This window comes from Marinobacterium sp. LSUCC0821 (assembly GCF_012848475.1).
In the GTDB taxonomy this organism is placed as follows: Bacteria; Pseudomonadota; Gammaproteobacteria; order Pseudomonadales; family Balneatricaceae; genus Marinobacterium_E.
Map to the genome: position 1 here is coordinate 893,743 of NZ_CP051666.1, position 57,671 is coordinate 951,413.

Below are 57,671 nucleotides of genomic sequence, written 5' to 3' on the forward strand. Positions count from 1 at the left end.
TGCCCAAAATAGACCTCATGGCGATTCATTTCGCTAAGGGTCCAACGCAAATAGTCACGAAGTGTCACTAGCGTTGAAGTTACGGCTTGATCTGAACTCATCTGTAATCCGATAATTGGGTTTTTAAAGATCCGCTAGTTTACCTGTATTCACACTGTCTGATAAGAGCACTATGTCTGATAAGAGCGAGCGATACAGCGATTTCGCTGCATTAAAAGAGGCCTTAAAAGGGGTTAAGCCCATTGCACAGGAGCGTGCCGATATCGAGCGCCCTTCCAGCAAGGTCGATTCGCGCTCAATTGACTACCGTCGTCAAGCCGCCATGGAGCAAGATGAACTAGTGGTTGATGGCCTTAGTTCTACTCAGAATGAGCTCCTCAGCGCTGAAGAGAGCGTTCTATTTGCCATGCCAGGTGTGCAGGAGAGGTTACTTAAGCGGATGCAAGCGGGTCACCTTCCCTGGGAGGCGGGCCTTGATCTTCACGGTTTCTCCATCGATATGGCGCGTGAAGAACTTCACTTATTCATTAAGGAGTGTCGCCGCCGAGGTGACCGTACCCTATTGATAGTGCATGGTAAGGCCTATACAGATCCCGGCAAACCAGCATTGATGAAAACCTATGTGACTGGGTGGTTGCAGCAGACCGAGGGTGTCATCGCTTTTAGTTCTGCACAACCTCAGGATGGCGGCACCGGTGCTCTATATGTATTGCTTAAACGCGACCAAGATCACACACAACGCGACTAATACTTTACCTAGCGGCCCCATTGGCGTATGTTTGCCGGCTTAGATTTATAGGGACGCAAGCGCCCATCGAGAGGAAAGGGTGATGGAAAAATCATACTCAGAAATCATTGCAGCACTTGGAGAAGATCTTTCTCGCCCAGGTCTTGTAGATACGCCAAAACGCGCTGCGAAAGCGATGAAATTTTTGACGCGTGGCTATGAGCAGTCGCTTGATGAGGTTGTAAATGGCGCCCTCTTTCCATCAGATAACTCTGAGATGGTATTGGTAAAAAACATTGAGCTCTACTCAATGTGTGAACACCACATGCTGCCATTCATTGGTAAAGCACACGTCGCTTACATCCCACAGGGCAAAGTAATTGGCCTCTCTAAGGTTGCACGCATTGTCGATATGTTTGCTCGTCGCCTGCAGATCCAAGAGCAACTCACTACTGAGATCGCTGAAGCTCTGCAAGAGGTAACAGGCGCGCTAGGCGTTGGCGTTGTGATTGAAGCGCAGCATATGTGTATGATGATGCGCGGTGTAGAGAAACAGAACGCAATGATGAAGACTTCAATGATGCTTGGCTCATTCCGCTCAAACCCAGCCACTCGCGCTGAGTTCTTGTCGCTTGTTAATTAATTTTTGATTCGCGGCTTCAGGCTTCGCCTGAATGCGCTCCTACGGTGTTTTTTTAAAGTAATGTAGGAGCGCATTCCCGCAAAGTGGGAAGCCGCGAAAAATCTACCTAACAATCACCACCACAACTGCTCTATCCGCACCCAACACACTCGGCGCTAACGCACCTATGCCGTAGGTTTCAATCGCATCTTTCGATACTCCAGCCGCAATAAGTTTTTCTGCCAGTTGATCGACCATCGCCTCAGACTCGCGCTGAGCTAGGGATTGATCCAATCCCGCCTGATGTCCAACAAGACGGATAACACTTGTAGATGCTTTCAACATTGTAGCGAGCTGATTCACGGTGGTCTCTTTGAGATCGGGAAGCTTCACCCAGCCACGCTCACTCAAAAGATTGATCCACGCTGTGGTATCACTACCCTGCTTTATCTGATCTATATGCAGATAGACGCGCTGATTGCCGCGTCGGTTAGCGTAGATTGAGTAGAAGTCGCCATTGAGCTGCAGTGCGACATAACGTTGAAAATCATCACGACCATAGAGAGCTGGATTCTGGAACAGATCATTTGCCCAGATATTGCTAGCACCACAATCACGACCTTCACACTCAAATAGCAACTCGGCACCCACAGCAAGAAGCTGCTCACGCACTGAATCTAGCGCCTCTGAGGGCTCATGAGACTTAGGATACTCCCAGGTCAATCGGCTCAACTCACCGGATAGGCGTATTTCGTTACCAATACGAATGGTACGATTGATCTTCACTACCGCACCCAGTGCCAAACGATAGTCATTCGTCTGCTGCTGCAACTCTTTATCGAGCTTTGCAAGAGGACCAGGATTCACAACAGAGATTGACCCCTGATCAGCCCAAACCCCTGTGGTGATCGTAACTAAAAGAGTAAAAAGCAGCTTTCTCATGATTCTCTCAACTTTAACTAACATTACTATTGAGCATAGAAACTGTTGAAGCGTTGTGCGAGTTCAGAGACCACAGCATCCTCTAGATGCAGGTGATGCCCTCCAGGCAAAACAACGAGCTCTATATTTTTTACATACGGCATTCGCGCTTTAGCCCGATCAACGTCTAACCCCTGCTCACCTACAATCAACAACGCGGGTGCACTGATCTCGCCAAGTACTGCTTCGACCTGCTGCTCTGTTAGACGAATCGCCGTGGGGTATTTCAATCGTGGATCTACGCGCAGTGTTAGATGATCCTGCGACTCACCCTGCTCTTCACAGGCTCTCATCACCAGCCGTTTAGCAGCATCCGTTGGCACAGGAAAACGCCCAGTAGCGCGTGATCTAAAAAGAAGTTCAGCAGGACGATGTTGAGCCGTTTTTGCTGGCATCACCAAGGTATCGAAAGAGCCGCGCAGACGCGCAGTTAGCTCTTCTGGTGAATCAACAACTGGACCCAGGTTTTCAATCAAACCAAGCTTTGAGACAGCCTCTGGCCAGGTGCCTGCATAGAGCGACGCAATACCCGCACCCAGGGAGTGACCCAAAAGATAGATCGGCTCAGAAGTTAGCTGCAGGTGGATCTTACGAAGATCTTCAACATAGGACCAGATAGGGTAACCAGCATCAGCACTGCGCCAGTCAGATTGACCATGACCTGCAAGATCAATAGCGATGACGCAATACTCCGATAGCAACGGCGCCAACTTATAAAAGCTCTCTGCGTTATCTAACCAGCCATGGACTGCAAGCAGCGTTGGTTTGCTAGCATCGCCCCACTGGAGTGCCGCGACTTTTCGCTCACCTAGATCAAAACTGCGTGAAATTGGTGTCATGGTGAAAATGTATAACTTTTAAGTAGCGTACCTAAACCGGCTACAGGAAGGTCCGCCTCTATAGCCATAATCTGAGCAGGAATAAAACGATAGCCAAGGCTATTGCCACCTTCGACAAGGAGAGATGCAATCTCACCCACCATCGGCATGTGAGTTACGAGCAAAATAACAGAATCCTCTGCCATCTCCAGCAGATGGCTCAGCACCCACTCAGGATCTTGATCGGGCATTAACCAATCAACCGTTTGATATTCACAACCTGGCAAGAAGCAATTTATGGTCTGCTGTGTGCGTTGATAGGGGCTGACGAAGATATCCGTCACAGACTCAAGGAGTGATGCCAAATCATTAGGGCGACTTGCCAAAGAGGCAACACCATAATCGGTTAGTACTCGGAGTTCATCTGGGAAACCCGGTGCTGACTCAGCATGTCGCATCAGTAGAATCTTCAAACGAACACTCCTTAAAAAGAATTTGAAAAACTATTTGGCGAGGGTGAATTCAACGTCTGCGTTCTGCACAGCGCCCATCATCTGACCAATAACCTTTTCAAGCGGCGCTTGATTGAACACCACCTCGTAGAGGCCTCGAACGAGTGGCATGTAGACATCCTGTTGATCAGAGTGTTCACGAACCAGTTTGAGGGTATTCACACCCTCTGCAACCTCACCTAGCTCAGCGACTGCCTCTTCAAGAGATTTGCCCTGGCCTAATGCATAGCCTACACGGTAGTTACGACTGAGCGGTGATAGACAGGTCACAATCAAATCACCGACGCCGGCAAGTCCAAGGAAGGTCATAGGATTTGCCCCCATACTCACAGCAAGACGACTCATCTCCGCAAGCGAACGCGTAACCAACATCGCTTTAGTATTCTCACCCATACCCATCGCTGCCCCCATTCCCGAGGCGATCGCATAGATATTCTTTAGGGTACCGCCAAGCTCAACACCAAAGGTATCGCTGCTTGCATAGACACGGAAGTAGGTAGATTGAAGCAGTGTTTGAACTAGACTCTGAACCTGCTCATGAGCACTTGCAATCACCGTTGCTGTTAGCTCACGGTTAGCAATCTCTTTAGCCAGGTTTGGGCCGCTAATAACGCCGTTTGGGTTATTAGGTGCCTCTTGAGTCATCACCTGACTCATCAGTTGGAAAGTGCCCGCTTCAATACCCTTGGTCGTACTGATAAGCAGTTGAGAGTCATTTAGGAAAGGCTTGGCCTGCTTCAACACCGATCTAAAGCTGCTACTTGGAATAGCGATAAAGACAACTTCAGCACCTGAGAGTACAGATTCGATATCTGAAGAGGCTAGCAGAGAATCGGCCAAGGTGAGTTTTGGCACATAGCGACTGTTAACGCGTGATTGATTAATCGCATCAGCCGTTTCAGGCGTTCTTACCCAAAGATGTGCCGGTATACCCTTCTCAGCCACCAGATTGGCAATGACGGTACCAAAACTACCGCCACCGAGCACAGCAACCTTAGAAACCGTTGCCATATAAACCCCTTAACGCTTAACCACGTACGTTTAACCCAACGAGTCGAGCAAACGCTCGACCAGTCGAAATAGAAAACCCACTATCAACCAAGAGATGCCAGCGATTACCAGAAACAAAAGCAACTGCGTGATATCACCTGAGTTTTGAAAACCCAACAGACCTAGCACTACAAAGAGCGCACTCACAATCATTGCGATAATGCGCTCAACTTTGGCCAGGCCGTGTCGATCTTCACGACTCATGACTTAGTGCTATTCTCTTCTTCTGATGATTCAGCTGTCTCTTCCGATCCAGTTGACTCTTCAGCTGTCTTTGGCTCTTCTGCTACTGCTACTGCTACTGCTTCAACTTCTTCAGTCTCTGCAGGAGCCGATTCTTCAACAACAGCATCTTCAACAGCAGGTTCTTCAACAGCAACCTCTTCAACCTCAGCAGGAGCCTCTTCAGTAGTCGCATCTTCAACGGCAGTCTCGTCAGAAGCAACCTCTGACTCAACTACACAACAGCTCGCTTCGCCCGCAGTCTCTTCATCGCTCACTTCGTCAGATGCGATCTCATCAACGGGAGCTTCAGCTGCTGGTTTCTCTGCAACCTCAGGCGATTTAAGTAGCTCTGGATCTGGGTGGATACACTCAAGTTTCACACCTGTTTGCGCTTCGATCTCTGGGATCAAAAATGAGTCATCCTCACAAGCGAAACAGATTGAAGTCCCGGTAGCTCCAGCACGACCAGTACGACCAATACGGTGCACGTAGTCATCGGCATCTTCAGGTAACTGGTAGTTTACGACGTGACTCACACCATCGATGTGGATACCGCGACCTGCCACATCTGTTGCCACAAGCACTTCGATAGAGCCATTGCGGAATCCTTCGAGTGTTTTGATACGTTTCTGCTGTGGAATTTCACCTGACATCATCGCTGCTTTCACACCGTCACGAGATAGTCGCTCAGCAAGGGCACGTGTTTGATGACGACGGTTACAGAATACAATCGCCTTATCGATACCGTTCACCTTTAAGTAGTTACGAAGCAGGTTGTACTTCTCAGAACTAGATACAAGGTAAACCTCTTGGCTCACGTTATCGGTCGTCTTGTGCTCTGACTCGATCTCGATCGTCACTGGATCACGCGTCCATTGTGCAGCAAGGCGCATAATCTCATCGGTGAAGGTCGCACTGTAGAGTAGGGTTTGACGCTCTGCCCCCTTACGAGGAGTAGAGCGAATGATGGTACGAACATCAGGAATGAAGCCCATGCTGAGCATGCGATCCGCTTCATCAAGCACAAGAACCTCTACGTTGTAGAGATCGATATCCTGGCTACGTACGAAGTCGATTAGACGACCAGGTGTTGCTACCAGAATATCCACTGGGGCTTCAGCAAGCGCCGCACGCTGCACGTCATAATCCATACCGCCAACAAGCGATACGATTTTTAGACCCGTGTACTTACAAAGACCTTCAGCATCGGCAGCAATCTGCAGCGCCAATTCGCGGGTCGGGGCGATAATCAATGCACGCGGCTCAGCAAAACGAGGCTGCACATCCAATTTAAAGTCGAGAAGATCGGTAATGAGACCAATCAGGAATGCCGCTGTTTTGCCGGTACCCGTTTGTGCCTTACCGATGATATCCAAACCCTGAAGGGCCGGCTTGATAGTCGCCGCCTGAATAGGTGTCGCATACTCAAAGCCAAGCTCATGGATACCGCGCATGAGTGAGTCAGGAAGGTAGAAGTCGTGGAAACGTACCTTACCCTCTTCTTCTGCCACCACGAACTGGTCTAGGCTCCATTCGCCTGACTGCACTTCAGTCGTTTTCGGCTTCTTCTCAACAGACTTACGTGGACGGCGACGCTGAGTGCGACGACGCTTAGTGTTCTCTTCAGAATTAGTCTGTTCGATGTTGTTCTCTTCAATACTCAAAATCAGGATCTCTCAATATGGATCATTCAAAGTTTCGCGCAAAGGGTGGTAGCGCATTGATCAAGTCCTGCCCATAACGCCGTGTAACCACGCGCCTGTCTAACAGTACGACTCGACCGGAATCTTCCTCTGTACGCAGCAATCGTCCTGCAGCCTGCGTCAATTTGATTGAAGCTGCTGGGACACTTATCTCTTGAAACGCATTGCCACCGCGCGCCTCAACCCATTCGGCTAAGGTTGCATCAACCGGATCATCCGGGACACTGAATGGCAACTTGGTGATGATAACATCTTTTAGGTAGTTACCGGGTAGATCTACACCCTCTGCAAAGGATGCAAGACCAAAAATAATGCTAGATTCACCACGATCGATACGTGCTTTATGCTCAACAAGCATCGCCTGCTTGCTTCTGTCGCCCTGCATGATCAACCTTGGTAACAATTTAACGTCTAGCAACTCCTCAACACGACGCATCTGCCGCCACGAAGTGAAGAGCACCAATACGGCTGTTAAATCCGGCAAATTGGTGTTGAGCCACTGTGCAACCTCCTCGGTATGCAAATCAGCTTGGCTAGGATCCACCTTCATTTTAGGGACATGCAGAACCGCTCTATTGGGGTAGTCGAATGGACTCGCCAAACGCAGTGCCGGGGTTGTTAGCGGTAGACCCAACTGTACAAACAGGGTATCGAATCTACCCACCGCGGTGAGGGTTGCCGATGTAAGCAGAGCACCATAACACTGCTCCCAAAGGAGATCTTTTAAATGACTCTCAGCGGAAACTGGTGCCGAATGAAGTTCAATATCAGAGCCATGTTCAGAGTCATGCGTAAGCAACCATCTTGCAGTAGGAACCTTTTGTTTTTCATCAGGTTGCGAGAAACTTCTACACAACCACATCATCCTTTGAATGCGTCCCCACTGGCTACTAAGAATAGGCAACCAACGCTCTGCAACGGCACGATCCAGATCTGATTCCTGGTTCTCCAACGGCTCTTTAACGATGCCAATGAGTCGTTCTAACTGTGGGTCTAACTGCGCTAAAAACTGAGCGAGCTCATGACATATAACAATGAGATGTTCAGGCACAACACCACCTGGGTAACGCAGACGTCGCTCATTGTCTGGTAGCGTAAGCACTTCATCCGAGACAAGATCTGAAAGCTTACCAAGATGATTGAGCGAAACTCGAATAGCGGTATAGATACGCTCGATTGTATCCTGCACTGAGATCGCCTTATCGGTATCTTCAAGCAACTGCTTCATTTGGCGTTCAAGTGTTTTAAGGGCACGCTCACTTCCCTTAACACGCATCGACAGCGCAAAGTGCCCCGTCGCTTTATCTCCCAGATGATGTGCCTCATCGAAAATGTAGATTGAGTCCTCAGGCTCAGGCAGGATTGCCCCACCACCCAGCGCCAGATCAGCCAAAACCAAGTCATGGTTCACAACCAGCAGATCTGCCTGATCTAAATCAGCACGCGCTCTAAAGAAGGGACAAGCATCAAAATGGCTGCAGCGACGATTGGTGCACTGCAGATGATCAGAGGTAAGCGGCATCCAAACCTGCTCATCTAGATCATTCTCAAGATCGTCTCGATCACCCTTCCAACGACCACTGGCAAACTCATCTAACAGTGTAGCGTAGGTCTTTAGATCTTCAGGGCGGACAACCTGAGACATCTCATCTTCATAGAGTGCCATCTGAGTGAGGTCATTCTGCTCAGTAAGAATTCGTTCTAGACGAGATATACAGAGATAACGCCTACGCCCTTTAGCGATCTCGTAGTTGAACTCCAAACCTGATAGTTCAGCGAGCTCTGGTAGATCTTTGTGAAGAAGCTGCTCCTGCAAGGCAACGGTAGCCGTAGAGACAATCAGTTTTTTTCCCATAGCGTCAGCGACTGGAAGCGCCGCCATGAGGTAAGCGATCGTTTTACCAGTACCTGTGCCGGCTTCAACTGCGACTACATGATCTTCACCGAGGCGATGCCCAGCCGAATCAGACTTAATCGAGCCCAACTGGCGTGCAACAGCTGCAATCATATGGCGCTGTGCATAACGAGGCTTAAGATCTTTAGCCGCCAAAAAGTGACGGTAAGCACCTTGAATCTGATCTTGTATCGACTTGTCGAGCACACTGCCCCCTTAAAACTGAAAACGCATCATACAAAAATACTGGATAAACAAACAGAAAAAGCTTGACCAGAATTAGAGTACTGTATAAAACTACAGATACTGAATAAACAGACAGCATGAACAATCTCTAATCTGTTCACTAAACCAGGCTGTCATAGGGGGAGTTTATGAAGCTAACAAGTCGCCAAGAACAGGTACTGGATTGTATTCGTCGTCATATCGATGAAACCGGTTTTCCACCAACACGTGTAGATATTGCACGAGATCTTGGGTTTAAGTCTGCCAACGCTGCTGAAGAGCACCTCAAAGCACTCGCTCGTAAAGGCGCTATTGAGATGATACCTGGCACATCACGTGGCATTCGTATCGTTGGCGAAGAGGATGAACCCGAAGGCTTGGCTATTATCGGTCAGGTTGCAGCAGGTGAACCCATCCTTGCAGAGCAGCACATTGATGACTACTGCACCATCAGCTCCGACTTCTTCCGCCCACGTGCAGACTACCTCTTGCGGGTACGTGGTATGAGTATGAAGAACATCGGCATTATGGATGGTGACCTACTCGCTGTTCACCAAACCAAAGAGGCACGCGAAGGACAGATCGTTGTGGCTCGTGTCGGTGAAGATGTCACTGTTAAGCGTTTTCACCGCGAGGGGCACCTTGTCTACCTCATCGCTGAAAACGAAGAGTTTGAACCAATTAAAGTCGACCTCCGTGAAGAGCACTTCACCATTGAGGGCCTTGGTGTTGGCATTATCCGCCAACAGAATGACTTTTAAATAGGATTTACTCACTAGCAATCTCCTAATTAAGCCTCAACCTAATTAGTTGTAAATTTTCTCAGCGGCCTTAGCTCTCCCCCATTGCTATGGCCGCTTTTTCTTTTGTAAACGACCTTCGATATAGCACCCTGTTAACTTATAAGTTATTGTCTATAAAACGATAACTCCAAAATAATAACTGAAAGGAGCTACTCCATGGGATCTCGCTCACCGGAGCTTCAACCCTTCCATATAGATGATTTTCCATTTCAGACCTTTGATAAGCTTCGATATGCCGATACGGATCGACAAGGTCACATCAATAATGCCCTATTCAATACCTTCTTAGAGACAGGCCGTGTTGAATTTCTCTACGACCCTAAGAACCCTCTATTCGATGATGATGCGGAATTTGTGATCGCGAGCCTTAACCTCAACTTCTTGGCTGAGATCACCTGGCCTGGTCGTTTGGATATCGGAACTGGCGTTACCCGTGTTGGCACTAGCTCATTTGGCTTGTACCAGGGACTATTTCAAGACGACGTTTGTGTAGCAACAGCTGAGACGGTGATTGTGCAGACTAACGTGGTAACGCGCCGATCAACGCCGCTTGGGATGAAAACTAAACGGTTTTTGAATGATCACCTATTCATTCGCAAGGATTGAATAGTTAATCACCACTCCTGATTCGTTTCACGGTGTCGGTTTATAAGCTCTTGAAGCGCTTGGTACCAGTTAGGCAAATCCGCCTGCAAGCGCTCTTCAAGGCTTTTTTGGGTGGTGTTAACTAGATTTATCTCTGACGCAGACTCTTCACCACTTTGCGCAAGGGTTGGCTTATGGATAGCCTCTGCTGCGCTCAGCATCAGATTGAGCCAACTCTCTCTTTCAGACAAAAGGGTCTCTAACTCGATAAGCTCTGCGGTAGCCTGACCAGTTACAGCAAGCTGCTCACTTAAAGATGCTGCAGTCACAACACCAACCGTCTGAAGACGATGCTGTTCAGCTATCTCGAATAGGTAAGCTCTGTAGCTACTAAGCAGGTGGGCAAGAGTCGCTTCACAGGCAGCACGAAGTCGAAGATTTCGACTCCAATCCTGCGTATCACAGGCTAGCTGTATATCATGCAAACCAAAACGCACTAACGCGAGTGCCTGATTAGTGCGTCCTGGATAGAGTTCAGCCATTTACGACTTTTTACCCTTAGCGATATCAACCTGCCACTGCCCTTTAGTGAAGTATGCACGCCAGCCAGTAGCCTTGCCATCCACTTCAGACATCAGATACTGCTCTTTTGTCTTACGACTATAGCGAATCTGAATCGGATTACCCTGATCATCTTTCGATGGACCATCCAAAAGGAAGTGGTACTTAGGATCAATCTCTGAGCGGTGTGGAATCAGTTCGTGCACCATTGGAGCACGGGTCTCACGGTTACGCGGGAACTGGCTTGCCGCGAGGAATAGACCACTCGCACCATCGCGCAGGATGTAGGTATCATCCACCTTCTGGCACTTGAGTTCCGGCATAGGAACTGGATCCATTTTCGGTGGAGCCACTTCGCCATTTTTAAGAAGTTTACGTGTGTTTTTACATTCGCTATTAGTACAGCCGAAGAACTTACCGAAACGGCCAGTTTTAAGGTGCATCTCACTGCTACACTTATCACACTCTACCACCGGGCCTTCATAACCCTTAATGCGGTAACTACCCTCTTCAACCTCAAACCCATCACAGTCGGGGTTCATACCACAGACATGCAGTTTGCGGTTAGCATCAACCAGGTATGAATCCATCGCAGAGCCACACTTGCCACAACGGTGCTTCTTACGAAGAAGACGTGACTCCTCCTCATCATCCGCATCAGCAGCAACAACCTCATCACCCGAAATCAGGTTGATCGTTGTTTTACAGCGCTCTTTTGGTGGCAGTGCATAACCTGAACAGCCCAAGAATACGCCAGTTGTCGCAGTACGAATCTGCATTGGACGGCCACAATCTGGACAAGGAATATTTGTCTCAGTAGCACTATTAGCTCGCATTCCACCTTCAGCTGACTGAGCGGTCTCTAGCTCATTTTCAAACTGTTCGTAGAAGCGATTAAGAAGGACTTTCCAATCTTCACCACCCTCAGCAACGTCATCGAGACGCTCCTCCATGCGGGCAGTGAAGCTGTAATCAAGAAGGTCTGGGAAGCTTTCAACCAGACGGTCTGTAACGATATCACCCATCTTCTGTGCATAGAATCGACGATTTTGCACATCAACGTAACCACGCTCCTGGATCGTAGAGATGATCGCAGCGTAGGTTGATGGACGGCCGATACCGCGTTTTTCAAGCTCTTTAACCAAACTCGCTTCGGTGTATCGTGGCGCCGGTTTAGTGAAGTGCTGAGTAGGATCTAGCTTATCAAGCTGTAGCTTATCACCTACTTGCATATCCGGAAGGATGACATCCTCATCCGATTTACCACGACTGCTTAGTACGCGAGTGTAACCATCGAATTGAAGCACGCGACCTTTAGTCGATAACTCGTAAGCGCCAGCTTTCACTGTCACTCGTGTACTTAGGTATCGAGCTGGCGTCATCTGACAAGCCAAGAACTGACGACGAATCAAATCGTAGAGACGCACTGCATCAGCATCGACTCCGTTTAACTGGTCTGGCGTTACGTCAACATCAGATGGACGTATCGCTTCGTGTGCCTCTTGCGCACCCTCTTTTGAGGAGTAACGGATCGGCTGAGCTGGCAGGTAGTCAGCACCGAATTTGCTATTGATGTAATCACGCGCAGAATCCACCGCTTCTGCACTCAAGTTTGTCGAGTCAGTACGCATGTAGGTGATGTAACCCGCCTCGTAGAGACGCTGGGCTAGCATCATCGTCTTCTTAACACCAAAACTTAAACGCGTACTCGCCGCTTGCTGAAGTGTAGATGTGATAAACGGTGCCGATGGCTTGCTTGAGGTTGGACGATCTTCACGATTTTGTACGACGTAGCTAGCACCCTGAAGCGCAGTCACAGCAGCCTGAGCCTGAATTTCATTTACCGGTTTAAATGCAGCACCCGCTTGCTTGGTAACCTCTAAACGAACAGCGGCGTTTGAATCCGTGTGAGTATCAGCATGCAACTCCCAAAACTCTTCCGGGATGAATGCACGGATTTCACGCTCGCGATCGACAACAAGGCGGACGGCAACAGACTGAACTCGACCGGCAGAGAGACCGCGAGCCACTTTTTCCCATAGGAGTGGAGAGACCATGTAACCAACCACACGGTCTAGGAAACGACGTGCCTGCTGAGCATTAACACGGTGCATATCTAGATCTGCAGGCTTCTCAAAGGCCTCTTTAATTGCCTTTTTGGTAATCTCGTTAAATACAACGCGACGGTAGCGGGAATCATCACCGCCAATGGCTTCGCGAAGGTGCCAAGCGATCGCCTCCCCCTCACGGTCCAAATCGGTTGCGAGATAGATTTGATCGGCGCTCTTAGCTAATTTACGAAGCTCATCAACGACCTTCTCTTTACCGGGAAGAATCTCATAATGGGCCGCCCAATCTTTCGAAGGGTTAATGCCCATGCGAGCGATCAGTTGCTCTCTCTGCTTCTTAGCTTTGTGCTTTATCTTCTGCTCTGGCGAAAGCTTACGGGTCTCAGCAGCTTGCTTAGCGCGCTCTTTAGGATCGCTCTTAGTAGCGCTACCGCTAGTAGGAAGATCGCGGATATGACCGACACTGGACTTCACCACAAACTGTGATCCCAGATACTTATTGATCGTCTTCGCCTTGGCTGGCGACTCCACTATAACGAGGGTCTTACCCATCTAATTTCTACCTACTATTAATAAACGTCTTTTTTACAAATACGGTTAATCGACAAGAGTCGTCAATACCTAACGTTAAATTTTTTGAGGTCGCTACCTTAACGTGCGATTTTTAAATTGCAAACTTATTCAACTAAACAGCCTGAAATCGCGGAACCTCTTCACCCGATTCCAAGGTCACTTTTTCAGTAAACATCGCTAGTGGTCGCACCCAAAGGGAGAAGTCGCCATAGAGAGTTCGGTAAACCACCATCCACTCCTCAGTTTCAGAGTGACGCGCGCAGCCAATCACCTCGTAATCACTACCTTTATAGTGCCTATAAATACCTGGGGCTATCTCTTCACTCATCTATACCACCTCATCAATTAACTGTTTAGCTAAGCCGTGTAATTCATCAAGCGCACCCGCTCTCTCCGGCTCTCGCCAGAAGAGTGAGAGATGTATTGCAGTCGATTCGACTGCTTCAACTTCCTTAGGCAAGGTTTTCAACCACTGACTTACAAAAGCCAACTTAGCTGGATTCAATGCTCGCTCGCCCTTAATCCAAGACCAGCCCTCAGGGAGCCCCTCATTGGCAAAAGCATCCACACGCCCAACAGACCACTCCGTCCATTTCTCGCGCTCACCTTTAGGCAGTGCACCGCGTAACAATCGATAAGCAGGTACGTTAATCGCCTCAGATTCAGTTTCACCCTTAGCTCTTGGTAGCTCTAAGCGCGATAACTGAACTTGAAACCCATGCTTTCTAGCCTCCAAACGGAGCTTAGATTGGAAGCGCTGACGTGGACTTGGCATGACCCACATCATAGAACCGATCAAAGAGAACATGATCAGTACAATTATTGCCCACTTCATATGTACTTCCTTAATAATCTGCTAGTACTTTATATATGTAAGGTTAATGGAGAACGCTCATGAGTCAGTATAAACGCATCATCGCAGCCATCGATTTAAGTGACGAATCCGACGCAGTACTTAAACGCGCCTGTGAGGTCGCACAACAGAACAGCGCAGAGCTTAGCCTGGTTCACGTAGTCGAGATTATCAGCTACGCCTATGGTGGCGAAATGCCGGTAGACATTGCCGATATTCAAACCCAGGTTGAGAACCACGCTGAACGACGCATCAAAGAGATTGCCGACAAGCTCGATTACCCAATCACTCAGAAACTCGTGGCAACCGGCAATACAGGCAGTGAGATCCACTCAGTCGCACAACAGCTAGATGCCGATCTAATCGTCATCGGCTCTCACGGCAGACACGGAATTTCACTCCTGCTTGGCTCAACAGCCAATGGCGTACTGCACGGCGCAAATTGCGATATCCTGGCAGTCCGCTTAGGCGCATAGGCGCTTAAGCCTCGGTCATCGCCTCTAGCTCGACCCAGCGCTCCATCAGGGATTCAACCTGCTGCTCTAGGGTCTCAAGCTTTGCTAATTCAGCTGTCACCTTATCGTGTGGCAGCTGATAAAAGTCCCCTGCTGCGCAGATAGCCTGCTGCGCTTCTAAGGCGCTTTCAGCCTCTTCTAACTGCCCAGGCAACATATCCAATTCACGCTGTAGTTTGTAACTCAGTTTAACTGGCTTCTTAGACTCAACAGTTGGCTCTTTCGCTAAAGGTTCAACCTCTTTAACTGCTTCACTGACCGCTTTTTTAGCGTTCAGTTTCGGACGTTGACGCAACCAATCTTGGTATCCGCCTACATACTCTCGAATCTTGCCCTCACCCTCAAACGCTAGGGTACTTGTCACGATGTTATCTAGGAACTGACGATCGTGACTAACAAGCAGCAGCGTACCCTGATACTCAAGAAGAATCTCTTCAAGCAGCTCAAGCGTCTCAACATCCAGATCGTTAGTTGGCTCATCGAGAATCAAAAGGTTAGAGGGCTGACTGAACAGCTTAGCCAACATCACTCGGTTCGTTTCACCACCCGACAGTGCTTTTACCGGAGTGCGAGCGCGATCCGGAGTAAACAGGAAATCCTGAAGGTAGCTGATGATATGACGTGAACGACCATTGATCTCAATACTCTCACGACCGCCAGAGATGTTATCGATGATGCTCTTCTCTGGATTGAGTTGGCCACGAAGCTGATCAAAGTAGCCCACCATCAGTTGGCTACCAATTTTTACCGTACCTTTATCAGGCGCTTGCTCACCTAGCAATAAACGCAGCAATGAGCTCTTACCGATACCGTTAGGGCCAATCAAGCCGATACGATCACCGCGCTGAATGGTAAGAGTCAGATCATCAACAACGGGGGCTCCTGCAAAGCCGAGCGAGACGTTATTTAACTCTACAACGATCTTGCCTGAGCGAGCTGCATCTTCAACATCAAATCGTGCTTTACCCTGGCGATCCCGACGCTCAGAGCGTTCAACACGCATCGCTTTAAGTGCACGAACACGACCCTCATTGCGGGTACGGCGCGCCTTAATACCCTGGCGGATCCAGCGCTCCTCTTGAGCAAGTCGCTTATCAAACTCGGCGTTCTGTTTCGCCTCATCCTCCAGCATCTTCTCTTTGAGGGTAAGGTAACTTTGGTAGCTACCAGGAAAATCAGCTAATAGACCACGATCTAACTCAACTATACGGGTCGCTAAACGATCAACAAGTGCACGATCATGGGATACAAATAGAAGTCCACCCTTAAATGAGACCAACACCTCTTCGAGCCACTCGATGGTCTCAATATCCAGATGGTTGGTAGGTTCATCTAGGAGCAAGAGATCTGGATTTTGAACAAGAGCCGCACCTAAGGCTGCACGACGACGCCAGCCACCTGAGAGTTCAGACATCAACTTCTCACCAGGCAGTTCAAGCTGACTTAGCACACGCTCAACCTTGGTCTCTAGGTGCCAAGCATCTCGAGCCTCTAGCTCATGCTGCAGGCTCTCAAGCTCATTCATGCTTGCGTTATCTGTTTTTGTTAACAGCAGCTCGTAACGCTCTCGTAGCTTGAGAATATCTTCAAGACCGGACTCTACAACAGAGCGAACTGAACGCTCGTCCGCGGCAGGAAGGGATTGCGGAAGCTGGGCTATTCGAGCAACAGGGCTGCGCCAAACAACACCAGAGTCAACATCCACCTCACCGGCGACAATTTTGATCAGTGTCGATTTACCGGTACCGTTGGTACCCACTAGGGCAACGCGTTCCCCCTCCTCTATCTGAAGATCGACATTATCGAGGATTGAACGAACACCTAAGCTTAAAGAAACCTGATCAAATCGAATAAGAGCCATAACGGATTGAATCGCCAAAGAATAACAAGGCGCATAGTGTACCCCAGCGGGATAAAAATTAACGAAAGTTACCGATAAGATGATGAAATTTTCTCTTTAATGAACCATAGTTAGAGAAGAATTTACGAGGAAAGCCCAACTTGAGCCTGCTCACAAAACTCTATCATCGATTATCACTGCCACTGCTCGTAACAGTTGGCCTCGCCTTTGCGCCAGCAAGTAATGGTGCAGTGACGAGTGATCGTGAGCTTTTTTTAAAGGCTGAAAAGCTTGCCAAGATCGGGCGTTTCGACAGAGATAGTGCTGAAGCCAAGCAGCTAGAGAACTATCCACTCTTCCCCTACCTTCTCTATAACCAACTCTCTGTCCACCTAGATAAAGCAACTGATGCGGATATCTCAGAATTTACAACACGCTACCCCAACTTTCCGCTAGAGGCCTTGCTTCGCTACCGCTTTACTGAGCAGCTCGGTAAGCGCAAAGCCTGGGATCAATTCCTTACCTATTACGACACTCTCAACTCCCCCAATGATGAGATGCAGTGTTACTACGGATTAGCGCTATTCTCCAAACTTAGAGTTCAAGAGACGGTCGAGCTCGCACAGAAGTTATGGCAAGCAGGCGAATCTCGTCCAGATGAGTGTGACCCGCTGTTTAGAATCTTACGCAGCGAGAATGGCTTAACCAGTGAGATAGCTCTCAATCGGGTACTCAATGCACTAGAGAACAGCAATTTTGGTCTCTCTGGGTACGCCCTTAAGTTTGTTAAAGAAGATCACCATAAACGCGTTGCTGATGCAGCTCGCGCTACCTATCGTTCGCACTACAAGGCTCTCAAACTGGGAAGCGCCTATACAACTGAGGAGCGTGCTCGAATTCAGCGTATCGGCCTCTCACGCGCCTATCGTAAGAGCCCTTACGAAGCACTCGATCTGCTGATAAAACTCGGCGATAGATTTGACCTTAGCGACTCTAAGAATATCCATTGGATCACCAAAGTGGGTGTACGTGTCGCCAAAGAGCTAAAGAGCGGCGATGCCAAGAAGCTTGCGGATCTAGACCCAACATTTGCCAGCAGTGAACTGACAGAGTGGCGTATCCGTTTGGCATTAATGGATCAGAAGTGGAATCATGCAGCAGACCTAATCAATCGACTACCCAAAGCAGTTCTCAACGAAGATCGCTGGCGCTACTGGCACGCAATACTGCCTGGCAACCAAGATCGCGCATCGATCCTGGCTGACCTCAGTAACAATAGAAGTTTCTACGGATTCTTAGCAGCCAACATTCTTGGCGAGCCCGCTAACCTTAACCATCAGTCAGCACCTTTTGATAGCCAGCTCCAAGAGACACTGAAGAGTACTCCTCCCTACATTCGCATTCAGGAGCTTTTAGAACTCGACCGTTACACCGTTGCCCGCAGTGAATGGAACAGTTGGACAGAAACCATGTCACTCTCAGAACGACACAATGCAGCCCATCTAATGCAACAACTTGGCTGGCATCAACAGGGTATTCTGGCAGCTGCGTTTGATAACCTCTGGAACGATATGGAACTTCGCTTCCCTGTCGTCTACCAAGAGTGGTTTAAGGAGTACTCAGCGCGTCGCAAAATTGATCCTATCTGGTCGCACGCCATTGCTCGCCAAGAGAGCGCCCTCTTCCCTTGGGCACGCTCCAGTGCTGGCGCACGTGGCTTAATGCAACTCATGCCAAGGACTGCTAAACGGACAGCTAAATCGATTAACGCTCGATACTTGCAGGCCGATCGCCTCTACGAACCGGAATACAATATTTTGCTGGGGACTGCCTACCTAGGCCAGATGTACAAGCAGTTTAAAGGCAACAGAGCGCACGCCACGGCCGCTTATAACGCAGGCCCACATCGCGTAAATAGCTGGCTTAAGAACCGCAAAGATCTACCCCTAGATGTATGGATTGAGATCATCCCCTTCGATGAGACCCGAACCTATGTTCAAAACGTCTTAAGTTTCGCCGTGATCTATAGCATTCAACAGGGTAACGAGCAGGCGCTTCTAACGGGTGAAGAGAAAAAGGGGCTGAAACTCGCTTCACGTTAGAGTTTTAAGACTCTCAACAAACTCCGCGAGCTGCTGCATATCAAAGGGCCAGTCCAACTCTGCACCTGACTGGTTATCAACAAGCACCGGAATTCGTGTTGCATAAAGGTTCATCAACTGATCATCAAAGGCGATATCAACCAGATCGACCTCAAACAGGTTTGGATCAAGGCCTGCCACGAGCAGCGGTGTTGCCTGTTCACACAGGTGGCATCCCTCGGTTGTCATGAGCTCTAAAAGTCGCATTTATCTCCCCCTGTACAGTCATGTTGCAATGCAACGATACGACCTTCCTCTAACTTGTTCAAATCTTGCACAGACGCTATGCTGGTCTAAATTTTTGCACAGCAGCATTTTAACTGCTTAAAAGACACCACTGGGAGTTCATCACAATGGCAAATCTAGGACCTGGTTCTAACGATCCACAAGAGTTTATCAACTTCGTCAGCAAAGAGACGGCTAAGTTGCTAGAAGCTTTCTCTGCAAATGGCGCAGATGACATCTTTTCACAGTTCACCAAGTCTTGGACTGAGCTTGCAACCCGTTCACTGCAGGATCCAACTCTTTGGATGCGTGCTATTGCAGATTACCAGACAGCGCAATTTAACCTATGGCGCAACCTGCTAACAGGTAACAGTGCAAATCCTGTTGTTGAGCCAGCGAAAGGTGACCGTCGTTTCCAGGCTGAAGAGTGGTCTACTAACCCAATTTATGACTACATTAAACAGTCTTACCTACTAAGCTCTAAAATGCTTAGCGAAATGGCTTCGCACGCAAACCTAGAGCCAGGCGAGCAGACTAAGCTTAACTTCTACACTCAGCAGTACATCGATGCGATGTCGCCAACCAACTTTGCAGCATTGAACCCAGAAGTACTGCAACAGGCGCTGTATACTAAAGGCCAGTCACTGCTTGATGGCATGAAAAACCTACTTGCGGACTTCGAGAAAGGCCGCATCTCGATGACCGATGAGAGCGCATTCACCATCGGTGAAAACATTGCGACCACTGAAGGTTCTGTGATTTTCCAGAACGAAGTAATCCAGGTTCTACACTACAAACCAGAGGGCGAGCAGGTTTACACCCGCCCTACCCTGATCATTCCACCAAGCATCAACAAGTTCTACATCCTTGATCTGCAGCCAAGCAATTCGTTTGTGAAGTACTGTCTAGAACAGGGCCAGAACACCTTCTTGATCTCTTGGCGCAACCCAACTTCAGAGCAGTCAAACCTAAGCTGGGATGACCTAGTCTCTGACGGCATCTTGGAAGCGGTTAACGTTGTTAAGGCGGTTTCAGGTAGCGATAAGATCAACACTGTGAGCTGGTGTGTAGGTGGTACTCTCACTGCAACAGCGTTGGCTGTGATGGCGAAGCGCAAGGATACCAGCATCGCAAGTGCAACCTTCCTAACCACGCTAACAGACTTCACTGATCCAGGTGACCTATGTGTATTCATCGATGAGTACCAGGTGAAGCAGCTAGAACAGAAAGTAAACTCAACTGGCTTCTTGAATGGTCGCGAGCTTGCTACATCGTTCAACATGCTTCGCTCTAACGATTTGATCTGGTCTTACGTGGTAAACAACTACCTTAAAGGCCAGAACCCTGCTCCTTTCGATATCCTCTACTGGAACTCGGATAGCACCAACCTACCAGCAGCTATGTACACCTTCTACATCAACAAGATGTACCTAGAGAACAAACTGGTTGAGCCTGATGCGCTTGAGATCTGTGGTGAGAAGATCAACCTTGGCGACATTAAGATCCCTTGTTACTTCCTATCGACTATCGAAGACCACATCGCACCTTGGAAAGCGACTTTCAAAGCGACTGAGACTTTCGGCAGCGAGATCGAGTTTGTACTTGGCGCGTCTGGCCACGTAGCAGGTGTTATCAACCCAGCGTCGAAAAACCGTCGTAACTACTGGGTTAAAGGCGAACAGGGTAAAGGTGCAGATCACTGGTTCGAAACCTCTGAGCGCGTTGAAGGCTCATGGTGGCCAAACTGGGCTGAGTGGGTGCGTCGTCGCGCAGGTAAGAAAGTTGCAGCGCCAGCAGCGCTTGGCAACAAAGAGTACTCACCGATCGAAGCTGCACCAGGTAGCTACGTTAAAGTACGTATCGACTAATCGGTCGAACTACTCATAAACTAGCCGGACTGAGTTCCGGCTTTTTTTTGCCCCAAAGAAGATATCAGGAGATAGATATGGAAAGTTTTTTCGATAAAGGTTTAGAGATGCGTCGTTCAACACTGGGTGCCGAGTATGTAGATAAGAACCTAGCCGCAGCAGACGATTTCAACCGCCCCTTCCAAGAGGCAATGACCGCTTGGTGTTGGGGTTTTGGTTGGGGTGATGATGCGATTGATCCTAAAACACGCTCATTGATGAACCTCGCCATGTTGGGTGCTATGGGTAAAAGTCATGAGTGGGCAACCCACTGTCGCGGCGCGCTAACCAATGGCTGTAGTGTGGAGGAGATTCGCGCAGCAATTCATGCAGTTGGTATCTATGCTGGCGTGCCTGCAGCAGTAGAGTGCTTCCGAATTGCACGTACAGTTTTAGAAGAGGCTGGCAAACTCTAGAAAATAGCGTAGAGTGGCCGACCTATGTTGCGCCTATCAGAACAAACTCGCCATGAATTGACCAAGCTTTTCGCCTTAGCTTGGCCGCTACTGCTTGCCCAATCAGCACAAACTGCAATGAGCATGACAGATACCTTCATGGCCAGTGGTGCAGGCGCAGACCAGCTCGCAGCGATTGCCCTAGGCTCAGGTATTTGGGCTCCGTTGGTCATTGCGCTGTCAGGTTTAATGATGGCCCTTACACCGATTGTGGCTCACCACGTTGGTGCCGAGACACACCATGAGACACCTTCGGAGTTGTATAACAACCTCATCATCACCTTGATTATTGGTTTAGTAAGCTGGCTCTTCTTAAATGACGCATCGGAGCCAATACTCAGCTGGCTAGAGGTTGAACCCGCACTCAAAGTGATCGCAATTGAGTATGTAGAGGCGATTAGCTGGGGTGTGCCAGCGATGCTACTCTACCAATCCCTCAGAGCGTTTGCCGAAGGGCACAGCCAAACCAAGGTGGTCATGAAGATTGGTGTAGCCGCGGTTCTTATCAATATTCCGCTCAACTATGTGCTGATCTTCGGCAAATTCGGCCTGCCTGCGATGGGCGGAGTGGGATGTGGCTGGGCAACTACGATTGTCTTCTGGCTCATGTTTATCGCTGGCCTCACCTACCTGGGTATTAGCCGGCACTTCGCGCCACTCAAAATTTGGAGCCAAACTAAGCGCCCGTCACGGCCTAAGCTTAGTCATCAGCTTTCAATCGGAATCCCAATCGCTGGCGCACTCTTAATTGAGACCACCATGTTCTGCTTGATTGCACTCTTCCTGGCCAACTACGGTGAGGTGACACTATCGGCGCATCAGATCACCCTGAGTATCTCAAGCTTCATCTTTATGCTGCCTCTCTCACTCTGCCTAGCAATGACAGTACGTATCGGCCAGTTAAATGGTGCCAAGCGCTTTACTGAGGCACGATTTGTAAGCTTTTTAGGTCTAAAGCTATCCCTTGTGTTTGCCTGTACAACCTTCCTAGTACTGGTAACCCTGGCTCAGCCAATCGCAGAGCTCTACTCTACCGACCCAGAGCTGGTCAGTATGGCAGCTTATCTACTATCACTAGCAGCCCTCTATCAATTCTCCGATGCACTTCAGCTCTGTGCAGCCGGCGCGCTTCGCGGCTACAAAGATACTAAAATACCTCTCATATACGCGTTCATCTCTTACTGGATACTCGGGCTCCCAAGTGGTTATTACGCTGCGGAATATCTCGGCATGGGCGCTGCAGGCTACTGGATAGGCATTTTGATCGGTTTATCTCTTGCTGCCGTATTGCTGATAAGTCGACTAAACAAACTCTCAAAAGATGCGATGGCTCAGGCTCACATTTAGCACGCTATTACTTAGCGGCTGTATTAACTCAGACCCCGCTACCGATCTGGTTGAAACCTATGCCAGCCGGACGGCTAACGCCATCGAACAACCATTCGATCTTCAACTTAAAAAAACAGCAGAGCTCTACCCAACGCTCCCACTTAGGCGTGAGCGTTTAGCCCCCATAGAGCCGATACGTGAAGGATTACTTGAACTTCTAGATCTTCGTCACTGCAATCTAATGCAGCTTGTAGCGGAACGTAATACCAGTCTTGGCAGAGTCGCGACGGGTTCTCAACGGCTCATCTATGAACTCGAGTTTTTGCCCGCAGCCAAAGCGTGTATCAGAGATCTTGAAAAAGATCCTGACCGCCAAGAAATGGTCGCAAATTTAAAGAGTATCGTGGCGATTAAATCGGCGTCTTTACCCAATCAGATCTGGAACAGCATCTACACCTCGCCAGAGATGGAGCAGCACTTCTCATTGGGTGAACTCCCCCTTCCCCCGAATATGCCCGGTTTGATAACCCCAATCACACCCACGCTAGAGCGCTTCGCACAAATTTCAGCACTTACTCAACAATCCAATTGGCAAACCCCTGCTGATATCACCAACCTTGAGTCGCACTTTGAGATACTCTATCGCAGCCAATTTGGTGCGCAGTGGCTTGCATCAATGGCGCTGTTAACCCAAACCCTAGAGCAAACCGCCAGTGCAATAGAACTTAAACTCCAAGGCCGGCCAATCTGCTTTAACAAGCAACAGAACAATCAGTCAAAAATACTCTGGAATGTCTTCATGAATTTCTACGTCAATTCACTGCAACCCTATATCGCGCAGGTTGAAAAAGAGGGGCGTATTTGGAGTGAACTGAATCTACAAATTGCAAATAGATTACCGACCACCCATAGAAACTGGTTAGACCAGCTTATAGATACAGATGGCAAAGTATGGCGTCAATATCTTTCAGCAAGATCACGTCACACTAGGGCTTGGCAGGATATTCTTGATCAATGCGGGCTTCGACCAGGCATCTAAATCGTGGCAAACAATTTCACCTAGCGAAATTCAAACTGAGTGGAATGATCTAGCAGCAACCACTACTTCGTAATATTTTCGATTGAGTGAGATTTATCAGATGGAGGTCTAAGTAATCACACTCACTCTCCAGTTGATCCGTGGCAACCTCCACGCCATATAGGATCTGGATGCTCCAAACGTTATACGCAATAAAAAAATAAATCGTTAACGAGGTGTATTAAATGTCTACAACTGAAAACAAAGCGATGAACCGTCGCTCGTTCCTTAAGGGTGGTGCAGCTGCAGGTGCTCTTGCAGCAGGTGCTGTCGTGGCTCCAGCGGCTCTAGCTGGCTCACATAGCAAACCTATCACCATTAAAATGCAGTCTTCATGGCCAGCGTCAGATATCTTCCAAGAGATGGCTCAGCAGTACGCTGACCGTGTTGAGCAGATGTCTGGTGGTCGCTTGAAGGTTGAACTACTACCAGCAGGCGCTGTTGTTAAAGCATTCCAAGTATTGGATGCGGTAAATGACGGTGTTATTGATGCGGGTCACCAGGTGCCTGTTTACTGGTACGGTAAAAACAAAGCTGCGTCTCTGTTCGGAACAGGCCCAGTATTTGGCGGTAACGCTAATACTATGATGGGTTGGTTCTACAAAGGGGGCGGCCAGGAGCTTTACCGTGAATTGACTCAGGACATCATGGGTCTAAACGTAGTTGGGTTCATGGGCTTCCCAATGTTCCCGCAGCCATTCGGTTGGTTCAAAGGCGAAGTGAACAAAGCAACTGACCTTAACGGTTTCAAATACCGTACAGTAGGTCTTGCAGCAGACCTTCTTCAAAACATGGGTATGGCTGTTGCACAGCTTCCAGGTGGCGAGATCGTTCCAGCGATGGAGCGTGGGGTTATCGATGCATTCGAATTCAACAATCCAACATCTGACCGCCGTTTCGGTGCAGCAGACGTGGCTAAGAACTACTACCTAAGCTCTTACCACCAGGCATCTGAATCATTCGAAATCATCTTCAATAAAGATTTCTTCGAAACCTTGGATCCAGATCTACAGGCAATTCTTCAGTACGGTGTTGAGTCTGCGTCTACGGCAAACACAATGCTTGCGCTTGATCAGTACTCTCAGGACCTAATGGAACTTGAGCGCGATGAAGGCGTTAAAGTACACCGCACCTCGAAGGACATTCTTGAAGCTCAGATCAAGTCTTGGGACAAGATCATTGTTGAACTAGAGAAAGATCCGTTTATGAAGAAATGTCTCGACAGTCAACGTGCGTGGGTTGAACGCGTAGGTTACTTTGAGATCATGGCTGGTGCAGATGTAGTAACAGCCTACAATCACTTCTTCCCTGGCAAACTAAGCGTCTAATCAAAAGACTCTTAGTGGGTGGGGGCACTCTGCCCCCACCTTTTCGAGGAAAACAACATGCTAAGTTTTATTCGGTTTGCAGATAATCTATCCGCGTGGGTAGGTAAGTCTTTTGCATGGCTGATCATCGTCATGGCTTTCGGTGTTGGCTATGAGGTGTTTGTTCGATATGTACTCAACTCCCCTACTTCTTGGGCTTTGGATGTCTCTTTCATCATGTACGGGACACTGTTCATGATGGGTGGTGCCTATACGCTCTCAAAAAATGGTCACGTTCGTGGTGATTTCATCTATCGAACCTGGAAGCCAACGACCCAAGCTAAGGTAGACCTGACTCTATACATTCTTTTCTTCTTCCCTGGTGTTTTAGCTCTAATTTTGTCGGGCTGGAAATACGCTAGCCGATCATGGGGCTACGGAGAAGTTTCCGTGAACAGTCCTGCAGGCATCCCAATTTACCAATTCAAAATGGTAATGGTGGCCGCGGGTATTCTCCTTCTCATTCAAGGTATAGCTCAGGTTATGCGTTGTATCTACTGCATCAAAAATGGTAATTGGCTCAATGCAGAGGATGACATCGAAGAGACTGAGGTTATTTTGATGCGCGCTGCTGAAAACAGCGAAGACCTAAGCAGCATTAAGGACCGTTAAGATGAGTGATCCAATTATTGCAATTATCATGCTCGGCCTGTTCCTGTTTATGGTACTGCTGGGCTTCCCAATCGCATTTACCTTAATGGCGATGGGTATCGCTTTTGGTTACTACGCCTACTTTGATGCAGACCGCATGTGGCGCGTCTACGACAGGCTCGTGGATAAAGGGGTAGACCAATTTACACAATCTGAGGCGTGGATTGAGGGCCTCTTCAACAACCGAATATTTGACCTCTTCATTAACCAAACTTTCTCAGTAATGGCGAATGAAGTACTTACTGCCATCCCTCTGTTTCTGTTCATGGGATATATAGTAGAGCGAGCAAATATTGTTAACCGTCTATTCTCAACGCTTAACATTGCCGCTAAAAACGTCCCCGGATCTATGGGTGTTGCGGCGCTCATCACCTGTGCATTGTTTGCAACAGCAACGGGCATAGTGGGTGCAGTTGTAACGCTTATGGGTCTACTGGCCCTGCCATCCATGATCAAAGCTAGATACGACAATAGCTTCGCGGCAGGGATTATTTGTGCCGGTGGTACGCTAGGGATTCTCATTCCCCCGTCGATTATGCTGATCGTTTATGCAGCAGCTTCAGGGGTATCAATTGTCCGCCTCTACGCTGGTGCACTCCTTCCAGGTCTCACACTCACTGCGCTATACCTCATATACGTTGTGGTAAGAGCGAAGTTGCAACCAAGTGTTGCTCCAAAACCGACTAAAGAAGAGGTGCCTGACTTACCTATGGGCAAAGTCATTTGGATGTTGATCACCTCATTCCTACCGCTAGCCGCTCTTATTCTGTCGGTTCTTGGATCAATTCTTGGTGGCCTTGCAACCCCATCTGAAGCTGCCGCGATTGGTGCTCTAGGCGGTATCCTATTGGCAGCAATGTATCGCTCACTTACCTGGCAACGGCTTCGTGAGTCGGTTTATCTGACACTAAGAACCACAGCGATGGTGTGTTGGCTGTTTGTCGGTTCGTACACCTTCTCGAGTGTATTCTCATACCTAGGCGGTGAACAGGTAGTTGCGGAGTTTGTAACCTCATTGGATATGTCTCCTCTAGCATTCCTATTGTTAGCTCAGTTGATTATCTTCCTATTAGGTTGGCCATTGGAGTGGTCTGAGATCATCATTATCTTTGTACCGATCTTCCTGCCATTGCTGCCACTTTTTGGTATCGACCCGCTCTTCTTCGGAATTCTGGTCGCCCTTAACCTGCAAACCTCCTTCCTAACACCTCCGATGGCGATGTCTGCCTACTACCTCAAAGGTATTGCGCCACCGGAAGTGAAGCTGACTGAGATTTTCAAAGGCTGTATGCCATTCCTAGCACTGGTGTTTGTAGCAATGATCCTGATGTACACAGTCCCAGAGATCGTCTACTACCTACCTAACAAGCTATATGGAAGCTAATATGACAGACCAACAACAGACTACTGCACTAGCCCTGCGCGAACGGATGCGCGCAGGAGAGCTTTCCGCATTGGATGTAGTGAATGCATATATTCAACAGGTAGAAGCGCGTGAAGCAGATATCCAAGCCTTTAGCTGGTTTGATGCAAACTACGCAAGACAGCAAGCCGAACAGTTGGATCAGTATCGAATGCGCGGCTTACCTTTAGGCCCCTTACACGGCATACCTGTTGCTCTGAAAGACATTCTCAATACTAAAGCTATTCCAACTGAAAATGGCACACCCATTGATAAGGGTCGCGTACCGACTGAAGATGCAATAATCGTTCAGAGACTACGCTCTGCTGGTGCAATAATTTTCGCTAAAACACGAACAACCGAACTCGCTTTTTTGAATCCTTGTGAAACAAAAAATCCTCACAACCTTGAACGCACACCAGGGGGATCTTCATCTGGTTCTGCTGCCGCAGTTGCTGCCGGTATGGTACCGATTGCGATAGGTACACAAACCGGGGGATCAGTCATTAGACCCGCATCCTTCTGTGGTACCTATGCTATTAAGCCAAGTTTCGGACTTTTGCCTCGTACCGGCGTACTTATGCAATCACCTTTTCTCGATACCCTCGGAGTTTTTGCAACGTCGGTAGAGGATTTAGCACTAGTGATTGATGTGATAGCTGGCTATGACGCAAACGATAGTGCGACAACGTTAGAACCTAATCCTCAAACTCTAGCAACCTGTCAGGGCAAAGTTCCTGTAGCTCCGACCTTTGCACTTGTTGAGCCTCCCCATTACGAGCGCGCAACTGATGATATGCGCGATGCGCTCAACGAGCTTGGAGAGTTCTTAGGTGAAAATGTCTTTTCAACAACACTACCTAAAGCGTTTGAAGAGGCAATAACCGCCCGTGAAACCATCAATTTTGCAGAGATGGCTAAATGTTATTACCGGTACGCAAACAACCACTCTGCTAAGCTTTCAACGATTCTCTCAAACGCTATTAGCAAAGGTGAGACCACCACTGCACGTGACTATATTGCTGCACTGGATTGGCGCGATCTTCTGAATGCGGGGTTGGAGGAATTTTTTGAGCGCTGTGATGCCTTAATCATTCCTTCAGCGTTAGGTGGCGCACCCGGCTTAGAGACAACAGGAGATGCTGTGTTTAATGGTATCTGGACCCTGTGTGGCAACCCGGTCGTGAACCTTCCCCTCTTTACAGACAGTGAAGGAATGCCAATGGGAATTCAGATCATAGGTAAGCGTGGCGATGACGGTAGAACGTTGCGAACAGCACGCTGGTTAGTCAAACAACTACAACAAGAAGTAGCCACTCAGGAGGTTGCCTAATGAATACAGTTCTTTCACTGTTCAGTTTCACACTACTGACCGTTTTCCTTGGAATCCTTGCCTTCAAGGTGATGGAGATCGATCTTATTCTTGTCTGTGCAGCAGCCGTGCTTATGTGCGGATATGATTTCATTCGTTCGGTACGTGCCAACGAGGAGCACTGATGGCAAAGCCAGTGCTATGGGTGACGCGCCAGCTTACAGACCCTGTAATGGCGCGAGCTCGATTGGATTACCAGGTCATTGAAAATCGAGATGATCATGTCATGACGAGCGAAGAGTTAATCCGAGCAAGTCGCGACGCTGATGCAATGCTGATCTGTCACTCTGAGATCTATACAAAGGATGTTGTAGCGCAACTTGATCCCAGACTTAAGATGATCGCTAACCACTCAGTTGGAACAGATCATTGTGATCTTCAAGCCCTTGCGGATGCAGGAATTTGTGTAACTAACACCCCTGATGTTTTGAGTGATGCCACCGCTGAAATAGCGATGCTATTGATGCTAGGTGCAGCCCGCAGAGCCTATGAAGGTGACCATATGGTGCGTACCGGAATTTGGCATGACTGGGCGCCGAAGATGATGAATGGTTTTCAAATAACTGGAAAGAGACTGGGCATCGTCGGCATGGGGCGCGTAGGTCAGGTAGTTGCAGAGAGAGCTCGTGGATTTGATATGGAGATCCACTACCACAATCGCTCTAGACTGCCCGCTTCGGTTGAAAAAGGAGCTAAATTTCATTCTGAACTAGAGTCGCTCCTATCTGAAGTAGATGTTGTCTCTCTGAACTGCCCAGCCTCAGCTGAAAACATCAATCTGATGAATGCAAAACGCTTTACACAAATGAAGGCTGGCTCAATTCTTGTAAACACAGCTAGAGGGGCATTGGTGGATGAGGATGCACTACTCGATGCACTTAACAGCGGCCATGTTCGCGCAGCTGGCTTAGACTGTTTCAAAAATGAGCCCGGTGGCAACCCGAGTTTTTCAGATATTCCACAAATCTTTATGCTGCCTCATATAGGTTCGGCAACAGATGATACGCGTGCAGCAATGGGTTTTAGGGCCTTAGATAATTTAGACGCATTCTTCTCTGGTAAGGAACCTAGAGATAAAGTGAACTAATCAATTAAAAGGGCCTGCAGTAGCAGGCCCCTTTTATTCTTAGTGGTACCGACGATCGGAGTGATCACGATCTTTTCGATCACGACGTTCTACCCTGCTCTCATGATGTTTCGGTTCCCAACGCGAGGTTTTGTAACGTTTGCTTGAGTGCGAATGCGAGCGTTTTGCTGGAGCTGGATAGTAATGGTGCTCAACCACATGTGGAGCGTAGTGTTTTGCGGGTGCCGCACTGACATGAACATCAACTTCATCAAAGCTGTTCGCGATAATTGCTGTTGTAACCGCGCTTGCGATTAGGATTGCAGCTAACTGGTCGTTATCTCTTGATCCCGCTTGCGCTGATGAGGTTCCTAAAGAAGCCCCTAGAAGGGAAACTGTTAAACCTAGACTGATCATCAATTTTTTCATGCTGTCATCTCCATCTGTTTAAGTGACGAGCTCAGCATCGATCAAAATCAAATGTTATGCTAAAACAACACTTTGTAATCAGATAACAGCACCCTAATCATAGGCTGTTATTGAATAACATGGCCGGAAAAGGTTCCCTAGCGCTATGAAAAGATTAATCACACCCCTAGCTTCGGCCTTAGTCACATCACTGTTTGTCGCAACCTTCTCGGTATCGGCAAATGCTGAATGTTTCTATAGTTACAAAGCGAAACGCGACAACCCACTACAACTACACTACGGAATCATCAAAGTAGATGGCCCTTGCCAGCAACCCCCTCCTTCACGGGAGATAGCTTCACGTATAGCGCGTGATGGCTGGTCTCTGCTTTCAGTAGTAGGAACCGTTGCGCAACCTAAACTCAATTCAGAACGGGAGCGCGCTGGTGAATACTTCCTCAAATACTAAACGCACCATTCCTGTGAAACCTATTCTAGCTATCTCAATAGCAGGAAGCTTGGCGCTATTTGCTTGGTTGCTTTTCCGTTTGCCAGACCCTTCGGTATTTAACGCTAATGTTGAACGTATCTTCGTAGAGACAGACCTTAGTAGCCAAGCAGATATCAAGTTGCTAGAGGTTCTCGCTGCTTCAGGCTCACTGTTTGAGTCATCACTGAACCTCTACCGAGAGATCATCCTTACCCTGCTGGTTTTGAGTATTACCCTAGTTGTCACCAGCATCGGCCTTCTACTGGCCAATCTATCTATTCGTCAGCAGTTTAATGAACTTAAAACTCGAGCTCTTAATCCGCTCTCTCTCGAGCTGCTGCGAGAACAGAACTTAGTTCGCATCAACGAGGACAACTTCACGCTCACTAAAGGCAATATCGAAACCCTCGCCCTCTTCATGGAGGCGCGCCAAGATTCAGAGTACCTAAGCGGGGTTCAAATCGAATCGATGATTAGCGGTAAACCACTCTCTGAGTGCGATGAGGCGTCAGGTGTAATGCGTATCAAACGACTGCGCGACAATCTAGGGAATCAACTCGTTAGCGATCTTCTAGTCCGCCATATTCCCGGTAAGGGCTACCTGCTTGATGTCGATACCGAAGCGATCACTTTGAAATAAACAGTTCTGGTTCAATTCACCGATATAAATACACTTTCAGATAATTGGCACACTCATTGCAAAGATAGATAAAGCGCGTTTTTGGGGCTAATAAGCCCCGGATAATAGACAAAATGCACTATTAAAGTGCAACTAGGCTATGGCTACGCACCAAAATTTATCTTTCTTGAGGTGCCTTTAAATGGTATTTGATTGGTCAAACTACTGCTCTCCGACAATTTATGATGAGCTGATTGATGCTAATTGCTCTCCTCGACCCGCAGCTCAGAGACTGATCTCCTACATGGAACAAATGTCTCCAGATGAACTCAACTCTCGAAAACAGATGGCGGATGCAACCATCCGGGAACTAGGTGTCAGCTTCACAGTTTATACCGATGAAGGGAACATAGACCGTGCTTGGCCTTTCGATATCATCCCTCGCGTAATTGACTGGAACCAATGGAAACGCACTGAACAGGGGCTCAAACAGCGCCTAACAGCATTAAACATGTTTATTAATGATCTATATAACGATCAAAACATTTTAAATGATGGTGTTGTACCCCGCGATCTCATTGAAAATTCGAAAAACTTTCGTCGTGAATGCATGGGGATCAAACCTGCACACGGCGTTTGGGCACACATTTGTGGTACAGATTTAGTGCGTGACCAGGATGGTGAGTTTTATGTGCTTGAAGATAATCTCAGAGTCCCCTCTGGCGTCTCGTACATGTTAGAGAACCGTGCGATAACCAAACGAGTTTTGCCAGAAGTATTCCAGAAAGAGAATATTCGACCAGTAGATGACTACACGAGCGAACTGCTCTCAATGCTTAACTCTGTTGCACCGACTGGAGTATCTAAACCAACCATCGTTGTTTTAACCCCTGGCATTTACAACTCTGCTTACTTTGAACACGCCTACTTGGCACAACAGATGGGCGTAGAGCTGGTGGAAGGGACGGATCTATTCGTTGATGCCAGTGATACCGTTTACATGCGCACTATTGCGGGGCCAATTCGTGTCGATGTTATCTATCGCCGAATAGATGATGAGTTTATTGACCCAGAGGTATTCAGAGAGGATTCAATTTTAGGTGTTCCTGGGCTTATGCGAGCTTGGAAGAGCGATAAAGTGGCACTTGTTAATGCACCCGGTGCTGGAGTTGCAGACGACAAAGTGATCTACGCTTATGTACCAGCGATCATCAAATACTATCTAAATGAAGAGCCCCTGATAAACAATGTTGAAACCTACCTCTGTTCGGATCCTGAGCAGCGTGAATATGTGCTCGCAAACTTAGAAAAGCTAGTGGTTAAACCTGCCAACGAATCAGGCGGATACGGAATGCTGGTTGGCCCACACTCAACCCCAGAGCAGATTGCTGAGTTTGATCAACTGATCAGAGAGTCACCCCGAAACTATATCGCTCAACCTACCCTTTCACTCTCAACAGCCCCAACCATCGTTGAAGAGAATGCTATCGAAGGGCGTCACCTAGATCTGCGCCCATTCATATTGCAAGGCAAAGATACCTATGTAACAACCGGAGGTTTAACCCGAGTAGCAATGAAAAAGGGCTCTTTGGTTGTTAACTCTTCTCAGGGTGGTGGCAGTAAAGATACTTGGATCGTTGATCTCGGGAACGCTTAGATCGACTTCACAGGAGAAAGAATATGTTAGCTAAAGTTGCAGAACGCGTTTATTGGATTTCACGCTACTTAGAACGTATTGAAAATACGGCTCGAATTATCGATGTATACGATCAATTACTCTATGACCTACCGACAGAGGTCAGTATTAGCTGGTACTCCTTAATTGAGTTGAGCGGCCTGGAACAGCCCTATGCTGAAACGCCTGGGCTAAAATGCGAATCAGATGTGATTCAGTTTTTGATAAGTGATCTTAGTAACCCTAGCTCTATCGCATCTAACTTAAAAATGATCCGAGAAAATGTCCGTACTACCCGTGATGTTCTACCAGAGCAGACTTGGGAACAGATCAATGAGTTTAATTACTATCTTCTTTCCCATCTTCACGACGGCAATGTTCGTCACACAAGACACTCTTTTCTAAAGCATATTGTGGGACGCTGCCAACGCCTTCACGGCCTATTAACTAGCACTATGGCCCACGATGAAGCTTGGCAATTCCTGCGCTTAGGGCGCGATATTGAACGTGCTGACATGAGCACTCGAATCATCGACTCAGGTGCAGCAGCACTGATAGAGGAGAATGGCGAGGCCAGCATCAATTTGGAACAGGTAATCTGGGGGCATGTCCTTCGATCTGCAGAAGCTTCAAGTAGCTATAGAAGAATTATTCGTGGGCCAGTCAGTGCCGACGATGTCATCTCATTTCTACTAGCCGATGATCAGTTCCCTCGCAGTGTTGCATTTTGTATTCGCGAAATGCGTGAAAGTGCCAGTCAACTTCCTCATGGGGAGAGATTATCTTCTGAAGCGATGCGACTATTGCTCGGCACCCTATCAGAAGTGATTACGAATCGAAGTGCGCTTAGCCTACGAGACTATATAAATCAGTTACAAATTGAGATCAGCGATCTCCATAACATTATTGCGCAACGATGGTTCGGATATCAGAGCTTTGAAGATGACCTATTCGAATTGATTGCTGAAGCTTAGAATCTATCTAATATTTACAGATTAAGCGTTAAGATGTCCCAACCAGAATTTGAGTCAACGCCAGACCCGCTCATCCAAATGAATGAATTGATTGAGCGTTTCGGTACCGAAGGTTTGCGCCAGCGCCAACTTATCGCTAACCGTATGCTTCGACAAGCAGGTGCGCACTATACACGGAGTGTCGGTAAACGAAATTCGCAGATAAAAGATTGGGCGCTAGATCCGATACCTGTGGTAATTAGTGCACAAAGTTGGAAGACGATCGAATTTGGCATTTCGCAACGAACTGACCTCCTTAACAAGATTTACAAAGATATCTACAGCGATCAGATACTGATCAAAGAAGGAGTTATTCCGGCCTCATTGATCTACAAGAATAGCGGTTATCTCCGCGCACTTGGTAATCAAAACAGCAAAGAGATTGGTAATATAATCTTATCTGCTAGCGATCTCATCGAGAGCGAAAAAAATGAGTTCTGTGTTGTCAGCGATCGTATTCAGGCCCCGAGTGGCCTAGGCTATGCCCTGCAAAATCGACGAGTAACATCTCAACTCTATTCGGAGCCACTTTTTCAGGAGAGAACAAGTAAGCTCTACGCCATATTTAATTCGCTCACAAACTCCTTAAAAGCACTTACAGGTAAAGAGAACCCAAGAGCAGTAATCCTAACGCCAGGCTCCCTTAGTGAGACATTTTACGAGCAGAAATTACTCGCTAGCTATTTAGGACTCTCCATCGTTGAGGGGCGAGACCTTACTGTTTCCAATGGTAGAGTTTGGTTTCAATCGACTGAGGGTGAAGAAGCCATAGACGTTATCATTCGGCGTGTAGATCAGGATTGGTGTGATCCTGTTGAGCTTCGTGGAGAGTCACTACTCGGTGTCCCTGGGTTAGTCGAAGTTATTCGACAAGGAGGCGTGATACTAGCTAACCCATTAGGTACGGGCGTACTCGAATCCCCTGCTCTGCTGAAATATCTACCAGCAATCTCACAGTTTTTCGGCGAAGATCAACTCAGCCTACGCTCAGTAGAGACACTTTGGGGCGCAGAAGATCTTGAGCAGACACTTGACCAGCTTGCTGAAATGATTATTAAGCCGTTTCAACGAGATGGGCGTAACAGCGGCTCTATTTATGGACCGGAGCTATCTGATAAACAACTCGATACATTGCGCAACAAGATTAAAAAATCACCTGAACAATTTGTCGCGCAAGAGATTATTCATAGCATCCAACGAGCATCCTGGCAGAAAGGAGATCTGGTTAAAAGAGGATCCATAACGAGAACATATAGCGTCTTCGATGAGAATCATTATCAAGTAATGCGTGGCGGCTTTACTCGATCAGAAGTGATTAGCTCACGTGGTATCTTTACCAATCAATTAGGTGCAATAAACAAAGACACCTGGATTGTTGGAACGGGCGTCACTGATGAATATAAACTTGATCTCACACTAACTAGTGGTCACACGCCAAAGCCAGGACACGAAATCCGACTCAATGAAAACTTATTTTGGATCGCCCGATATCTGGTTCGCAGTGAAACCCTTCTGTCATCGCTGGATACCCTTATACAGACTGTTTCTGAAAAGAGTTTAGACGCTTACCAAGCTCGCTCATTACTCTCCCTCATCAACAAACAAGCTGATGACACACTGGACGCTTTAGTTCTGCAATTTCAAGATTTACCGCTAACCAATGATGCAATTTACCGACTACTCCAGGTCGCTGAGCTAGGCTCAATACAAGGAACACTTCAAAGCGTTCTGTTTGCATCTGAATCTATCTTTGATCAATGGAGTGGCTCAATACAGCGCACACTAAACACCGTTCAAGAGATACTTATCCAGTTAAACAAAGAGAGTTATCTACCCAACGAATACAGAGAGTTGGCATTAATGATTTCTCATCTGCAATCGCTTGTTCGCTCTCTACAATCGGCGATTCCTGAAACAGGCAGTCATGAGACAGCAAAACAACTTTATCAGGTCGGTAATGAGATCGAGAAAGCGCAGCAGATCATCATCAAGTTACAACACCTGATCAGCCACCCATTAGATACACCAATATTCAGTAATCTGATGCTCTTTGATCAAAACCTATTTGGCAACGATCTCTTTGGACAGTTCACTCAGCAATATCAAACCATTGGCGAAGTGTTGGAGTTACTTGCAGGCGATCACCGCTCTCCTGACTCATTAGCACACGTTATCGATAGCTTAAACCAAGCACTACTAAATCTTGATCGCGAGCACCAGAGCTCACTGCTACCTAGCTATAGAGAGCCGGTTCTAGAGATGGTCCAAGACCTGCAAGAGATTCGTTTTGATGAATCATCAGAACAGCAGACTACCAAGAGTTGGATCGAATGTTTCCAACGATGGGAAAAGATGCTCAATCGAATTGCATCCGAGATTGAACAGAGCTACTGCGGTGAAAAACTCACCCCTCGTATGTTCTCTCCCAGGACGAGCCTACGATGAAATACTCTGTTCGTCACCTTACTGAATATCACTATCAAAGCAGTGTATTCAAAGCTTTTAACCGAGGGCATTTACTCCCAAGCACAACTTCGGGCCAAAGCCTGCTCAACCAACAGATCACAATCACGCCAGAACCGAGCTGGAGAACTGTAAATACCGATATCTACGGCAACAGTTTCCTCTACTTCATTCTCTCAGAGCCACATCAAAATCTGAAAATTGAGATCAAAAGTACTCTTGAAGTCATTGATGATACAACGCACTTCACACCGAAGAGGGATTTATCCGTTGGAGAGGCTTTGAGTGAAATTCAACAATTGAGGATTAGCAGCCCTGAGATAGAGGAGTTTCTAAACTCTTCACCTTTTGTAAATAAATCTAAGGCCCTTTTTAAACTTGGAGCACCCTATTTCACTGACACAAGTAGGTCGCTGGTTTCATCTATCTTCGCTTTTACACAGCACATTTTCGAAGAGTTTGAATATTCACCAGGTTTCTCAAATGTAACCACACCAATCACTGAAGTGCTCGAACACAAACGGGGAGTTTGCCAAGACTTCGCACATATCTCTATTGGCGTATTAAGAAGCATAGGACTCCCCGCTAGATATATCAGTGGATATCTTGAGACCCTTCCCCTGCCCGGCCAAGAAAAGTTGATTGGCTCCGATGCATCGCACGCATGGTATGAAGTTTTTATTCCTGGAGAAGGATGGTTTGGCTTTGACCCAACAAATAACAAGGTAGCAGGCCATCAACACATCATCACAGCTCGCGGAAGAGACTACAGTGATGTCTCGCCACTGCAAGGCATCTTCTTTGGAGATACCGGAGAGCAAAGTATGAGAGTTGAAGTAGATGTGTTACCAGAAAGGTAGATCAATGTGCCTGTAAAAAATTAAACAGGCACACCAAAAATATTTAACCAATCCACTGCTGTAGCTGGCTGATGTTCATTGCACCGGATTGGCGCTTCACCTCTTTACCGCCTTCAAATCGCACAACCGTGGGCAGGCTTCGAATGTAGTATTTCTGTGAGAGACCTGGCTCTGCTTCAGTGTCGATTTTTACGAAACGCACATAGGGCTCCATACGTTTTGCAGCTTCTGCAAATGCTGGGGCCATCATACGACAAGGGCCACACCATCCTGCCCAGAAGTCGACGATTACAGGTAGGTCAGTGTTGCGCACAAACTTAGCGAAGTTGTCGCTATTAAGCGCTAACGGCTGACCGGTAAAGATTGCTTTACGGCACTTACCACAGGCAGGACCCCGATCGAGCTTGTCTTTAGGGACGCGATTGGTTGCCAAACAGTGTGGACAACTTAAATTTACACTATCGCTCATCGAGCACTCCTTATATATTCAATAACCCTAATATATAGGCGTTTTCTGAGAGTTCAAGTGGCATTGCAAAAATGAACCGCCCAAAAGTCTATCTTCAGAATTGCAGCGATCTGTTTTACCCTTGGGGAATATAACTAAGAGAGGCCGCAATGCAGATTCTTTCAGGCAAAATGGAACAGTTTATCCAGCAGATGACGCAGCTTATTGATGCTGGAGCTGAAGAGCCAGAACTTCTTAATCAAGGTGCCAAACACCTCGGCGAATTAGTGGCCAAAGATGACTGGTTACCAGAAAGCTGCACACTGCCTGATCCTAAGTTCTACCGACAGTACCTACTCTACTGCGATCCACAGGATCGCTTTTCAGTCGTGAGTTTCGTGTGGGGACCTGGGCAAAAGACCCCAATCCACGACCATACAGTCTGGGGCCTTATTGGTATGCTTAGGGGCGAAGAGATCGAAACCAGCTTTACCTTCGATGAGGGGAAACTTATCGAGGGTGCCACTGAGAAGCTATCGCCTGGCATGGTTGGCAAGGTCTCACCCACTATTGGCGACGTGCACCGCGTTGCCAATGCGCTTGATGACCAGGTCTCCATTAGCATTCATGTCTATGGTGCTGATATTGGCAAGGTAAACCGACATGTATTCACAGAACAGGGCGAAGTAAAACCCTTTGTTTCAGGTTACAGCAACAGCTCACTCCCTGACTTTAATTAATCTACACCGCTTTAAGGATCACTATGAGTTGCGTTCTCTTTACTGAGCACCCTACCCAATCAGGCCATAAAATTCTCGAAATCACTCTAAATGCAGAGCGTTCACTTCACGCCCTTTCACTAGAGATGATAGAGCTGATGCAACCCGCCCTTGAACAGGCACAGCAGGACGATGCAATCCTTGCGGTCGTACTTAACAGTACCGGAGAGAAAGCTTTCTGCGCTGGAGGTGATGTCGTTGGGCTCTACCGCGCCATCATTGCCGGTGATGATTTAGAGGCGCCAACAAACTTCTTTACCCGTGAATACACCTTGGACTACACCATCCACACCATTGCCAAACCGATCATCTGCTGGGGTAGCGGAATCGTAATGGGCGGCGGCATGGGCATCATGAATGGCTGTAGCCACCGTGTTGTAACGCAAACCACTCACATGGCGATGCCTGAGGTGACTATCGGTCTATATCCAGATGTCGCCGGTAGTTGGTTCCTAAACCGCATGCCAGGTCGAACTGGGCTCTTTCTTGGTCTAACTGGCAACCCTATCTATGCCGCAGACGCCCTCTACCTGGGATTAGCTGACCGTTTTGTTGATGCTGCTAAACAGCCTGAGCTAATTGAAAAGCTTAAAGCTGCAGATTGGAGATCGAATAGTCACATGACAGTGACTGCCATTCTAAGAGATATGGAGCAGGCCTCTCAGGCTGTCTATCGAACGGACTCCCCTATCCAAGACCACTTCCAATTCATTCAACAGATTACCGACAAGGATTCGGTAGCTGAAATCGTTGCAGCAATGGCCGAGATTGAGAGTGATGATCCTTGGATAGCACGCTCTAAAAAGGCGATTGGTCACGGCAGCCCACTATCAATTGTGTTGATTGCGGAGCAGCTTAAACGTTGCCGCCACCTATCGCTTAAAGAGGTCTTTAAGGCGGAACTTACTCTTTCCGTTCAGTGCTGTATGAGTGGTGAGTTTGCTGAGGGGGTTCGAGCGCTTCTGGTTGATAAGGATGGTTCACCCAACTGGCGTTACAATTCAGTGAGTGAGGTACCTACTGAAGCTGTTGCCGCCCACTTTGTGGAGCCTTGGGGCAACCACCCTCTCGCAAATCTGTAGGAAACAGACCAATAAAAAAGGCTGCCTCGTCTCCGAGGCAGCCTTTCTGAATCTTTAATAATTAAAGAATCAATTAACGGCGATTAGTCTTCGCTACAAGCGCTTCTAGCTTGTTAGATATGCGCTCATCACGCTCGTTATTACGCTGCTCTTTACGCTGTTGGTTGATACGCTCTTTACGACGCGCTTTATACTCATCCAACTTAGCTTTAGCGTGTTTTTCATCGTCTGCAGTCACTTCACCCGCATCAGCACCGGTTAAGTCAACACGCTGAACACCTGCAACCATTGAAGAGAGGTAGCGAGGGTTACGAACGTATGTCGCCAAGGCGCGCTTAATTTTACCGCGGCTTACTTTCTCATCACTTACCAGATCATCCTGAATACCGATTTTAAGTGGCTTCGGCTCATCTAGACTGAAGGTATTTGGGTAACTCTCAATAAGAAGCTCTACGGCTGCTTGGTTCGCTTCGCGATTTTTATTGCGAGGCGCGGTTTGAGTCTGTTCTGTCAACGCTCTATTCTCTTTGACTGCATGGCCGTTAGACGCACGCTTGTTACTTTCTAAACGCTGCAACGCATCTTCAGCTTGGCTGATCATACGCTGCGTATCTTCTACGATCTGGCTGATAACTTGACTCATCAGCCTTTCCGAATCCTAAACATATATAGGTCATCTTGCACCTCTTGAGATACAAGTTCATGGCCTAAAAAGTTACAAAACTTTGGAATATCGCGCTGTGTAGATGGATCTGTCGCTAGCACTTCAAGTTCATCACCCACCGCAATGTCGGCGATTTTGTTGTGCAACATCATGACGGGCTCGGGGCAAAAGAGACCACGTGCATCAAGTTGCTTGGCTTCAGATTCACTACTCACTGAGCTATTCCTTGTTTCGTTGCAAGGCATTGTCGCAAATAGTCACCCTAAACTCCAATAGCAAAAGGGCCCTTTAACCCTTTACGGCTCAATTAAGTGAGACTATTCTGAAAATTGAACCAAGCGGACTTAGGAATAAAACAAATGATAAAAGTCTTTATTAACCGCAAAGTACCGACGGAACTGGAAGATGCATACACAGAGCTTGCTAAAGAGACACTGCATGCTTCGATGCTAACCCCTGGATTTATAAAGGGTGAAGTGATGCATGACATTAATGATCCAGAGCATCGATTAGTGGTAGCCACCTACCGCTCACTCGCCGATTGGCAACGCTGGTACGAATCTGCTGAGCGTCGCGCCCTAATGGATAGATTGCGCCCAATGTTAGAGCGCGATGAGCTGATTAAGATCTACGAACACTAACCTAGTTCTAGATAGCAGGTAATCTCTTCACGGTCGTGGTACAGGTGCCTGCTCTCTAATCGATAACCCACATCATGCTCTTGCAGAATCGTCTCAAGCTGCTCTAGACAGTCTGCGACCTCGGCATATCGCTGCTTCATAGGAAGTTTAAGGTTAAAGATCAATCGATCTGCCCAACCATTCACAGCCCACTTAGCCATCAACTCAATCACTTGTGATGGTTTTTCAACAACATCACAAACCATCAAATCAACAGGCTTACCTGGCGCAAAGGTAAATGCATCTTCACGTTTATGATCGACTTGGCCTGTCTCCATCAGGTCATCATTCATAGGCCCGTTATCGACAGAGGTTACAAACATGCCGAGCTTAACCAACTGATAGGTCCAACCACCTGGAGCCGCACCAAGATCCACAGCACGCATGCCACCGACAAGACGCTCAGGCCACATACGTTTAGGGATGAAGTAGTGAAACGCCTCTTCAAGTTTCAAAGTAGAGCGGCTTGGCGCATCGGCAGGAAACTTCAAACGGTTGATCCCCTGCTCCCATCGCGAACTATTCACTAGGGGCGAGACACCTACCCAGATGCGATTATTGGCCAGAACCAAGAGATGAAGGCGCCAGTCAGCCTTACTTTTACGCGGCAGCATCAACTCCTTCTGACGTAGCGCTGCGGCGGCGGCACTGCCAAGCTTTTTGGCAAATCCATTAAGGTTGCGACCATCTGTAGTATCGGCCGTTTCCGACCAGAGCTCTGCAGCTTTAGGAAGGCGAGCTACTGCCTCACTAATAGGTGTAACCCTATCCTTGCCTGGCAAGTTATCGAGTAACTCATCACAAGCCACCCACTGCCGAGCGAAGATAAGATCGCGAAAACGCAGCTTCTCCAAAATGGTTAATGAAGTGTGCGGCGGATTTACTACAAACTCTATGTAGCCCTGCAGCGCTTCAAATTTAGGATATCCGTAGATACCTGCATCAGCGGCTTTAACAGAGATTTCACTCGCCGCTTCAGATTCAAAGCCACTGCGGCAGTAGATAAGTAAGGTGCTCAAGAGTTTTATCCAGATAGGTCATAAAGTTGGCGAAGTTTAACTTCTCAATGGAATTAAAGCCAAAAATCATAGAGCTCATAACCAAAAATTGCCTAATTGACACAAATCAATTTAATGCGACCTTTATACAAAGTTAGACGGGTTATAAATTGGTTAATAATTAATCGAAATATATCTAAAACCAAAAGAAATAATTACAAAATCATTACAAAACAATAGCTTAAACTTTACATAACTTTACAAAAGCTCAAAAAAATCGCTACCAAGCAATGAACTATCAATAAGTTACCGCAGTGCAACAAAAGGGTAAAAAAGCCCGTAATTCATTGAAAAACGTTGATATATCAAAGATAATTCGTAACGGTTTCATAAACTTCAATTCAACTAAGCTTGATGAGAGCATAAAATGAGCACTGCAACAGCAAATACGACATACAACTATAAGGTCGTGCGCCAGTTTGCCATCATGACAGTAGTCTGGGGCATAGTGGGCATGTCGATGGGTGTACTCATCGCTGCACAGCTGGTCTGGCCGGCACTTAACTTCGACACTGCATGGTTGTCATTTGGACGTCTTCGTCCACTTCACACCAACGCAGTAATTTTCGCCTTCGGCGGTAGCGCACTCTTTGCGACGTCTTACTACGTCGTCCAGCGCACCTGTCAGACTCGTCTATTCTCAGACGGTCTAGCAGCCTTCACATTCTGGGGCTGGCAGGTAGTGATCCTAGCGGCAGCGATTACGCTACCAATGGGTTTCACATCTTCTAAAGAGTACGCTGAGCTTGAATGGCCAATCGATATTCTGATCGCAGTAGTATGGGTTTCATACGCAATTGTGTTCATGGGTACCGTTAAGAACCGTAAGACCTCTCACATCTATGTGGGTAACTGGTTCTACATGGCTTTCATCATCACCGTTGCCGTTCTTCACATAGTGAACAACCTCGAAATGCCAGTAACACTGTGGAAATCTTACTCGGTTTACCCAGGTACTGTAGATGCGATGGTTCAGTGGTGGTACGGTCACAACGCGGTAGGTTTCTTCCTAACTGCAGGCTTCCTAGGCATGATGTACTACTTCGTACCTAAGCAGGCTGAACGTCCAATTTACTCTTACCGTCTATCAATCGTTCACTTCTGGGCGCTAATTGCGACCTACATGTGGGCGGGCGGTCACCACCTGCACTACTCAGCACTTCCAGACTGGGCTCAGTCTGTAGGTATGATCATGTCCCTGATCCTTCTTGCTCCATCTTGGGGTGGTATGATCAACGGTATGATGACGCTGTCAGGTGCTTGGCACAAACTACGTACGGACCCAATCCTACGTTTCCTTGTTGTCTCTCTATCATTCTACGGCATGTCGACCTTCGAAGGTCCGATGATGGCGATTAAGACTGTAAACGCACTTTCTCACAACACTGATTGGACTATCGGCCACGTACACGCTGGTGCCCTAGGTTGGGTTGCGATGATCTCTATCGGTGCGGTTTACCACATGATTCCGAAGCTATTTGGTAAGGCTCAGATGTACTCTACTGGCCTAATCAACACCCACTTCTGGCTAGCAACTATCGGTACTGTTCTTTACATCTGTGCGATGTGGGTAAACGGTATTCTTCAGGGCCTAATGTGGCGTGCAGTTAACGAAGACGGCACCCTAACCTACTCTTTCGTAGAAGCGCTTGAAGCGAGCCACCCTGGTTACTTCGTTCGCTGGTTGGGCGGTATGTTCTTCGTGACAGGTATGCTAATCATGGCTTACAACGTATGGCAGACCGTACGTGCTAATAGCACTGTAGCAAATGCTGAAAATCCAGATCCAGCAGCAGCTGCAGCGTAAGGCACGGGAGTTAGCAAAATGATTAAACATGAAACGATAGAAAAGAATATCGGCCTGATGGCCCTACTGATCATCATCGTGATCAGTGGCGGCGGTCTAGCTGAGATCGTTCCTCTATTCTTCCAGAGCTCTACTACCAAGCCAATTGAAGGTCTTCGCACCTACTCTGCGCTTGAGCTAGAAGGTCGTGATATCTACATCCGTGAAGGCTGTACTGTATGTCACACGCAGATGATTCGTCCGTTCCGTGCAGAAACTGAGCGCTACGGTCACTTCTCTACTGCGAACGAGTTCGTTTACGAGCACCCATTTGTTTGGGGTTCTAAGCGTACTGGTCCTGACCTAGCTCGTGTTGGTGGCCGTTACTCTGACGACTGGCACCGCGCTCACCTGTACAACCCACGTGACGTAGTACCTGAGTCTAAAATGCCTTCTTACCCATGGCTGTTCGAGAACAAGCTAACCGGTAAAGACACTGCTGCGAAAATGGGCGCTCTACGTAAACTAGGCGTGCCATTTACTGACGAGCAGGTTGCTACAGCACGTGAAAACGTGGAAGGCAAATATGAGATTGATGCAGTAGTCGCTTACCTTCAGGCACTCGGCAAAATGCATTCTCAGTACAACAACAAACGGTAATTAACAGTGAGTTACGAATTATACGGTCCATTTATACCAGTCATTATGCTGGTGACCTTTATCGGTCTTTTTATCTGGGTTCTGCTTCCACAAAACCGTAAACGTTTTGATGATGCAGCCAACCTCCCCTTCCAGGATGAGGAGTTGGATAAAAAGAGTCGTGAAGCAGATCGTGTAGAGTAACAGGAGATAAGACTATGAGTGCTTTTTGGAGCGCATGGATTACAGTCATCACACTGGCCGTTGTATTCGGCGTAACATGGCTGTTGCTAGCAACTCGTAAGGGTGAAACTAGCAAAGAAGAAACAGATCAGACTCTAGGTCACGAGTTCGATGGTATTCAAGAGTACGATAACCCGCTTCCACGCTGGTGGTTCCAGCTGTTCCTAGCGACAGTTATCTTCTCTTTAGGCTACCTAGCTCTATACCCAGGTCTTGGTAACTACAAAGGCCTACTAGGTTGGACTTCGGCTAACCAGTGGGAAGAAGAGATGGCGCATGCGGAAGAGGTTTACAAACCTGTATTCGCTAAATACGCAGCCCTTTCTGTAGAAGAACTAAACCAACCAGGTAACGAAACTGGCCTTAAAATGGGTCAGCGTATGTTCTCTAACAACTGTGCAGTGTGTCACGGTCAGGGCGGTCAGGGTGCTTACGGCTTCCCTACCCTAACTGATAGCGACTGGTTGTACGGTGGTGAGCCAGCACAAATCATCACGACCATTGTTAACGGTCGTCGTGGTGCAATGCCAGCTTGGGGCCCTGTCCTAGGTGAAGATGGTGTTCAGGACGTTACAAACTACGTTCTTAGCCTGAGTGGTAAAACTGTAGATACTGAAGCGGCTGCTCGCGGACAGACTCAGTTCAATACACTTTGTGCTGCATGTCACATGCCAACTGGTAAAGGGATGCAGGCACTTGGCGCACCTAACCTAACGGACAACGTTTGGTTGTACGGTGGAGATTTTGAGCAGGTAGCTCACTCTATCCGCGCAGGTCGTGCCGGTGTAATGCCAGCTCACAAAGATCTTCTCTCTGAAGACAAGATCAAGCTGATCTCTGCATACGTCTACAGCCTGTCTAAGTAAAAGACGTTAAAAACAAAAAAGGCGACCTGATTTATATCAAGTCGCCTTTTTTTTATTCGAAATATAATTACCATATAACGATCCGATTTAACTGACGACAGGACACACCGATGTCAAATATCCCGGTAAAAGATGTAACCCCAAATCAGGGCTCTGGAAGCGACGAGTCATATGACCTCTACGCAAAAAGACAACACATCTATGTTAAGAAGACGAGCGGTCTATTTCAGAAGCTAAGGGATATCTCTAGCTACACAATGCTGTTCCTATTCTTCACCTTCTCTTGGTTACAGTGGGATGGACATCAAGCAGTTCTATTTGACCTTCCAGCTCGTCAGTTCCATGTATTTAATTTCACCTTCTGGCCACAGGACTTCATGCTCCTCTCTTGGCTACTGATCATAATGGCCTTCACCCTCTTCTTTGTGACTGTGTTTGCCGGTCGCTTATGGTGTGGCTACGCCTGTCCACAATTTGTATGGACATGGATCTTCATCAAAATTGAGCAACTTACAGAGGGTGACCGTAATGCCCGTATGAAGCTCAACAAGCAACCAATGAGCGGCGCTAAATTTGCTCGCAAGTTCGCTAAGCATTTCCTTTGGCTACTTGTAGGCGCGGTTTCCGCAGTTGCTTTTGTCGGTTACTTCTCACCAGTACGTGAACTTGTTCCTAACATCCTCGCTTGGGATCTAGGACCTTGGGAGACCTGGTGGTTACTCTTCTTCACTTTCGGTACTTACGGTGCTGCAGGTTGGTTGCGTGAGCAAGTATGTATCTACATGTGTCCATACGCGCGTTTCCAGAGCGTTATGTTCGACCAAGACACACTGATCATCTCGTACGACAAAGCGCGTGGTGAAAACCGCGGTAGCCGTAAGCGCGAAGCAGACTACAAAGCTGAAGGCCTTGGTGACTGTATCGATTGTGGCCACTGTGTCCATGTCTGCCCTGTCGGTATAGATATTCGTGATGGGCTTCAGTATGAGTGCGTTGCTTGTGGTGCCTGTGTGGATGCCTGTGACAACATTATGGAGCGCATGGGTTACGACAAGGGACTGGTACGCTACACCACTGAACATGAACTAGAGGGTAAAAAGACCCACCTACTTCGTCCACGCCTAATCGGCTACTTCGTAGCAATCTGCGCGATGTTTATCGCCTTCAGCTACGTACTATTTACTCGCGTGCCGCTTGAGGTAGACGTTATTCGTGAACGTGGTCAGCTTTACAGCACTACGCCTGATGGAATGATTCGTAACACCTACACATTGAAGCTTGCGAACAAATCGCAGAAAGATAACCAATATGACATCCGTCTTGAAGGTCTTGATGACGCCATCATCAAAGGGGATACCCATGTGAAGATTGCGGTCGGTGAACTTCTAGATCACACAATTTATGTTGAGATGGATCCTCGCTCTCTGAACAAGGTGAACTACGAGATTGAGTTTATCGTAACTGCATCTGATGGCTCAGGTATCGAGGCTGATTCTGAGAGCCGCTTTATCGGGCCGACTCCAACTCGATAATCGAAGATCCAACGTCGATATGTGATAAACTACTGCGCGGATTTCAGATGATTTCCGCGCTTTTTTTGGAACAAACTTTTACTCCCTGAGTTTGAGGAATCTATGACCGAACAGACTAAAGATATTGGCCCTTGGTACAAACAGAGTTGGCTGTGGTTTGTACTGACCCCACTTATCGCTGTAGTAATCATCGCATCTATTTTGATGTACTTTGCGATTACAACTGCCGACGGCATAGTAAAAGATGACTACTACAAAGTTGCTCGCGGAACTGAGATCGACTCGACAAAAACTCAGGAGGCACAACGTCTTGGCCTTAAAGGTGAGTTCATGGTCGATTCTTTGACCGGTGATGTGCGTCTTACACTAGCCTCTAAAGAGCCACTGGCTGAAACACTTACAGTCGACCTAGTACATCCCGCACATCAGAAGTATGACCAGACCCTTACATTACGTTCGGTAAATGGTACTGGCATCTATCTAGGCAGTCTTACTAAACAACTTGATGGCAAGCGTTACTTGATTGTCAGCACACCAGATGGTCGTTGGAACCTACGCACTGAAATAGTACCTCCGTTTGACCAAAACCTGTTTAAGCTTGGCGCTGAAAATTAAGCAATGAGCGATAGCCAGAAGCTCTGTTTCCACTGTTCGACCCTAGTCCCTTCTGGGGTCAATATTGAGCTTGCTATCAAAGGGAAGCAGGAGTCATTTTGCTGCCCCGCTTGTCGAGCAGTCACCCAAACCATTTTAGGGTCCGGACTCGACCAATATTACAAACACCGTGATAACGCTAACGGTGAGCGTCCAACCTCGCAAGAGGATGAGAATCAACTCTCGCTTTACGACTCAGATGCTGTACAAAGCCAATTTGTTCGTACCCTTGCCGACGGCACTAAAGAGGCGACCTTCGTTATTGAAGGTATCCACTGTGCAGCTTGTGTTTGGCTATTAGAGAAACACATCGGCAGCCAGCCTGGCGCTATGAGTTTTAACGTCAATCTGACCAACCATCGTGCTCGCTTAATATGGCATCCTGAACAGGCTCCTCTTAGCGATTTGATGAAGTCGATTCAATCAATCGGTTATACACCTCACCCCTACCATCCCAACCAAGAAGAGCAGCTGTACCAACAAGAGAAGCGCCGTGCCATCTACCGACTCGGTATAGCCGGTGTAGGGATGATGCAGGTGATGATGATGGCGGCGGCACTCTACCTTGGTGCTGCATACGTGATGGAGGATAACATTCAAACCTTCATACGTTGGACCAGCTTCATCGTCGCCACACCCGTAGTTCTCTATGCTGCCCGCCCCTTCTTTACTGCGGCGCTTCGGGACATCAGAACGCGACACCTCAGCATGGATGTACCTGTATCTATCGCTGTCGGCGGCGCTTATCTAGCCAGTATCTGGGCAACATTTACCCGCTCTGGCGAGGTCTATTACGACTCCGTTTCGATGTTCACCTTCTTCCTATTGATTGGTCGCTACTTCGAGATGCAGGCGCGTCACCGCACCGGATTGGCGGGTAATGAACTTGCTAATCTTTTGCCAGCCAGTGCTACCCGCATCGATGTAAATGGTGAAACCCTAGTTCCCGTCAGCGAGCTAAAGCCGGGTGATAGAGTTCTGGTAAAACCAGGTCACTCCATACCTGCTGATGGCATTCTTTTTACAGCCCACACCAGTATTGATGAGTCGGCGCTCACCGGTGAATCCCTCCCAGTCAGCAAACGCCTAGGGGATGCTGTAGTGGGGGGGACGATGAATGTCGAGCAAGCGATAGAGGTTGAGATCACCAGTAGCGCTGACCAATCACGTATGACGGCCATATTAAACCTGCTAGATCGCGCCCAAGCAGAAAAGCCGAAGGTCGCTATGATTGCCGACCGAGTAGCCAGTTACTTTGTCGCTGGCGTACTGATTACCGCACTAGCCGTTGGCATTACCTGGTGGCAGATAAAACCTGAGGATGCTTTTTGGATTACTCTCTCTGTACTCGTCGTCACCTGCCCTTGCGCACTCTCATTAGCAACACCTACAGCACTAACCGCTGCAATCGGCACACTTCGCAAAATTGGACTTTTAGTCACGCGTGGCCACGTCTTAGAGAGCCTAGCAAGCTCAACTTCTGTCTACTTTGATAAGACCGGCACACTCACAACCGGCCAGTTAAGCCTGCGTGCCACGCACTCGCTAAACGGAGAATCTATTGAGGATTTAACTCGCTTAGCCGCCGCAGTAGAGAGTCGCTCTGAACACCCAATCGCTTCGGCATTCACGCCATTCTTTGAAGTGGCTGCCGATAGTGCAACCAACTATGTTGGTGAGGGTATTGAAGGGTCCCTCAACGGTCGTACTATTCGTATTGGTAAACCTGTGTTTGCTGCTCAAATTTACCCAGGAGAAGCACCTGCACATCCGGACGAGACCGGCATTTGGCTATTAATGAGTGACACAAGCGGTCCTATCGCTTGGTTTGTAATCGATGATCAGCTTCGACCTGAAGCGGTTGATGCCGTTAAACAGCTGCAATCACTTGGCCTAAAAGTGGGCATGCTAACGGGTGACCAGCCAGCTAATGCCGCACGCATCGCAAATGAGCTAGGCATCGACCACTTTGAGGCAAACCTTGCACCTGAGAGCAAATTAGAACGGGTGAAGGCACTGCAAGCTGGCGGTGAAAAAATTCTGATGGTAGGTGACGGTATCAACGATATACCTGTACTGACGGGCGCCCAGACATCTATCGCTATGAACGGTGCTACCGATCTTGCTAAAACCTCGGCCGATGCGGTGCTTGTAAGTAGCGACCTGCTTCGCATACCCCAAGCTATCAAACTGGCACGCAAAACCGGCAATATTATCCGTCAGAATATCGGCTGGGCTTTGATCTACAACCTATTAGCGCTACCCTTAGCAGCAACAGGTTTTATCGCACCTTGGATGGCAGCTATCGGAATGTCCGCTAGTTCGCTCGTAGTGGTCGGTAACGCCCTACGCCTTATTTCACAGAAGTAGTCCAAATGAACATCGTCTACCTACTTATTCCGATCGCAATCATCTTGGTATCAGTTGCTACCTGGGCATTTTTCTACAGCGTTAAAAATGGCCAGTTTGATGATTTGGAGTCACCTGCACACCGCATCCTCTTTGATGATGATGACGATATGATTCCAGAAGATGCTCGCGTCAAAAAAACTGACGAAGAGAAACCGAACGAGTAATGACCCCTGTTTCACTCAGCTTCGCATCAGCCATCCTGATTGGACTGCTAGGCACTACCCACTGTCTGGCAATGTGTGGCGGTCTTGCCTCATCGTTAAGCGTCTCAAGCTCGAACCGCGCCAGCTCGTTTGTTGGTATTCTTAGCTATAACGTTGGTCGCATCCTCAGCTACACAGTGGCAGGTGCGTTGATAGGGTTGGTCGGCGCTACCATTCAAACAACAATAGCTGCGCCAATCCTTCGCACTCTCGCGGGTCTACTTTTAATAGGCATGGGACTCTACATCGCGCAGTGGTGGTTTGGCATTACCAAATTAGAACAAGCTGGGTCAGTTCTTTGGCGCTACATTTCACCTCTTCTTAAGCCACTGATACCAGCAGATACCCCAACTAAGGCACTGTTACTTGGCATGGGCTGGGGTTGGTTACCCTGTGGATTGGTTTACAGCACGTTGATCTGGTCTTCTGCTGCAGGAAGCTGGAACGAAAGTGCACTGCTAATGCTCGGCTTTGGTATTGGCACCCTACCCGCCATGCTTGCCACCGGACTGATAGCCCAACAGGTGAAAGCCTTTGTTGCCCAGCAATCAGTACGCAGATTTTCAGGGATTCTCCTTATTGCTATGGGTATTTGGACGCTTCTAAGTGCATAGCAAATAGTCGCTTACCGAAAGCAAATTGATGCGCATCAACAACTTTTTGTTTTAACTCGGTAAACTGGCACGACTATTTTGAGAAGGATTGGCTCGTGCTTGCACAAACTAAAATTCAATGGGATTCAGACCTCATTCGCCGTTACGATCTGGCGGGACCTCGTTACACCTCATACCCTACCGCACTGCAGTTTGAGAACAGCACTGATAGTCGCGCAATACTGACAAGTGCAATTAACGAGCGAGATCCAAGCCGTCCACTTTCTCTCTATATCCATATCCCTTTCTGTGCACATGTCTGCTACTACTGTGGCTGTAACAAGGTCGTGACTGCCGATCGCAGCCGCGCTCAACCCTACCTCGATACGTTAATCAAAGAGATCAAAATGCGCGGTGAAGAGCTTGGGAAATCACAGGTAGTTGATCAGCTTCACTGGGGCGGTGGTACACCCACGTTCATCAGTGATGAGCAGACCAAGCTTTTGATGGAAACCCTGCGAGAGAACTTTAACCTGCGTGATGACGATGAGGGCGACTACGCCATTGAGATCGATCCTCGTGAGATGAGCGAAGGTCGTTTACAGCTACTCCGAAATCTAGGCTTCAACCGCATCAGTATTGGCGTGCAGGATGTAAACCCTGAGGTACAAAAGAAGGTAAATCGGGTCCAATCACTGGAGATGACGACCGCCCTTCTAGAAGAGGCGCGCGACCTTGGTTTCCGATCAATTAACGTCGATCTCATCTACGGTTTGCCACTACAAACTGAAGAGAGTTTTGCAGAGACCTTAGATCGCATCCTAGAACTACGCCCAGATCGCCTTTCAGTATTCAACTATGCGCACCTTCCTGAGCGCTTTAAACCGCAGCGTCGCATCAATGCAGATGAACTGCCTGATGCAGTTACAAAACTCGCCATTCACCATCAGAGTATTGATAAGCTAACCTCTGCAGGCTACCGCAACATCGGCATGGACCACTTCGCGCTGCCAGAGGACACCCTAACCCGCCATCAAGATGAGGGCACCCTGCACCGCAACTTCCAAGGCTACACCACCCACTCGGAGTGTGACCTGATTGGTCTTGGCGTCTCGGCTATTAGTCAGATTGGTGACTACTACCTGCAGAACAGCCCTGATATCACGAAATATGATGCGGGCATCAATGCAGAGGGCTCTGCGATCAGTAAAGAGTACAAAATGAACGACGATGACAAAATTCGTCGCGCGGTGATTACTCGCCTGATCTGTGACTTCCAGTTGAACTTTGCTGATCAGTCCAAAGAGCTTGGTATTCAATTCCAAGAGTACTTTGCTGATGAACTTCGCCTATTGGAACCGATGGTAAATGACGGACTTATTCATATGAATGAGAAAGGGTTAGATGTTACAGCCGCTGGGCGACTATTAATTCGCAGAGTCTGTATGACCTTTGATGCTTACATAAACCATAGCGAGCAGCGATTCTCACGAATTATCTAAGACTCTAGTAAAAGAGACTGAATAAGCAGCGCTTATCGACAAATATCGTTTTTTGACTTGGGTCACTAATCCTCTTTGGCTATACTCGTGCCAACGAGGTGAATATGTCCGATACTCAAAAATTAAAGATCGCAAACATCAATGAAGTGCACTGCAACACCTGTTCACTTAGCTCTTTGTGTTTGCCAGTGTCACTCAATAACGACGATATGGTTAAACTTGATGATATCGTCGATAAGAGCAAGCCTCTTCACAAAGGCGATTTTCTGTTCCGCCAAGGCGAGAACTTTGGCTCTCTCTATGCCATTCGTGCAGGCTCAATAAAGACCTACTCAGTAAGCCCGGATGGTGAAGAGCAGATCAACGGCTTCTACTTCCCTGGTGAACTGGTTGGCCTTGCAGGCCTGGACTCTGGCGCATACCCAATGAGCGCTAAGATGCTAGAGACCACTACAGTCTGTGAAATCCCATTTGAGCGTCTTGATGATCTTTCAGGTCAGATGCCTGAGCTACGTCGTTCTATCATGCGCTCGCTGGGTCGTGAAATTAGTGAAGATCAGCAGATGATGATGCTGCTATCGAAAAAAACTGCAGAGCAGCGTATCGCAACGTTTATGCTGAAAATTGCAGACCGTTTTGCCGCACGTGGTTACTCTTCAACCTCTTTCCGACTATCTATGTCGCGAAATGAGATTGGTAACTACCTAGGCCTTGCTGTAGAGACAGTGAGCCGAATCTTCACCCGCTTCTCTTCGCAGAATCTGATTCGTGTTGAGGGTAAAGAGCTAGAGATCCTTGATACTCAGGCACTAATGGAAGCGGCTGGTGAGTGTCATGGTCCAGGCTGTGGCAGCCAAGCTAAACTGGGTTAATTCCCCTTCGGAGTTTTAATGTCTTACGACGAGTTTTACGTAAAATCGGTAGTTCGCTCTATTCCAGACTGGCCAGAACCGGGCATTTTGTTTCGCGATATAACACCAATTTTCCAAGACCCTAAAGCATCTCGCATGGTCGCTAACGCCTTTGTTGATCGTTACATGAGCATGGATGTATCCCACATCGCCTGTATCGATGCGCGTGGCTTTCTGTTTGGTGCAATCATTGCCCATGAGTTAAAGAAACCGCTTGTTCTAGTGCGCAAAAAGGGCAAGTTACCTGGCGAGACCATTTCTCAGGATTACACGCTCGAGTACGGTACAGCCTCGGTAGAGATACAGAAAGACGCACTTAAATCTGGAGACAGAGTTGTACTTATCGATGACCTGATCGCAACAGGTGGTACTGCATTGGCTGCTTGTACCCTGATTAACGGCCTAGGCGCCGAAGTTGTCGAGGTGGCAGCATTGATCGACCTACCTGATCTAGCAGGCTCAACCAAGATCCAAGATACAGGTGTACCCGTACACTGTTTGCTTGCCTACGACGGCCTGTAAGGGTTTCACCATTTAAAAACGGGGCATCTTGCCTCGTTTTTTTATTGGAGTAGACTCATAAAAAAAATATAACTTCTCAGCCCTGGAGAGATAGATGCAATTCCTACCTAAAGCGATTGCCGGCATACTAATGCTTACAGCACTTAACGCCAGCGTTGCACAAGCAGAACAAGTACAGATTCCATTCAATGGTTTAACCCTCAATGCCAACCTGGAGCTCGCGGAAGATAAGACACTCGCTGATGGCGTACTTCTTCTGTTACACGGCACACTGGCGCACAACGAGATGGAGATCATTGCCACCCTGCAAGAGCTAATCGTAGATGCTGGCGTCTCAACACTCGCTATAAACCTTAGCTACAGCATCGATAATCGTGAATCAACTATGTATGACTGTGCAGTACCTGCTCGCCACACCATGCAAGATGCAGTTGCAGAGATGGAGGCTTGGCAGAACTGGCTAGATGGCCAAGGTGCGGGTGACCGTTGGGTCATGGGTCACTCACGCGGTGGCAACCAGACATCACAGTACACCCTTGCTCACCAAGATAAAGTAAAAGGTCAAATCCTGCTTGCACCAGCAACCTGGGACTACAAATACACTATCGATGGTTACCAGAAGCGCTACGGCACCTCTGTGACTGATCTCCTTGATAAAGCGAAAACCCTAGCGCCAGATACCATGATGGATGGCGTAAGTGTTGTCTACTGTGAGAAGAGCGGCGCAACTGCCGGTGCAATGCTTAGCTACTATGGCAACTACCCAAATTACGATACACCACATGTTCTAGCTCAAACAGAGACCCCGACACTGGTGATTGCTGGCTCTAAAGATACCGTAGTTGATGATCTTCCACAGAAGATGGAAGGGATGAACAAAGAGAACGTAGAACTCGTTGTGATTGATGATGCGGACCACTTCTTCCGTGATCTCTTCGCTGATGAGGTAGCAGAGTATGCTGTCGACTTTATTGAGAGCCTCTAAGAAGGCAATAACTCCTGCCCTAGCTCTTGCTGGGGCGATGCTCTTATCACCTATCAGCGTGCAGGCTGACGAACTCCTGCGCGCTGAAAACCTTCAGAAGCTTGCTACTGAACACCCAAACGAGGTGATCGTACTGATGGTCTCAGCAGATGGTTGCTCATTCTGCATCACCGTTAAAAATGACTTCCTTGGCCCGCTTCAAAAAAGTGACGGTGCGCCACCTATTCGGATATTAGACCTAAGCTCAAACAAGCCTGTTATCGACTTCAATGGTGAGAGCCGCAGTTCAACAGAGGTCGCCAACGCGCTAAAAGGTAAATTCACACCCACTATTCTCTTCGTAGATGGCAAGGGTAACCACCTCTCTAAGAAGATCGTCGGTGTGAATACCCCCGAGTTTTATGGCTACTACATTGACGAAGCGATTAAAGAGTCTCGACAAGCTCTTAATTAAAAGCGTCAGCAAGCGAATCAATTTCTGCTTCACTTGCATCCACCTCTAGTGAACAAGATAATAGCGCCTCTCTCAATTTCTATGACTAAGAAGACCCTATGCTCTGGTTTCGTAACGCTATTTGGTATCGCTTTATCCCTGATGAAAACTTCAACGAAGCCAAGCTGCTTGAATCGCTCACACAACGTCCTTTTGTACCCTGTCGAGGTGCTGAACCCCGCTCAGTAGGCTGGGGAGAAATCGCACCGGATGTGATTGATCTTCCAGTGCTGACCTCCCACGGTTTCCACCTCATTGCAATGCGCGAAGAGGAGAAGATCCTGCCAAGCAGCGTCATCAAAGATCAACTGGCGGAAAAAGTTGCCGAAATTGAGTCTGCAGAAGATCGTAAGGTCTACCGCAAAGAGAAGATACAACTTAAAGATGAGCTAACCCTTACCCTACTTCCACGCGCCTTTACACGTCGAAAAACAACCCGTGCTTTAATTGCACCGCACCAGAAGCTTTTGGTTGTTGAGGGTACGAGCTACAAACGCGCAGAAGAGCTACTTGCAACGCTTCGCGAAGATCTAGGCACTCTGGGCGTTAAACTCATTACGACTGCCATGCCAGTTAACCGTGTGATGAGCGATTGGCTACTCGAAGAGCGTGACCTGCCAAGCTACCTTGAACTTGGTGCGCATACTGAACTTAAAGACCCTCTGGAGCCGACCAGCCAGATCAAAGTCAAAGGACAGAACCTGACAGACCAGGAGATTCAAGCACACCTTAGCGGGGGCATGCTGAGCGAGAAACTCGAACTCGTCTGGCGTGATCAGCTCAGCTTTACCCTAGAGGCTGATCTTCGTCTTAAAGCGCTTAAGATGACAGATACATACCAAGAGCAGCAGAACGATCGCGAGAGTGAAGATCAAGCACTGGCGCTAGATGCCGACCTTGCGCTACTGGGTATCGAATTCACACGTTTGATTCCAGATCTTATCAACGCCTTCGGCGGTGAAGCTGAGGAGGCCTAACAGTGGCAACAACCTATACGGTAAAAGAGGTTTTCTACACCTTACAAGGTGAAGGTGCTCATACGGGACGTCCTGCTGTCTTTTGCCGTTTTACTGGTTGTAACCTCTGGAGCGGCCGCGAACAAGATCGCGCCGCTGCTGTGTGCCGCTTCTGTGATACAGACTTCGTTGGCTTTGACGGACAGAACGGCGGCAAGTTCGCCTCTGCAGATGCTCTAGCTTCCCATATAAGCTCCTTTTGGCCAAAACCTATATCTGGCAAACCATACGTTGTTTTTACCGGTGGCGAGCCTGCTTTACAGCTTGATGAGCAACTTGTCGATGCAATCCACAGTGCAGGATTCGAGATCGCGATTGAGACTAATGGTACCCTCGAGCTCCCCAAAGGGATCGATTGGATCTGTGTCAGTCCTAAAGGGGCCGCAGAAGTGGTTGTGACAGAGGGTAACGAACTCAAACTGGTCTACCCACAAGTGGAACCAGAGGCGGCTCCAGAACAGTTCAAAGCACTTAATTTCGAGCACTTCTACCTTCAGGCCCTGGATGGTCCAAATGCCCTCAAAAATCGCTCACAATGTGTCGACTACTGTATGCAAAATCCGCAATGGAAATTAAGCATTCAGACACACAAAATACTTGACATCGACTAGTCTTTTTCTGGGGCTATATTAGCATTTTACGATCGACCCACACTTCATGCGGGTTAGCGCCGCCTACCCACATTATCTGTGGATAACTCTGTGAATTACGCTGTAAATGTGTCGCTAAACCGACACAATTGCGTCACACCAGCGAATTGTACAAAAAATAACCAGATATATTTAATCAATAAAAATCAATTAGTTACATAGATAACATAAGCACAAATGTCACATTAATGCGCTAAATCGGTATTAATATCAAAAAACGTACTTAATTGAATAAAAATCCGACATCCGATTCAAAATAGCGGCTTTGCTCTTTAATTATTTAGATTTAAGCAGCATTTAAGAGTGGAAAAATAGCTGCATGAAGCGTGACTTAAACTTCGGCATTGCGATAAAAAAGATCGATCTCTTTACGGGTCAAAACGCCTAGCAACACACCTCTCTTGTTCGTGATGACCAATCGGTCACAAGACTCACTTTGAAGCTGATCTAGCGCTTGAAATAGAGAAGATTTAACATCAACTAAAACAAAGCGATTGTCTTCATCCAATACAGTCTCACTCTGCTCTAATTCACTGTGTGATAAGAGTCTATCGCCCTCCTCACTTTTCACTAAGTACCAGTTAGATGTAAAACGCTCATTGGCTGTCCCACAACGACGATCTGAGAGGGATCTATCCATCAACTCTTGGACACTGGTACTCATCATTACTCTGCGGTAGAGATGTGTATCGCGGCTAAGTCCTTGCGCCATTAGGAGCCGTTCAAATATAGAGGGCTTTTTAAAGAGGGAGCGCATCATCAAATCAGATAGAACAATCACGGTCATCGCCAGCGTCAGTGTTTGAATACTGCCACTGAGCTCAAATACCGCAATCAGTGCCGCCAATGGTGCGTGGATCACAGCGGACAACATGG

At 47.9% G+C, this 57,671-nt stretch carries 60 protein-coding genes and 1 pseudogene (2 of these 61 only partly in view); 41 read left to right on the forward strand and 20 right to left on the reverse strand.

All coding sequences use genetic code 11. The features are described from left to right. Positions 1 to 101, reverse strand: partial view of a 50S ribosomal protein L3 N(5)-glutamine methyltransferase gene (gene prmB, locus HH196_RS04335; RefSeq protein WP_169450863.1) — the 5' end (the start) only. Its footprint begins 814 nt before the window's first position; the window shows 101 of its 915 coding nt (coding positions 1-101); it begins with the start codon at positions 99 to 101; its stop codon lies beyond the left edge, outside the window. 71 nt (positions 102 to 172) lie between these two features. Here prmB and HH196_RS04340 point away from each other — a divergent pair, with 71 nt between their 5' ends. Both HH196_RS04340 and folE read left to right on the forward strand, forming a co-directional pair. Then, positions 173 to 748 carry a Smr/MutS family protein gene (locus HH196_RS04340; RefSeq protein WP_169450865.1) on the forward strand — a complete coding sequence of 192 codons (576 nt, stop codon included), beginning with the start codon at positions 173 to 175 and terminating at the stop codon, positions 746 to 748. A gap of 82 nt (positions 749 to 830) precedes the next feature. After that, positions 831 to 1,370 (forward strand): GTP cyclohydrolase I FolE, encoded by a 540-nt coding sequence (gene folE / locus HH196_RS04345; RefSeq protein ID WP_169450867.1) that lies wholly within the window; start codon positions 831 to 833, stop codon positions 1,368 to 1,370. 102 nt (positions 1,371 to 1,472) lie between these two features. Here the strand turns inward: folE and HH196_RS04350 are convergent, their stop codons facing one another. The 7 genes and pseudogenes from HH196_RS04350 to dinG form a co-directional block, all read right to left on the reverse strand. After that, positions 1,473 to 2,291: a DUF4892 domain-containing protein gene (locus HH196_RS04350; protein ID WP_169450869.1), complete on the reverse strand. Its 819-nt coding sequence runs from the start codon at positions 2,289 to 2,291 to the stop codon at positions 1,473 to 1,475. Positions 2,292 to 2,317: 26 nt separating this feature from the next. Next, positions 2,318 to 3,169, reverse strand: a complete 852-nt coding sequence (locus tag HH196_RS04355) for an alpha/beta fold hydrolase (RefSeq protein ID WP_169450870.1) — start codon at positions 3,167 to 3,169, stop codon at positions 2,318 to 2,320. After that, a complete protein-coding gene (locus HH196_RS04360) occupies positions 3,166 to 3,621 on the reverse strand; it encodes a histidine phosphatase family protein (RefSeq protein ID WP_169450872.1) in 456 nt (151 codons plus the stop codon). Before HH196_RS04360 ends, HH196_RS04355 begins: the two co-directional genes overlap by 4 nt. A gap of 30 nt (positions 3,622 to 3,651) precedes the next feature. Next, positions 3,652 to 4,671, reverse strand: a complete 1,020-nt coding sequence (locus tag HH196_RS04365) for an NAD(P)H-dependent glycerol-3-phosphate dehydrogenase (RefSeq protein WP_169450874.1) — start codon at positions 4,669 to 4,671, stop codon at positions 3,652 to 3,654. 30 nt (positions 4,672 to 4,701) lie between these two features. Further along, on the reverse strand, positions 4,702 to 4,914 hold the full coding sequence (locus HH196_RS04370; RefSeq protein ID WP_169450876.1) for a hypothetical protein: 213 nt from the start codon (positions 4,912 to 4,914) through the stop codon (positions 4,702 to 4,704). A 362-nt stretch (positions 4,915 to 5,276) separates the two neighbouring features. Continuing rightward, positions 5,277 to 6,593: pseudogene (locus tag HH196_RS04375) on the reverse strand (DEAD/DEAH box helicase); the annotation flags it as partial. A 28-nt stretch (positions 6,594 to 6,621) separates the two neighbouring features. Next, entirely contained in the window at positions 6,622 to 8,739 is a 2,118-nt protein-coding gene (gene dinG, locus HH196_RS04380) for an ATP-dependent DNA helicase DinG (protein ID WP_169450878.1), read from the reverse strand. Between the two features lie 167 nt (positions 8,740 to 8,906). Here dinG and lexA point away from each other — a divergent pair, with 167 nt between their 5' ends. Beyond that, entirely contained in the window at positions 8,907 to 9,518 is a 612-nt protein-coding gene (lexA, locus tag HH196_RS04385) for a transcriptional repressor LexA (protein ID WP_169450880.1), read from the forward strand. A 198-nt stretch (positions 9,519 to 9,716) separates the two neighbouring features. Beyond that, positions 9,717 to 10,166: a thioesterase family protein gene (locus tag HH196_RS04390; protein ID WP_169450883.1), complete on the forward strand. Its 450-nt coding sequence runs from the start codon at positions 9,717 to 9,719 to the stop codon at positions 10,164 to 10,166. A gap of 8 nt (positions 10,167 to 10,174) precedes the next feature. Here the strand turns inward: HH196_RS04390 and HH196_RS04395 are convergent, their stop codons facing one another. From HH196_RS04395 to HH196_RS04410, 4 genes are all read right to left on the reverse strand, one after another. After that, positions 10,175 to 10,687: a DUF6586 family protein gene (locus HH196_RS04395; protein ID WP_169450885.1), complete on the reverse strand. Its 513-nt coding sequence runs from the start codon at positions 10,685 to 10,687 to the stop codon at positions 10,175 to 10,177. Beyond that, positions 10,688 to 13,327 (reverse strand): type I DNA topoisomerase, encoded by a 2,640-nt coding sequence (gene topA / locus HH196_RS04400; RefSeq protein ID WP_169450887.1) that lies wholly within the window; start codon positions 13,325 to 13,327, stop codon positions 10,688 to 10,690. It lies immediately after the preceding gene. A 133-nt stretch (positions 13,328 to 13,460) separates the two neighbouring features. Then, the gene (locus HH196_RS04405) at positions 13,461 to 13,676 is read right to left on the reverse strand and encodes a DUF1653 domain-containing protein (RefSeq protein ID WP_169450889.1); all 216 of its coding nucleotides are present in this window, start codon (positions 13,674 to 13,676) and stop codon (positions 13,461 to 13,463) included. Then, positions 13,677 to 14,183, reverse strand: coding sequence for a hypothetical protein (locus HH196_RS04410; protein WP_169450891.1), 507 nt, complete (start codon positions 14,181 to 14,183; stop codon positions 13,677 to 13,679). It lies immediately after the preceding gene. A 59-nt stretch (positions 14,184 to 14,242) separates the two neighbouring features. Here HH196_RS04410 and HH196_RS04415 point away from each other — a divergent pair, with 59 nt between their 5' ends. Next, the gene (locus tag HH196_RS04415) at positions 14,243 to 14,677 is read left to right on the forward strand and encodes a universal stress protein (RefSeq protein ID WP_169450893.1); all 435 of its coding nucleotides are present in this window, start codon (positions 14,243 to 14,245) and stop codon (positions 14,675 to 14,677) included. 4 nt (positions 14,678 to 14,681) lie between these two features. Here the strand turns inward: HH196_RS04415 and HH196_RS04420 are convergent, their stop codons facing one another. Next, positions 14,682 to 16,577 (reverse strand): ATP-binding cassette domain-containing protein, encoded by a 1,896-nt coding sequence (locus tag HH196_RS04420; protein WP_169450896.1) that lies wholly within the window; start codon positions 16,575 to 16,577, stop codon positions 14,682 to 14,684. A gap of 140 nt (positions 16,578 to 16,717) precedes the next feature. Between HH196_RS04420 and HH196_RS04425 the strand changes: the two genes are divergently transcribed. Continuing rightward, entirely contained in the window at positions 16,718 to 18,658 is a 1,941-nt protein-coding gene (locus tag HH196_RS04425) for a transglycosylase SLT domain-containing protein (protein WP_169450902.1), read from the forward strand. Here the strand turns inward: HH196_RS04425 and HH196_RS04430 are convergent. Beyond that, positions 18,650 to 18,904, reverse strand: a complete 255-nt coding sequence (locus HH196_RS04430; protein ID WP_169450904.1) for a glutaredoxin family protein — start codon at positions 18,902 to 18,904, stop codon at positions 18,650 to 18,652. The genes HH196_RS04425 and HH196_RS04430 overlap by 9 nt on opposite strands. Positions 18,905 to 19,050: 146 nt before the next feature. On the opposite strand from HH196_RS04430, the gene HH196_RS04435 reads away from it, so the two are divergent. The 10 genes from HH196_RS04435 (at position 19,051) to HH196_RS04480 (ending at position 29,570) form a co-directional block, all read left to right on the forward strand. Further along, entirely contained in the window at positions 19,051 to 20,790 is a 1,740-nt protein-coding gene (locus tag HH196_RS04435) for an alpha/beta hydrolase (RefSeq protein ID WP_169450906.1), read from the forward strand. Between the two features lie 77 nt (positions 20,791 to 20,867). Further along, entirely contained in the window at positions 20,868 to 21,245 is a 378-nt protein-coding gene (locus HH196_RS04440) for a carboxymuconolactone decarboxylase family protein (protein WP_169450908.1), read from the forward strand. Between the two features lie 24 nt (positions 21,246 to 21,269). Then, the gene (locus HH196_RS04445; RefSeq protein WP_169450909.1) at positions 21,270 to 22,631 is read left to right on the forward strand and encodes an MATE family efflux transporter; all 1,362 of its coding nucleotides are present in this window, start codon (positions 21,270 to 21,272) and stop codon (positions 22,629 to 22,631) included. Beyond that, positions 22,606 to 23,652 (forward strand): DUF3080 family protein, encoded by a 1,047-nt coding sequence (locus HH196_RS04450; protein ID WP_169450910.1) that lies wholly within the window; start codon positions 22,606 to 22,608, stop codon positions 23,650 to 23,652. The genes HH196_RS04445 and HH196_RS04450 overlap by 26 nt, the downstream gene beginning before the upstream one ends. Before the next feature lie 224 nt (positions 23,653 to 23,876). After that, positions 23,877 to 25,019, forward strand: coding sequence for a TRAP transporter substrate-binding protein (locus tag HH196_RS04455; protein ID WP_169450911.1), 1,143 nt, complete (start codon positions 23,877 to 23,879; stop codon positions 25,017 to 25,019). Between the two features lie 57 nt (positions 25,020 to 25,076). Next, positions 25,077 to 25,670: a TRAP transporter small permease subunit gene (locus HH196_RS04460; RefSeq protein WP_169450913.1), complete on the forward strand. Its 594-nt coding sequence runs from the start codon at positions 25,077 to 25,079 to the stop codon at positions 25,668 to 25,670. Position 25,671: 1 nt separating this feature from the next. Continuing rightward, positions 25,672 to 27,093, forward strand: coding sequence for a TRAP transporter large permease subunit (locus HH196_RS04465; protein ID WP_169450915.1), 1,422 nt, complete (start codon positions 25,672 to 25,674; stop codon positions 27,091 to 27,093). A gap of 1 nt (position 27,094) precedes the next feature. Next, positions 27,095 to 28,444 (forward strand): amidase, encoded by a 1,350-nt coding sequence (locus HH196_RS04470; protein WP_211160819.1) that lies wholly within the window; start codon positions 27,095 to 27,097, stop codon positions 28,442 to 28,444. Then, a complete protein-coding gene (locus HH196_RS04475) occupies positions 28,444 to 28,608 on the forward strand; it encodes a hypothetical protein (RefSeq protein WP_169450918.1) in 165 nt (54 codons plus the stop codon). Before HH196_RS04470 ends, HH196_RS04475 begins: the two co-directional genes overlap by 1 nt. Further along, on the forward strand, positions 28,608 to 29,570 hold the full coding sequence (locus HH196_RS04480; RefSeq protein WP_169450920.1) for a D-glycerate dehydrogenase: 963 nt from the start codon (positions 28,608 to 28,610) through the stop codon (positions 29,568 to 29,570). Before HH196_RS04475 ends, HH196_RS04480 begins: the two co-directional genes overlap by 1 nt. A 39-nt stretch (positions 29,571 to 29,609) precedes the next feature. Here HH196_RS04480 and HH196_RS04485 read toward each other — a convergent pair whose 3' ends face one another. Further along, positions 29,610 to 29,978, reverse strand: coding sequence for a hypothetical protein (locus tag HH196_RS04485; protein WP_169450922.1), 369 nt, complete (start codon positions 29,976 to 29,978; stop codon positions 29,610 to 29,612). A gap of 145 nt (positions 29,979 to 30,123) precedes the next feature. On the opposite strand from HH196_RS04485, the gene HH196_RS04490 reads away from it, so the two are divergent. From HH196_RS04490 to HH196_RS04515, 6 genes are all read left to right on the forward strand, one after another. Continuing rightward, positions 30,124 to 30,426: a hypothetical protein gene (locus tag HH196_RS04490; RefSeq protein ID WP_169450924.1), complete on the forward strand. Its 303-nt coding sequence runs from the start codon at positions 30,124 to 30,126 to the stop codon at positions 30,424 to 30,426. Next, entirely contained in the window at positions 30,404 to 31,087 is a 684-nt protein-coding gene (locus HH196_RS04495) for a hypothetical protein (RefSeq protein ID WP_169450926.1), read from the forward strand. Before HH196_RS04490 ends, HH196_RS04495 begins: the two co-directional genes overlap by 23 nt. Positions 31,088 to 31,268: 181 nt before the next feature. Further along, complete coding sequence (locus tag HH196_RS04500; RefSeq protein ID WP_169450928.1) at positions 31,269 to 32,723, forward strand: circularly permuted type 2 ATP-grasp protein; 1,455 nt, start codon at positions 31,269 to 31,271, stop codon at positions 32,721 to 32,723. A gap of 23 nt (positions 32,724 to 32,746) precedes the next feature. Continuing rightward, positions 32,747 to 33,715, forward strand: a complete 969-nt coding sequence (locus tag HH196_RS04505) for an alpha-E domain-containing protein (RefSeq protein WP_169450930.1) — start codon at positions 32,747 to 32,749, stop codon at positions 33,713 to 33,715. A 33-nt stretch (positions 33,716 to 33,748) separates the two neighbouring features. Then, the gene (locus HH196_RS04510) at positions 33,749 to 36,199 is read left to right on the forward strand and encodes a circularly permuted type 2 ATP-grasp protein (RefSeq protein ID WP_169450932.1); all 2,451 of its coding nucleotides are present in this window, start codon (positions 33,749 to 33,751) and stop codon (positions 36,197 to 36,199) included. Further along, positions 36,196 to 37,077 (forward strand): transglutaminase family protein, encoded by an 882-nt coding sequence (locus tag HH196_RS04515; RefSeq protein ID WP_211160820.1) that lies wholly within the window; start codon positions 36,196 to 36,198, stop codon positions 37,075 to 37,077. Before HH196_RS04510 ends, HH196_RS04515 begins: the two co-directional genes overlap by 4 nt. A 43-nt stretch (positions 37,078 to 37,120) precedes the next feature. Here HH196_RS04515 and trxC read toward each other — a convergent pair whose 3' ends face one another. Then, positions 37,121 to 37,546, reverse strand: coding sequence for a thioredoxin TrxC (trxC, locus tag HH196_RS04520; protein ID WP_169450934.1), 426 nt, complete (start codon positions 37,544 to 37,546; stop codon positions 37,121 to 37,123). Positions 37,547 to 37,695: 149 nt separating this feature from the next. Between trxC and HH196_RS04525 the strand changes: the two genes are divergently transcribed. Both HH196_RS04525 and HH196_RS04530 read left to right on the forward strand, forming a co-directional pair. Beyond that, positions 37,696 to 38,265, forward strand: a complete 570-nt coding sequence (locus HH196_RS04525; RefSeq protein WP_169450936.1) for a cysteine dioxygenase — start codon at positions 37,696 to 37,698, stop codon at positions 38,263 to 38,265. Between the two features lie 23 nt (positions 38,266 to 38,288). Continuing rightward, positions 38,289 to 39,386 (forward strand): enoyl-CoA hydratase/isomerase family protein, encoded by a 1,098-nt coding sequence (locus tag HH196_RS04530; protein WP_169450938.1) that lies wholly within the window; start codon positions 38,289 to 38,291, stop codon positions 39,384 to 39,386. 73 nt (positions 39,387 to 39,459) lie between these two features. Here HH196_RS04530 and HH196_RS04535 read toward each other — a convergent pair whose 3' ends face one another. Further along, positions 39,460 to 40,029, reverse strand: coding sequence for a ProQ/FINO family protein (locus HH196_RS04535; protein ID WP_248276896.1), 570 nt, complete (start codon positions 40,027 to 40,029; stop codon positions 39,460 to 39,462). After that, the gene (tusA, locus tag HH196_RS04540) at positions 40,029 to 40,295 is read right to left on the reverse strand and encodes a sulfurtransferase TusA (RefSeq protein WP_169450940.1); all 267 of its coding nucleotides are present in this window, start codon (positions 40,293 to 40,295) and stop codon (positions 40,029 to 40,031) included. Before tusA ends, HH196_RS04535 begins: the two co-directional genes overlap by 1 nt. Positions 40,296 to 40,409: 114 nt before the next feature. On the opposite strand from tusA, the gene HH196_RS04545 reads away from it, so the two are divergent. After that, entirely contained in the window at positions 40,410 to 40,691 is a 282-nt protein-coding gene (locus HH196_RS04545; RefSeq protein ID WP_169450942.1) for an antibiotic biosynthesis monooxygenase, read from the forward strand. Here HH196_RS04545 and rlmM read toward each other — a convergent pair. Further along, positions 40,688 to 41,749: a 23S rRNA (cytidine(2498)-2'-O)-methyltransferase RlmM gene (gene rlmM / locus HH196_RS04550; RefSeq protein WP_169450944.1), complete on the reverse strand. Its 1,062-nt coding sequence runs from the start codon at positions 41,747 to 41,749 to the stop codon at positions 40,688 to 40,690. The two genes, HH196_RS04545 and rlmM, sit on opposite strands and share 4 nt — an antisense overlap. A gap of 406 nt (positions 41,750 to 42,155) precedes the next feature. On the opposite strand from rlmM, the gene ccoN reads away from it, so the two are divergent. From ccoN to queE, 16 genes are all read left to right on the forward strand, one after another. Then, complete coding sequence (gene ccoN, locus HH196_RS04555; RefSeq protein WP_169450947.1) at positions 42,156 to 43,595, forward strand: cytochrome-c oxidase, cbb3-type subunit I; 1,440 nt, start codon at positions 42,156 to 42,158, stop codon at positions 43,593 to 43,595. 18 nt (positions 43,596 to 43,613) lie between these two features. Continuing rightward, positions 43,614 to 44,234 (forward strand): cytochrome-c oxidase, cbb3-type subunit II, encoded by a 621-nt coding sequence (gene ccoO / locus HH196_RS04560; RefSeq protein ID WP_169450949.1) that lies wholly within the window; start codon positions 43,614 to 43,616, stop codon positions 44,232 to 44,234. Between the two features lie 6 nt (positions 44,235 to 44,240). Further along, a complete protein-coding gene (locus HH196_RS04565; RefSeq protein WP_371807846.1) occupies positions 44,241 to 44,417 on the forward strand; it encodes a cbb3-type cytochrome oxidase subunit 3 in 177 nt (58 codons plus the stop codon). Between the two features lie 14 nt (positions 44,418 to 44,431). Continuing rightward, complete coding sequence (gene ccoP / locus HH196_RS04570) at positions 44,432 to 45,322, forward strand: cytochrome-c oxidase, cbb3-type subunit III (RefSeq protein WP_169450952.1); 891 nt, start codon at positions 44,432 to 44,434, stop codon at positions 45,320 to 45,322. A gap of 110 nt (positions 45,323 to 45,432) precedes the next feature. Beyond that, positions 45,433 to 46,854, forward strand: a complete 1,422-nt coding sequence (ccoG, locus tag HH196_RS04575) for a cytochrome c oxidase accessory protein CcoG (protein WP_169450954.1) — start codon at positions 45,433 to 45,435, stop codon at positions 46,852 to 46,854. A gap of 102 nt (positions 46,855 to 46,956) precedes the next feature. Then, a complete protein-coding gene (locus HH196_RS04580; RefSeq protein ID WP_169450956.1) occupies positions 46,957 to 47,469 on the forward strand; it encodes a FixH family protein in 513 nt (170 codons plus the stop codon). Positions 47,470 to 47,472: 3 nt separating this feature from the next. After that, positions 47,473 to 49,878, forward strand: a complete 2,406-nt coding sequence (locus HH196_RS04585) for a heavy metal translocating P-type ATPase (RefSeq protein WP_169450958.1) — start codon at positions 47,473 to 47,475, stop codon at positions 49,876 to 49,878. 5 nt (positions 49,879 to 49,883) lie between these two features. Beyond that, on the forward strand, positions 49,884 to 50,084 hold the full coding sequence (gene ccoS, locus HH196_RS04590) for a cbb3-type cytochrome oxidase assembly protein CcoS (RefSeq protein ID WP_169450959.1): 201 nt from the start codon (positions 49,884 to 49,886) through the stop codon (positions 50,082 to 50,084). Continuing rightward, complete coding sequence (locus tag HH196_RS04595; RefSeq protein WP_169450961.1) at positions 50,084 to 50,737, forward strand: sulfite exporter TauE/SafE family protein; 654 nt, start codon at positions 50,084 to 50,086, stop codon at positions 50,735 to 50,737. Before ccoS ends, HH196_RS04595 begins: the two co-directional genes overlap by 1 nt. Positions 50,738 to 50,832: 95 nt before the next feature. Beyond that, the gene (gene hemN / locus HH196_RS04600; RefSeq protein ID WP_169450964.1) at positions 50,833 to 52,218 is read left to right on the forward strand and encodes an oxygen-independent coproporphyrinogen III oxidase; all 1,386 of its coding nucleotides are present in this window, start codon (positions 50,833 to 50,835) and stop codon (positions 52,216 to 52,218) included. 104 nt (positions 52,219 to 52,322) lie between these two features. Then, positions 52,323 to 53,090, forward strand: coding sequence for a fumarate/nitrate reduction transcriptional regulator Fnr (gene fnr, locus HH196_RS04605; RefSeq protein ID WP_169450966.1), 768 nt, complete (start codon positions 52,323 to 52,325; stop codon positions 53,088 to 53,090). 18 nt (positions 53,091 to 53,108) lie between these two features. Further along, a complete protein-coding gene (locus HH196_RS04610; RefSeq protein WP_169450969.1) occupies positions 53,109 to 53,651 on the forward strand; it encodes an adenine phosphoribosyltransferase in 543 nt (180 codons plus the stop codon). A 94-nt stretch (positions 53,652 to 53,745) separates the two neighbouring features. After that, complete coding sequence (locus HH196_RS04615) at positions 53,746 to 54,636, forward strand: alpha/beta hydrolase (protein WP_169450971.1); 891 nt, start codon at positions 53,746 to 53,748, stop codon at positions 54,634 to 54,636. Then, positions 54,608 to 55,090: a hypothetical protein gene (locus HH196_RS04620; RefSeq protein ID WP_169450974.1), complete on the forward strand. Its 483-nt coding sequence runs from the start codon at positions 54,608 to 54,610 to the stop codon at positions 55,088 to 55,090. Before HH196_RS04615 ends, HH196_RS04620 begins: the two co-directional genes overlap by 29 nt. Before the next feature lie 98 nt (positions 55,091 to 55,188). After that, complete coding sequence (locus tag HH196_RS04625) at positions 55,189 to 56,106, forward strand: recombination-associated protein RdgC (protein WP_169450976.1); 918 nt, start codon at positions 55,189 to 55,191, stop codon at positions 56,104 to 56,106. A gap of 2 nt (positions 56,107 to 56,108) precedes the next feature. After that, positions 56,109 to 56,756, forward strand: coding sequence for a 7-carboxy-7-deazaguanine synthase (gene queE / locus HH196_RS04630; protein ID WP_169450978.1), 648 nt, complete (start codon positions 56,109 to 56,111; stop codon positions 56,754 to 56,756). A gap of 370 nt (positions 56,757 to 57,126) precedes the next feature. On the opposite strand, the gene HH196_RS04635 is transcribed toward queE, so the two are convergent. Then, positions 57,127 to 57,671 carry the 3' end of a chloride channel protein gene (locus HH196_RS04635; RefSeq protein WP_169450980.1) on the reverse strand. The gene runs 1,096 nt beyond the window's last position, so 545 of the gene's 1,641 nt are visible here — the last part of the coding sequence; its start codon lies off the right edge, out of view — the gene reads right to left on this strand; its stop codon occupies positions 57,127 to 57,129.

Coding starts and splice junctions, on each gene's coding strand:
- ccoS (WP_169450959.1), top strand. CDS start 49,884: ATGAACATCGTCTACCTACTTATTCCGATCGCAATCATCTTGGTATCA.
- HH196_RS04355 (WP_169450870.1), bottom strand. CDS start 3,169: ATGACACCAATTTCACGCAGTTTTGATCTAGGTGAGCGAAAAGTCGCG.
- HH196_RS04410 (WP_169450891.1), bottom strand. CDS start 14,183: ATGAAGTGGGCAATAATTGTACTGATCATGTTCTCTTTGATCGGTTCT.
- HH196_RS04625 (WP_169450976.1), top strand. CDS start 55,189: ATGCTCTGGTTTCGTAACGCTATTTGGTATCGCTTTATCCCTGATGAA.
- HH196_RS04505 (WP_169450930.1), top strand. CDS start 32,747: ATGTTAGCTAAAGTTGCAGAACGCGTTTATTGGATTTCACGCTACTTA.
- HH196_RS04420 (WP_169450896.1), bottom strand. CDS start 16,577: ATGGCTCTTATTCGATTTGATCAGGTTTCTTTAAGCTTAGGTGTTCGT.
- HH196_RS04470 (WP_211160819.1), top strand. CDS start 27,095: ATGACAGACCAACAACAGACTACTGCACTAGCCCTGCGCGAACGGATG.
- HH196_RS04395 (WP_169450885.1), bottom strand. CDS start 10,687: ATGGCTGAACTCTATCCAGGACGCACTAATCAGGCACTCGCGTTAGTG.
- HH196_RS04485 (WP_169450922.1), bottom strand. CDS start 29,978: ATGAAAAAATTGATGATCAGTCTAGGTTTAACAGTTTCCCTTCTAGGG.
- HH196_RS04535 (WP_248276896.1), bottom strand. CDS start 40,029: ATGAGTCAAGTTATCAGCCAGATCGTAGAAGATACGCAGCGTATGATC.
- lexA (WP_169450880.1), top strand. CDS start 8,907: ATGAAGCTAACAAGTCGCCAAGAACAGGTACTGGATTGTATTCGTCGT.
- HH196_RS04435 (WP_169450906.1), top strand. CDS start 19,051: ATGGCAAATCTAGGACCTGGTTCTAACGATCCACAAGAGTTTATCAAC.
- HH196_RS04440 (WP_169450908.1), top strand. CDS start 20,868: ATGGAAAGTTTTTTCGATAAAGGTTTAGAGATGCGTCGTTCAACACTG.
- HH196_RS04610 (WP_169450969.1), top strand. CDS start 53,109: ATGTCTTACGACGAGTTTTACGTAAAATCGGTAGTTCGCTCTATTCCA.
- ccoO (WP_169450949.1), top strand. CDS start 43,614: ATGATTAAACATGAAACGATAGAAAAGAATATCGGCCTGATGGCCCTA.
- ccoN (WP_169450947.1), top strand. CDS start 42,156: ATGAGCACTGCAACAGCAAATACGACATACAACTATAAGGTCGTGCGC.
- trxC (WP_169450934.1), bottom strand. CDS start 37,546: ATGAGCGATAGTGTAAATTTAAGTTGTCCACACTGTTTGGCAACCAAT.
- HH196_RS04455 (WP_169450911.1), top strand. CDS start 23,877: ATGTCTACAACTGAAAACAAAGCGATGAACCGTCGCTCGTTCCTTAAG.
- ccoP (WP_169450952.1), top strand. CDS start 44,432: ATGAGTGCTTTTTGGAGCGCATGGATTACAGTCATCACACTGGCCGTT.
- folE (WP_169450867.1), top strand. CDS start 831: ATGGAAAAATCATACTCAGAAATCATTGCAGCACTTGGAGAAGATCTT.
- HH196_RS04340 (WP_169450865.1), top strand. CDS start 173: ATGTCTGATAAGAGCGAGCGATACAGCGATTTCGCTGCATTAAAAGAG.
- HH196_RS04460 (WP_169450913.1), top strand. CDS start 25,077: ATGCTAAGTTTTATTCGGTTTGCAGATAATCTATCCGCGTGGGTAGGT.
- HH196_RS04530 (WP_169450938.1), top strand. CDS start 38,289: ATGAGTTGCGTTCTCTTTACTGAGCACCCTACCCAATCAGGCCATAAA.
- HH196_RS04390 (WP_169450883.1), top strand. CDS start 9,717: ATGGGATCTCGCTCACCGGAGCTTCAACCCTTCCATATAGATGATTTT.
- HH196_RS04445 (WP_169450909.1), top strand. CDS start 21,270: ATGTTGCGCCTATCAGAACAAACTCGCCATGAATTGACCAAGCTTTTC.
- HH196_RS04450 (WP_169450910.1), top strand. CDS start 22,606: ATGCGATGGCTCAGGCTCACATTTAGCACGCTATTACTTAGCGGCTGT.
- HH196_RS04585 (WP_169450958.1), top strand. CDS start 47,473: ATGAGCGATAGCCAGAAGCTCTGTTTCCACTGTTCGACCCTAGTCCCT.
- HH196_RS04490 (WP_169450924.1), top strand. CDS start 30,124: ATGAAAAGATTAATCACACCCCTAGCTTCGGCCTTAGTCACATCACTG.
- HH196_RS04405 (WP_169450889.1), bottom strand. CDS start 13,676: ATGAGTGAAGAGATAGCCCCAGGTATTTATAGGCACTATAAAGGTAGT.
- HH196_RS04465 (WP_169450915.1), top strand. CDS start 25,672: ATGAGTGATCCAATTATTGCAATTATCATGCTCGGCCTGTTCCTGTTT.
- fnr (WP_169450966.1), top strand. CDS start 52,323: ATGTCCGATACTCAAAAATTAAAGATCGCAAACATCAATGAAGTGCAC.
- HH196_RS04595 (WP_169450961.1), top strand. CDS start 50,084: ATGACCCCTGTTTCACTCAGCTTCGCATCAGCCATCCTGATTGGACTG.
- HH196_RS04525 (WP_169450936.1), top strand. CDS start 37,696: ATGCAGATTCTTTCAGGCAAAATGGAACAGTTTATCCAGCAGATGACG.
- HH196_RS04620 (WP_169450974.1), top strand. CDS start 54,608: ATGCTGTCGACTTTATTGAGAGCCTCTAAGAAGGCAATAACTCCTGCC.
- ccoG (WP_169450954.1), top strand. CDS start 45,433: ATGTCAAATATCCCGGTAAAAGATGTAACCCCAAATCAGGGCTCTGGA.
- HH196_RS04615 (WP_169450971.1), top strand. CDS start 53,746: ATGCAATTCCTACCTAAAGCGATTGCCGGCATACTAATGCTTACAGCA.
- HH196_RS04365 (WP_169450874.1), bottom strand. CDS start 4,671: ATGGCAACGGTTTCTAAGGTTGCTGTGCTCGGTGGCGGTAGTTTTGGT.
- HH196_RS04545 (WP_169450942.1), top strand. CDS start 40,410: ATGATAAAAGTCTTTATTAACCGCAAAGTACCGACGGAACTGGAAGAT.
- tusA (WP_169450940.1), bottom strand. CDS start 40,295: ATGCCTTGCAACGAAACAAGGAATAGCTCAGTGAGTAGTGAATCTGAA.
- HH196_RS04580 (WP_169450956.1), top strand. CDS start 46,957: ATGACCGAACAGACTAAAGATATTGGCCCTTGGTACAAACAGAGTTGG.
- HH196_RS04510 (WP_169450932.1), top strand. CDS start 33,749: ATGTCCCAACCAGAATTTGAGTCAACGCCAGACCCGCTCATCCAAATG.
- HH196_RS04475 (WP_169450918.1), top strand. CDS start 28,444: ATGAATACAGTTCTTTCACTGTTCAGTTTCACACTACTGACCGTTTTC.
- HH196_RS04415 (WP_169450893.1), top strand. CDS start 14,243: ATGAGTCAGTATAAACGCATCATCGCAGCCATCGATTTAAGTGACGAA.
- HH196_RS04500 (WP_169450928.1), top strand. CDS start 31,269: ATGGTATTTGATTGGTCAAACTACTGCTCTCCGACAATTTATGATGAG.
- topA (WP_169450887.1), bottom strand. CDS start 13,327: ATGGGTAAGACCCTCGTTATAGTGGAGTCGCCAGCCAAGGCGAAGACG.
- HH196_RS04515 (WP_211160820.1), top strand. CDS start 36,196: ATGAAATACTCTGTTCGTCACCTTACTGAATATCACTATCAAAGCAGT.
- HH196_RS04430 (WP_169450904.1), bottom strand. CDS start 18,904: ATGCGACTTTTAGAGCTCATGACAACCGAGGGATGCCACCTGTGTGAA.
- HH196_RS04370 (WP_169450876.1), bottom strand. CDS start 4,914: ATGAGTCGTGAAGATCGACACGGCCTGGCCAAAGTTGAGCGCATTATC.
- HH196_RS04480 (WP_169450920.1), top strand. CDS start 28,608: ATGGCAAAGCCAGTGCTATGGGTGACGCGCCAGCTTACAGACCCTGTA.
- HH196_RS04350 (WP_169450869.1), bottom strand. CDS start 2,291: ATGAGAAAGCTGCTTTTTACTCTTTTAGTTACGATCACCACAGGGGTT.